Source organism: Altererythrobacter lutimaris, assembly GCF_013371495.1.
GTDB classification, from domain to species: domain Bacteria; phylum Pseudomonadota; class Alphaproteobacteria; order Sphingomonadales; family Sphingomonadaceae; genus Erythrobacter; species Erythrobacter lutimaris_A.
Window position 1 is genome coordinate 1,138,875 of sequence record NZ_JABWTA010000001.1, and the last position, 57,671, is coordinate 1,196,545.

Annotated in this window: 50 protein-coding genes and 1 tRNA gene (2 of these 51 cut by a window edge); 17 read left to right on the forward strand and 34 right to left on the reverse strand. The window is 56.4% G+C overall.

The genetic code is table 11. The features are described from left to right. The 3 genes from HUO12_RS05505 to manD form a co-directional block, all read right to left on the reverse strand. Positions 1–741, reverse strand: the 5' portion of a protein-coding gene (locus tag HUO12_RS05505) for an alpha-hydroxy acid oxidase (RefSeq protein WP_332310375.1). Its footprint begins 450 nt before the window's first position; only the first 741 of its 1,191 coding nucleotides appear in the window; its start codon is at positions 739–741; the stop codon falls past the left edge of the window. A gap of 117 nt (positions 742–858) precedes the next feature. After that, positions 859–1,827 (reverse strand): sugar kinase, encoded by a 969-nt coding sequence (locus HUO12_RS05510; RefSeq protein ID WP_176272637.1) that lies wholly within the window; start codon positions 1,825–1,827, stop codon positions 859–861. A gap of 11 nt (positions 1,828–1,838) precedes the next feature. Further along, positions 1,839–3,047, reverse strand: a complete 1,209-nt coding sequence (gene manD, locus HUO12_RS05515) for a D-mannonate dehydratase ManD (RefSeq protein WP_176272638.1) — start codon at positions 3,045–3,047, stop codon at positions 1,839–1,841. Between the two features lie 211 nt (positions 3,048–3,258). Here manD and uxaC point away from each other — a divergent pair, with 211 nt between their 5' ends. From uxaC to HUO12_RS05545, 6 genes are all read left to right on the forward strand, one after another. Continuing rightward, positions 3,259–4,680 carry a glucuronate isomerase gene (gene uxaC, locus HUO12_RS05520; RefSeq protein ID WP_176272639.1) on the forward strand — a complete coding sequence of 474 codons (1,422 nt, stop codon included), beginning with the start codon at positions 3,259–3,261 and terminating at the stop codon, positions 4,678–4,680. A 2-nt stretch (positions 4,681–4,682) separates the two neighbouring features. Beyond that, complete coding sequence (locus tag HUO12_RS05525; protein ID WP_176274307.1) at positions 4,683–5,687, forward strand: TRAP transporter substrate-binding protein; 1,005 nt, start codon at positions 4,683–4,685, stop codon at positions 5,685–5,687. A gap of 62 nt (positions 5,688–5,749) precedes the next feature. Beyond that, positions 5,750–6,169: a TRAP transporter small permease gene (locus tag HUO12_RS05530; protein ID WP_217905175.1), complete on the forward strand. Its 420-nt coding sequence runs from the start codon at positions 5,750–5,752 to the stop codon at positions 6,167–6,169. Then, positions 6,160–7,440 carry a TRAP transporter large permease gene (locus HUO12_RS05535; protein ID WP_176272641.1) on the forward strand — a complete coding sequence of 427 codons (1,281 nt, stop codon included), beginning with the start codon at positions 6,160–6,162 and terminating at the stop codon, positions 7,438–7,440. The genes HUO12_RS05530 and HUO12_RS05535 overlap by 10 nt, the downstream gene beginning before the upstream one ends. Beyond that, on the forward strand, positions 7,437–8,927 hold the full coding sequence (locus HUO12_RS05540; RefSeq protein WP_176272642.1) for a mannitol dehydrogenase family protein: 1,491 nt from the start codon (positions 7,437–7,439) through the stop codon (positions 8,925–8,927). The genes HUO12_RS05535 and HUO12_RS05540 overlap by 4 nt, the downstream gene beginning before the upstream one ends. Positions 8,928–8,930: 3 nt before the next feature. After that, positions 8,931–10,445, forward strand: coding sequence for a UxaA family hydrolase (locus tag HUO12_RS05545; protein ID WP_176272643.1), 1,515 nt, complete (start codon positions 8,931–8,933; stop codon positions 10,443–10,445). Between the two features lie 46 nt (positions 10,446–10,491). On the opposite strand, the gene HUO12_RS05550 is transcribed toward HUO12_RS05545, so the two are convergent. From HUO12_RS05550 to HUO12_RS05600, 11 genes are read right to left on the reverse strand one after another with little or no spacing between them, the layout of a single operon-like run. Beyond that, on the reverse strand, positions 10,492–11,853 hold the full coding sequence (locus HUO12_RS05550) for an MFS transporter (protein WP_176272644.1): 1,362 nt from the start codon (positions 11,851–11,853) through the stop codon (positions 10,492–10,494). Beyond that, positions 11,850–14,312, reverse strand: coding sequence for a glycoside hydrolase family 3 C-terminal domain-containing protein (locus tag HUO12_RS05555; RefSeq protein ID WP_176272645.1), 2,463 nt, complete (start codon positions 14,310–14,312; stop codon positions 11,850–11,852). Before HUO12_RS05555 ends, HUO12_RS05550 begins: the two co-directional genes overlap by 4 nt. Next, positions 14,305–16,776: a glycoside hydrolase family 95 protein gene (locus HUO12_RS05560; protein ID WP_176272646.1), complete on the reverse strand. Its 2,472-nt coding sequence runs from the start codon at positions 16,774–16,776 to the stop codon at positions 14,305–14,307. The genes HUO12_RS05555 and HUO12_RS05560 overlap by 8 nt, the downstream gene beginning before the upstream one ends. A gap of 16 nt (positions 16,777–16,792) precedes the next feature. Next, complete coding sequence (locus HUO12_RS05565; protein WP_176272647.1) at positions 16,793–18,817, reverse strand: glycoside hydrolase family 2 protein; 2,025 nt, start codon at positions 18,815–18,817, stop codon at positions 16,793–16,795. A 16-nt stretch (positions 18,818–18,833) separates the two neighbouring features. Continuing rightward, positions 18,834–19,682, reverse strand: a complete 849-nt coding sequence (locus HUO12_RS05570) for a fumarylacetoacetate hydrolase family protein (protein WP_176272648.1) — start codon at positions 19,680–19,682, stop codon at positions 18,834–18,836. A 7-nt stretch (positions 19,683–19,689) separates the two neighbouring features. After that, positions 19,690–20,454 (reverse strand): SDR family oxidoreductase, encoded by a 765-nt coding sequence (locus HUO12_RS05575; RefSeq protein WP_176272649.1) that lies wholly within the window; start codon positions 20,452–20,454, stop codon positions 19,690–19,692. Continuing rightward, entirely contained in the window at positions 20,444–21,274 is an 831-nt protein-coding gene (locus tag HUO12_RS05580) for an amidohydrolase family protein (RefSeq protein ID WP_176272650.1), read from the reverse strand. Before HUO12_RS05580 ends, HUO12_RS05575 begins: the two co-directional genes overlap by 11 nt. Further along, entirely contained in the window at positions 21,271–22,257 is a 987-nt protein-coding gene (locus HUO12_RS05585) for an aldo/keto reductase (RefSeq protein WP_176272651.1), read from the reverse strand. Before HUO12_RS05585 ends, HUO12_RS05580 begins: the two co-directional genes overlap by 4 nt. Next, positions 22,254–23,801 carry a sulfatase family protein gene (locus tag HUO12_RS05590; RefSeq protein ID WP_176272652.1) on the reverse strand — a complete coding sequence of 516 codons (1,548 nt, stop codon included), beginning with the start codon at positions 23,799–23,801 and terminating at the stop codon, positions 22,254–22,256. Before HUO12_RS05590 ends, HUO12_RS05585 begins: the two co-directional genes overlap by 4 nt. A 5-nt stretch (positions 23,802–23,806) precedes the next feature. Continuing rightward, a complete protein-coding gene (locus tag HUO12_RS05595) occupies positions 23,807–25,105 on the reverse strand; it encodes an enolase C-terminal domain-like protein (protein WP_176272653.1) in 1,299 nt (432 codons plus the stop codon). A gap of 49 nt (positions 25,106–25,154) precedes the next feature. Beyond that, a complete protein-coding gene (locus HUO12_RS05600; RefSeq protein ID WP_176272654.1) occupies positions 25,155–25,919 on the reverse strand; it encodes an IclR family transcriptional regulator in 765 nt (254 codons plus the stop codon). Between the two features lie 104 nt (positions 25,920–26,023). On the opposite strand from HUO12_RS05600, the gene fucP reads away from it, so the two are divergent. Then, positions 26,024–27,286, forward strand: a complete 1,263-nt coding sequence (gene fucP, locus HUO12_RS05605; RefSeq protein WP_176272655.1) for an L-fucose:H+ symporter permease — start codon at positions 26,024–26,026, stop codon at positions 27,284–27,286. A 274-nt stretch (positions 27,287–27,560) separates the two neighbouring features. On the opposite strand, the gene HUO12_RS05610 is transcribed toward fucP, so the two are convergent. From HUO12_RS05610 to aspS, 11 genes are all read right to left on the reverse strand, one after another. Continuing rightward, positions 27,561–29,693 carry a TonB-dependent receptor gene (locus HUO12_RS05610; RefSeq protein WP_176272656.1) on the reverse strand — a complete coding sequence of 711 codons (2,133 nt, stop codon included), beginning with the start codon at positions 29,691–29,693 and terminating at the stop codon, positions 27,561–27,563. A gap of 417 nt (positions 29,694–30,110) precedes the next feature. After that, entirely contained in the window at positions 30,111–31,487 is a 1,377-nt protein-coding gene (locus HUO12_RS05615; protein WP_176272657.1) for a family 16 glycoside hydrolase, read from the reverse strand. 356 nt (positions 31,488–31,843) lie between these two features. After that, positions 31,844–34,072, reverse strand: coding sequence for a TonB-dependent receptor (locus tag HUO12_RS05620; protein WP_176272658.1), 2,229 nt, complete (start codon positions 34,070–34,072; stop codon positions 31,844–31,846). A gap of 276 nt (positions 34,073–34,348) precedes the next feature. Further along, positions 34,349–34,606, reverse strand: a complete 258-nt coding sequence (locus HUO12_RS05625) for a helix-turn-helix transcriptional regulator (RefSeq protein WP_176272659.1) — start codon at positions 34,604–34,606, stop codon at positions 34,349–34,351. Positions 34,607–34,826: 220 nt separating this feature from the next. Next, positions 34,827–35,081 (reverse strand): helix-turn-helix domain-containing protein, encoded by a 255-nt coding sequence (locus tag HUO12_RS05630; protein WP_176272660.1) that lies wholly within the window; start codon positions 35,079–35,081, stop codon positions 34,827–34,829. 498 nt (positions 35,082–35,579) lie between these two features. Further along, positions 35,580–35,656, reverse strand: a tRNA-Met gene (locus HUO12_RS05635). 92 nt (positions 35,657–35,748) lie between these two features. Next, entirely contained in the window at positions 35,749–36,267 is a 519-nt protein-coding gene (locus HUO12_RS05640; protein WP_176272661.1) for a 2'-5' RNA ligase family protein, read from the reverse strand. A gap of 14 nt (positions 36,268–36,281) precedes the next feature. Then, positions 36,282–37,247 (reverse strand): endolytic transglycosylase MltG, encoded by a 966-nt coding sequence (gene mltG / locus HUO12_RS05645; protein WP_176272662.1) that lies wholly within the window; start codon positions 37,245–37,247, stop codon positions 36,282–36,284. Between the two features lie 7 nt (positions 37,248–37,254). Beyond that, positions 37,255–38,514 (reverse strand): beta-ketoacyl-ACP synthase II, encoded by a 1,260-nt coding sequence (gene fabF / locus HUO12_RS05650; protein WP_176272663.1) that lies wholly within the window; start codon positions 38,512–38,514, stop codon positions 37,255–37,257. 154 nt (positions 38,515–38,668) lie between these two features. After that, complete coding sequence (locus HUO12_RS05655) at positions 38,669–38,905, reverse strand: acyl carrier protein (protein WP_067596821.1); 237 nt, start codon at positions 38,903–38,905, stop codon at positions 38,669–38,671. 99 nt (positions 38,906–39,004) lie between these two features. Further along, positions 39,005–40,798 carry an aspartate--tRNA ligase gene (gene aspS / locus HUO12_RS05660; protein WP_176272664.1) on the reverse strand — a complete coding sequence of 598 codons (1,794 nt, stop codon included), beginning with the start codon at positions 40,796–40,798 and terminating at the stop codon, positions 39,005–39,007. A 182-nt stretch (positions 40,799–40,980) separates the two neighbouring features. On the opposite strand from aspS, the gene rnd reads away from it, so the two are divergent. Both rnd and HUO12_RS05670 read left to right on the forward strand, forming a co-directional pair. Continuing rightward, positions 40,981–42,183: a ribonuclease D gene (rnd, locus tag HUO12_RS05665; RefSeq protein ID WP_176272665.1), complete on the forward strand. Its 1,203-nt coding sequence runs from the start codon at positions 40,981–40,983 to the stop codon at positions 42,181–42,183. A gap of 7 nt (positions 42,184–42,190) precedes the next feature. Next, the gene (locus HUO12_RS05670; protein ID WP_176272666.1) at positions 42,191–43,087 is read left to right on the forward strand and encodes a hydrogen peroxide-inducible genes activator; all 897 of its coding nucleotides are present in this window, start codon (positions 42,191–42,193) and stop codon (positions 43,085–43,087) included. Between the two features lie 13 nt (positions 43,088–43,100). Here HUO12_RS05670 and HUO12_RS05675 read toward each other — a convergent pair whose 3' ends face one another. Both HUO12_RS05675 and pgsA read right to left on the reverse strand, forming a co-directional pair. Next, complete coding sequence (locus HUO12_RS05675; protein WP_176272667.1) at positions 43,101–43,367, reverse strand: hypothetical protein; 267 nt, start codon at positions 43,365–43,367, stop codon at positions 43,101–43,103. 227 nt (positions 43,368–43,594) lie between these two features. After that, on the reverse strand, positions 43,595–44,203 hold the full coding sequence (gene pgsA, locus HUO12_RS05680; RefSeq protein ID WP_176272668.1) for a CDP-diacylglycerol--glycerol-3-phosphate 3-phosphatidyltransferase: 609 nt from the start codon (positions 44,201–44,203) through the stop codon (positions 43,595–43,597). A gap of 138 nt (positions 44,204–44,341) precedes the next feature. On the opposite strand from pgsA, the gene HUO12_RS05685 reads away from it, so the two are divergent. Next, the gene (locus HUO12_RS05685) at positions 44,342–45,709 is read left to right on the forward strand and encodes an MFS transporter (protein WP_176272669.1); all 1,368 of its coding nucleotides are present in this window, start codon (positions 44,342–44,344) and stop codon (positions 45,707–45,709) included. A gap of 16 nt (positions 45,710–45,725) precedes the next feature. Here HUO12_RS05685 and HUO12_RS05690 read toward each other — a convergent pair whose 3' ends face one another. After that, a complete protein-coding gene (locus HUO12_RS05690; RefSeq protein WP_176272670.1) occupies positions 45,726–45,917 on the reverse strand; it encodes a hypothetical protein in 192 nt (63 codons plus the stop codon). A gap of 156 nt (positions 45,918–46,073) precedes the next feature. Beyond that, positions 46,074–46,484 (reverse strand): EVE domain-containing protein, encoded by a 411-nt coding sequence (locus HUO12_RS05695; RefSeq protein WP_332310376.1) that lies wholly within the window; start codon positions 46,482–46,484, stop codon positions 46,074–46,076. 208 nt (positions 46,485–46,692) lie between these two features. On the opposite strand from HUO12_RS05695, the gene HUO12_RS05700 reads away from it, so the two are divergent. The 7 genes from HUO12_RS05700 to HUO12_RS05730 all read left to right on the forward strand — a co-directional run bounded on the left by HUO12_RS05700 (position 46,693) and on the right by HUO12_RS05730 (position 53,704). After that, positions 46,693–48,354, forward strand: coding sequence for an EAL domain-containing protein (locus HUO12_RS05700; RefSeq protein ID WP_176272671.1), 1,662 nt, complete (start codon positions 46,693–46,695; stop codon positions 48,352–48,354). Positions 48,355–48,413: 59 nt separating this feature from the next. Then, positions 48,414–49,220 carry a diaminopimelate epimerase gene (gene dapF, locus HUO12_RS05705; protein WP_176272672.1) on the forward strand — a complete coding sequence of 269 codons (807 nt, stop codon included), beginning with the start codon at positions 48,414–48,416 and terminating at the stop codon, positions 49,218–49,220. Continuing rightward, a complete protein-coding gene (locus tag HUO12_RS05710) occupies positions 49,217–50,395 on the forward strand; it encodes a MiaB/RimO family radical SAM methylthiotransferase (RefSeq protein WP_176272673.1) in 1,179 nt (392 codons plus the stop codon). The genes dapF and HUO12_RS05710 overlap by 4 nt, the downstream gene beginning before the upstream one ends. Further along, on the forward strand, positions 50,392–51,315 hold the full coding sequence (ftsY, locus tag HUO12_RS05715) for a signal recognition particle-docking protein FtsY (protein WP_176272674.1): 924 nt from the start codon (positions 50,392–50,394) through the stop codon (positions 51,313–51,315). Before HUO12_RS05710 ends, ftsY begins: the two co-directional genes overlap by 4 nt. Continuing rightward, the gene (locus HUO12_RS05720) at positions 51,315–52,001 is read left to right on the forward strand and encodes an inner membrane-spanning protein YciB (protein WP_176272675.1); all 687 of its coding nucleotides are present in this window, start codon (positions 51,315–51,317) and stop codon (positions 51,999–52,001) included. The genes ftsY and HUO12_RS05720 overlap by 1 nt, the downstream gene beginning before the upstream one ends. Before the next feature lie 107 nt (positions 52,002–52,108). Continuing rightward, a complete protein-coding gene (locus HUO12_RS05725) occupies positions 52,109–52,681 on the forward strand; it encodes a urate hydroxylase PuuD (protein ID WP_176272676.1) in 573 nt (190 codons plus the stop codon). Positions 52,682–53,053: 372 nt separating this feature from the next. Continuing rightward, a complete protein-coding gene (locus tag HUO12_RS05730) occupies positions 53,054–53,704 on the forward strand; it encodes a CPBP family intramembrane glutamic endopeptidase (protein ID WP_176272677.1) in 651 nt (216 codons plus the stop codon). 239 nt (positions 53,705–53,943) lie between these two features. Here the strand turns inward: HUO12_RS05730 and bamE are convergent, their stop codons facing one another. The 5 genes from bamE to HUO12_RS05755 form a co-directional block, all read right to left on the reverse strand. Then, positions 53,944–54,288: an outer membrane protein assembly factor BamE domain-containing protein gene (gene bamE, locus HUO12_RS05735; RefSeq protein WP_176272678.1), complete on the reverse strand. Its 345-nt coding sequence runs from the start codon at positions 54,286–54,288 to the stop codon at positions 53,944–53,946. A 117-nt stretch (positions 54,289–54,405) separates the two neighbouring features. After that, positions 54,406–56,343 carry a potassium transporter Kup gene (locus tag HUO12_RS05740; protein ID WP_176272679.1) on the reverse strand — a complete coding sequence of 646 codons (1,938 nt, stop codon included), beginning with the start codon at positions 56,341–56,343 and terminating at the stop codon, positions 54,406–54,408. A gap of 150 nt (positions 56,344–56,493) precedes the next feature. Continuing rightward, the gene (locus HUO12_RS05745; RefSeq protein ID WP_176272680.1) at positions 56,494–57,153 is read right to left on the reverse strand and encodes a tetratricopeptide repeat protein; all 660 of its coding nucleotides are present in this window, start codon (positions 57,151–57,153) and stop codon (positions 56,494–56,496) included. Further along, complete coding sequence (locus HUO12_RS05750; protein WP_176272681.1) at positions 57,150–57,593, reverse strand: cytochrome c-type biogenesis protein; 444 nt, start codon at positions 57,591–57,593, stop codon at positions 57,150–57,152. Before HUO12_RS05750 ends, HUO12_RS05745 begins: the two co-directional genes overlap by 4 nt. Further along, a protein-coding gene (locus tag HUO12_RS05755) for a DsbE family thiol:disulfide interchange protein (RefSeq protein WP_176272682.1) crosses the window boundary here: on the reverse strand, positions 57,590–57,671 show its end. 446 nt of this gene lie beyond the right edge of the window; 82 of the gene's 528 nt are visible here — the last part of the coding sequence; the start codon falls outside the window, past its right edge — the gene reads right to left on this strand; it ends in the stop codon at positions 57,590–57,592. The genes HUO12_RS05750 and HUO12_RS05755 overlap by 4 nt, the downstream gene beginning before the upstream one ends.

The following is a 57,671-nucleotide window of genomic DNA, read 5'->3' on the forward strand; positions in this document are numbered from 1 at the left end:
AGTCGACCCCGACCAATGCGAGATGAGTTCGGCTGCATCGTCCCAGCAAAACGCTGGGTCCAACTGATCATTCACAAAATCTGCAAGACTAATAGCAGAAGTATTCTGTGACAGATTTGCATATCTGATGGGTGAGCTGGCTAGGTAGTCTAAGGTCCACCGCGGTGCCCTGAGCGCCTGTATGGTTTGTTTCAAACCAATCTTGGGAGGAATAGCAAAGCCGTTGCGATGGTCCCTTTCCCGACTGCCATGCACAGGCATGTCAACAGTGACCACCAGTGTCTCAAACCCTGCTGCTTTTGCGCGCAACAGCATTTCACGGGTAAGCTCGCGATCCTTCCAGACATAGGTTTGAAACCACTTGGGACCAGTTCCGGCAGCACAAAAGTCTTCGATGCTGGTCGAGCCCAGTGTCGATAGTCCCGATACGATGCCAGCCTCGCCAGCCGCATGAGCGACGGCGACCTCCCCGTCGGTATGGAACAAACGGTTACCCGCTGTCGGAGAAAGAAAAAAGGGAAGCGGGCGGCGTTGGCCAAAGATCTCGATCGATGGATCTAGAGCGGACACGTCTCGCAAAACACGATGCACAAAACGATGTTTGACAAATGCGTCTACGTTGCCGGACATTGTTACTTCGTCTTCAGCACCCCCATCAATGTAGTCGAAAACCATGCGGTGCGCGCGGCGCCTAGCAAGCTGGCGAAGATCGGCAATACTGATGCAATCAGACAGTTTCACGGAACCTGGCCTTGTAAATGTTGGTCTGCAGGTCTGCTGGTCTTACACCCGCGCTGACCATTCCAAATATTGAAGCAATCTCGCCGAATGAAAAAGCCTCAACATTTTGGCGCTCAGTCATGGCGTTGAGCTCCATCGTTCTGCAAGATTTTTGGCCTCAGCATTCGAAGTACAGCTCGATGGCATTGCATCTTGCGGGCACAAAGCTCCTTGGTGGCGAATTACTTGCCGCGCCAAATTGTTTCCATTTCTCGCTGACTCGGAGAGTGACGCACCGCCGATAAGGGCGGCTAAAAATGCGGCGTTGAAACTGTCTCCTGCTCCAGTTGTATCAACTGGGCAATTATCGGGTTGGCTTGGGATCGCGATGAGTTCTTTCCCCCGTTCCCAAAAAGCAGCGCCCTCAATTCCTCTCTTCATGACAATCAGGTTCGCTCCGGCACTGTGCCACCACTCCCCCGTTTCCTGAAGTGTTCGGTTGCCATGCAGATCGCACTCATCTGCTTGTGTCACCAAAACGATGGAAGAGATTGGCGCTACATCCTTGTTAACCGAAATAGCTTGTTCAGGATTAGCCCACAACTGTGGGCGATAATTGGGGTCGAACACTACTTCGCCTCCGCGCGCTCGCACCTTGCTTGCGGCGTCAAGTATGAAATCGCGCTCTTCTTGGTTGAAAACTGCCAAACTTATGCCGGAGATGACCAACCAATCTGCATCGCACATGGCTTCAATTGCCGCAGCGCTACCTGGTAAGCTAAAGAAGGTTCGAGCTGCGCTATCGCCGCGCCAATAGCGAAATGTTCTTTCTCCTTTTTCATCGAGATCTATGGCATAAAGACCGGGAAGCTTGTCGCGATTAGTCAGAACATGGTCGACGGCAACGTTCTCTGCCTGCAGCTTGGCGCGTAAACCGGCCGAATACGAATCCGCACCTAAAGCAGAGACGAAGAATGGAACGACACCGAGGCGCGCCAAGTAGACGGCGGTATTGAGTGTGTCTCCACCGTGGCCGAGCCTTATCGTGTTGTCTCCTATCGAAGCGAGTTCGATTAGCGCCTCGCCCATGACATAGACTTTGTTCATTGGGCCAAGTCTCACCAATTCCACATCGTGCCATCTGCCAGACGTGCTACCGGCAATTGACGTGGCTCGTATGGGTATTTGGCCGCAAGGTCTTCGTCGATTTCAACACCAAGTCCGGGACTGTCCCCCGGATGGAGATAACCATCGGCGAAGCTGTACGAATGCGGAAAAACCTCATTGGTCTCCTCAGTGTGTCGCATGTATTCCTGGATACCAAAGTTCGGCACCCAAAGATCGAAATTGAGGGCAGCGGCCATGCAAACAGGCGATAGATCGGTCGCTCCATGACAGCCTGTGCGAACCTGATACAACGCAGCAAGCGAAGAGATTTGCTTTAAGCCAGTGATGCCTCCGGCATGAACTACAGTTGCCCTAATGTAATCTATCAATTGGTTCTCAATCAGCTCGCGGCAATCGTGCACCGAATTGAAGATTTCACCAACAGCCAGTGGCGTGACCGTGTGTTTTCGCACCAGCCGAAAAGCTTGAGGGTTTTCAACTGGAGTGCAATCTTCCATCCAGAAAAGACGGAATTGCTCCAAGGATTTGCCGAGCTTCGCCGCTTCGATCGGCGTCAAACGGTGGTGAACGTCGTGTAGTAGCTCAATGTCGAACCCGTGGGTTTCTCGTACCTTTTCGAAGAGCTTCGGCGCAAAGTTCAGATAGGCCGCTGTGTCCCAACGCGTCTCGGTCGGTAAGGCGCTATCAGCAGGCTCGTAATACATCTGGCCACGACCGACACCATATGCGCCTTTCACACCGGGGATACCCGACTGTACTCTGATTGCTCGATATCCGAGCTCAATGTAGCGACCAACTTCATCAATAGTTTCGTCGATATCTGGCCCATTGGCGTGACCATAGACCAATACGCCATCGCGAGATGCGCCACCCAGCAGCTGATAAACAGGCAATCCGGCTACCTTACCCTTGATGTCCCACAAAGCCATGTCGACAGCACTGATAGCCGACATAGTGACAGGTCCGCGGCGCCAGTAAGCGCCTCTGTATAGCAGCTGCCAGATATCTTCGATGCGGTGGGGATCTCGACCTAAAAGCAGCGGTACGAGATGATCTTCAAGATAGGATACGACTGCCATTTCGCGCCCGTTCAAGGTCGCATCTCCGATTCCGGAGATTCCTTGATCGGTTTCGATCTTGAGAGTGACAAAGTTACGGCCCGGGGAAGTGACAATTACCCTTGCGCTAGTGATCTTCACATTTGTTCCTTGTCTGTCAGGCGAGGAGGACGAGGCGAAATCCGGTCACCGATCTGAAGCAAGCGCCTCCGCCTTGTCACGAAACAAGGTTTTATATACAAAACAAACCAATGCCAAGTAGAATGCCAAAAAAGGGGCGTGCCTGCCACTAACCGTCCGACCGCAACCGAGCCTATCCGCAACCATCAAGCGAGAACTTAGGAGCTCCCATTTGTCACTGATAGACTTACATGAAGATCGGCTCTTTCCTTCGGATTCGCGCGTTCGCTCACTTGCGAGACACCTGTACGACACGGTGCGCGACCTTCCGATCATCAGCCCCCATGGCCACACGGATCCCTCGTGGTTTGCCGAAAACGAGCCGTTCCCCAACCCGGCGGCACTACTCATTACGCCCGATCACTACGTTTTCCGGATGCTCTACAGCCAGGGCATCCCGCTTGAGGCGCTGGGGGTACCGAAGCAGCCGCGTGCTGGTGGACCGGAAATCGAGAGAAACCCGCGCAAGGTCTGGCGGCTGTTTGCCGAGAACTACCATCTGTTCCACGGAACGCCGTCGCGCATGTGGCATGACTGGGTCTATTCGGAGGTTTTCGGCTTAACCGAAACCTTGAGCGCAGACACTGCTGACCTCTATTTCGACACGATCGATGCCAAGCTGAAGCAGGACGATTTCAGGCCGCGCGCGCTGTTCGACCGATACAATATCGAGATTATCGCGACCACTGAGGATCCTCTCGATCCGCTCGTCCACCATAGTAAGCTTAAAGACGATGGCTGGGGGAAGAAGGTTATCACAGCCTTCCGTCCGGACAATGTGCTCGACCCTGAATACGAAGGCTTTGCCGACAACATCGCGCGTCTCGGTGAGATCACCGGATGCGATACTACGACCTATCAGGGCTATCTCGACGCACTGATGGACCGGCGCGCCTACTTCAAGCAGCACGGCGCGACCTCGAGCGATCACGGACACCCGACCGCAACCACTGCCGACCTTGCCCGCTTCGAAGCCGAGACCTTGTTTGCGAAGGTCACTGCCGGTGATTTCAGCACTGACGAAGCGGAGATATTCCGCGGGCACATGCTGGTCGAAATGGCCAGAATGAGCCTTGAGGATGGGCTCGTCATGCAGATCCATCCGGGCAGCTTCCGCAACCATAACCAAGGTGTGTTCGAACGGTTTGGCCGTGACAAAGGGGCCGATATTCCGACACGCACTGATTATGTCGCCGCATTGCAACCTCTGCTAAGCCGTTACGGCAACGAGCCGAACCTCTCGGTGATCCTCTTCACTCTGGATGAGTCCGTTTATTCGCGCGAGCTCGCGCCGCTCGCCGGCCACTATCCGGTGCTCAAGCTCGGCCCCGCGTGGTGGTTCCATGACAGCCCCGAGGGCATGCGGCGTTTCCGTGAGCAGACGACCGAAACTGCCGGGTTTTACAACACGGTCGGTTTCAACGACGACACGCGCGCGTTTCTCTCCATCCCGGCCCGGCATGATGTTGCAAGGCGAATGGACTGCGGCTTCCTTGCACGGCTTGTGGCGGAGCACCGCATGCTGGAGGAGGATGCCGCGCAGGTCGCGCAAGACCTCGCCTACAATCTGGCGAAGGCGGCTTACCGTCTGTGACCATGCTTGCTCGCCGGGTTGTCTTGCAGGGGATCGGAGGCGCAGCTCTTGTCGCGGGCGCTGGTCTCGGATCTGCATGCGCGCAGCGAGGCGATAGTCTGCTAACCGCGGTCGACACCCATCCCGAAGGTTATCCGACGGTCGAGGCGGTCAGGTTCATGGGGCGATTGCTGGCCGAACGATCGGGCGGGCGGCTAGCGATTGAGCATTATCCCGGCGGTGTGTTGGGACAGGAGAAAGACTCGCTTGAGATCACCATCTTTGGCGGGATCGATCTCAACCGTGTGAACCTTGCCCCGCTCAATTCGATTGTTCCCGAAACCGTGGTGCCGGCGCTCCCCTTCCTTTTCAGTTCGACCGAGCACATGCGCAACGCCATGGACGGCGCGCCGGGACGCAGGATCCTCGATGCGCTAAAGCCGCATGGGCTGATTGGGCTCTGCTACTACGACAGCGGCGGGCGCAGTTTCTACACCACCAAACGCGCTATTGAACGGCCCGAAGACTTGCGCGGGCTCAAGATCAGGGTGCAGACTTCTGACCTATTCGTTGAGATGGTGCGCGCGCTCGGCGGCAGCCCGACGCCAATGGATTTCGGCGAAGTATATCAGGGCCTGCTGCAAGGCACGGTCGACGGGGCAGAGAACAACTGGCCCTCATACGAAAGCACCCGCCATTTCGAGGCTGCAAAGTATTACAGCGAGACACGCCACGTTCTCTCACCCGAAGTGCTGACTATGTCGCTGCGCAGCTGGAACAAGCTTTCGCCTGAGGATCAGTATCTGATCAGAAGCTGTGCCGAGGAAAGTGTGCCGCATATGCGGCGTTTGTGGGACGCACGTGTCGAGCAATCACGTGCTGCAGTTCTGGCTGGTGGAGTGATCCATAACGAACCTGACCCAAGGCCGTTTCAGGAGCTCGTCAAACCAGTATGGGAACGGTTCCTCACGACTGCTTCGATGCGCAATATCGTAGCCGAAATTGCAGCGATGGACCCCGCAGCATGAGCGCGTTGTCTCGATTCCTGAGCCAGCTTGCGCTCTGGTTTTCTGCCATCGGTTTGGTGGCGATGACCGCAATCATCGGCTGGCAAGTGTTCGGCCGCTATCTGCTCGGCGATGCACCTGCGTGGGCGGAACAGGCGGCGCTTTTCCTGATGCTGTGGTTCATTCTTTTCGCTGCGGCTGCGGGCGTGCGCGAGGGCTTTCATATCCGTTTGTCGCTCTTGCAGGACAGCATTGGCGAGGCGAGTCGCAAGACCGCTGCCATGATTTGTCACCTTGTTGTCCTGTTATTCGGAGCGGGGATGGCATGGGGCGGAGCCGAGCTCGCGCTTGCGACCTGGCAGCATGACATTCCGACACTCGGCTTGCCGCGGGGCCTGGCCTACGCGCCGCTTCCCGCGGCAGGTGTGCTGATCATGTTTTTCTCGGTCGAGCATATTCTTGCAGAACGCTCCGGATCGAAGGTCGAGCCACTATGGAGCTGACCGTTCTTCTTCTCCTTCTGGCGGTTTTCCTGGCAATTGGAGTGCCAGTGGCGTTTTCGCTGGGCGCTGCCTCGCTTGTGACCTTTATGCTGCTCGATATTCCTATGCTCGTCGCTTTCCAGCGGATGGCAGGGAGCATGAATGTGTTCACGCTGATGGCGATCCCATTCTTCGTGTTTGCCGGTGACCTGATGGCGCGAACCGGGATTGCCGAGCGTATGGTGCGGGTCGCCGAGGGCGCTGTCGGACGCGCGCGGGGCGGTCTCGGGCAGGTCGACGTTGGGGCCAGCATGATGTTTGGCGCGGTGTCGGGATCGGCTGTGGCAAGCGTTTCCGCCATGGGCTCCACCCTGATGCCGATGATGAAGGAGAAAGGCTACGACACTGATTATGCGGTCAATGTGACCATCACCGCCGCGATCCTCGGCATTCTCATCCCGCCCTCGCACAACATGATCATCTATGCTGCCGCCTCCCCAGTGAGCGTAAGCGTTGGCGACCTTTTCCTAGCGGGAGTGATACCCGGTCTTCTCGCCGGTGCTGCATTGATGTTTGTCGCCTGGCGGGTGGCAATCAACCGCGGCTATCCTGGGGGCGAATTCCCGGGCTGGGTACAATTTGCGCGCGCTTTCGTCGGAGCTTTTCCGGGCCTCATGACCGCACTGATCATCGTGTTCGGCATCCTACTCGGGGTCTTTACGCCTACCGAGAGTTCGGCCGTTGCCGTCATTTACACCATCCTCGTGGGCGTGCTTGTCTATCGCACTCTAGGGTTAGGCAAGTTCGTTGAAGCGGCCAGCGGGGCCGTGCGAACTACTGCCATGGTCATGCTTATCATCGGGACTGCGGGGATGTTCGGATGGCTGTTCGCGTTCCTCCATGGTCCTGAACTTCTGGCGAATACGCTTACGACCATTTCCAGCAATCCGGTCATTATTCTGCTCATGATCCTCGCGATCCTGCTGATCCTCGGCGCTTTCATGGACATGGCTCCTCTTATCATCATCACCACACCGATCTTCTTGCCAGTGGCGATGGATGTGGGGATCGACCCGGTCCACTTCGGTATCATCATGCTGATCAATCTCGGCATCGGCCTGGTCACGCCGCCGGTCGGATCGGTTCTCTTCGTCGGCTGCGCCGTCGGCGGAGCGAAGCCCGAGGCGGTAATCCGTACGATCTGGCCATTCTACGGGGCGCTTATCGCGGTGATGCTGCTGGTCGCTTTCGTGCCTTCTCTCTCCCTTTGGCTTCCGGAGCAATTCAAGTGACCCGCCTTTCTTCGACGACCCTCCACGGGCTACCCGCAAGTGTTGATTTACCGGGCTATGACCGTACAGGCCCGTGCGGCATCGTCCATCTCGGGACCGGCGCATTTCACCGCGCGCATCAGGCGGTCTATTTCGATGCGCTGCTCAATGCCGGGCATGAAGGCTGGATGATCCAGGGATCGAGCCTGCGTTCTGCAACCGTGGCCGAGCAGTTGAACCCTCAGGACGGGCTTTTCGCGACGGTGGTCCGTGATGGCGAGGAAGAGAAGCTGCGCGTTATTGGTTCTTTGAAGGGTGTCCTCGTCGCGCCTCATGTCCCTGCGGCGCTGGTAGATGCTTTGGCCGATCCCGCAGTCGCGCTTGTCACGCTGACGGTAACGGAGAAAGGATATTGCATCGACCCTGCGTCCGGTGACCTGAGGAGGGACGATCCGTCGGTCGCTGCGGACATAACGGACCTATCGCGCCCGTCGACCGCACCGGGTTTTCTGGTCGCCGGCCTTGCTGCGAGGCGCGCAAGCGGTGTTGCACCGTTCACCGTTCTTTCGTGCGACAACCTGCCCGATAACGGCAAACGCACGCGGGCCGCAGTGATCGAGCTTGCAAAAGCGGTGGATCAGGACCTCGCCGACTGGATCGAGCGCGAAGTCGCGTTCCCGAGCTCGATGGTAGACCGGATTGTCCCCGCGACCGTGCCCGACGACCTCGACCGTTTCGAAACCGCGACGCGTCTTCGGGATGAGGCGCTGGTGAAGACAGAGCCCTTTACGCAGTGGGTCGTCGAAGACTGGTTTTGCAATCGCCGACCACCGCTTGAGGAATTGGGCGTGCAAATGACCGATGACGTTGCCGCGTGGGAAATGGCCAAGCTGCGCCTGCTCAACGGAGCGCATTCGGCACTCGCCTATCTCGGCGGTATGGCGGGCCACACCTTTGTCGATCAGGCGATGGCGGCACCGGGCTTTGCGCATCTGATCGATGTGCTCTGGGACGAGGCCGAAGCCACGCTGGAGCCGATCGACGAGTTCGATCCAGAGGTCTACCGCGCTGAGCTTGCCAAACGGTTCGGCAATTCGGCGCTTCAGCATCGCACGCACCAGATTGCGATGGATGGCAGCCAGAAACTGCCACAGCGTTGGCTAAACACGATAAGGGCATACCGCGCGAAGAGTGGTGAAGTGCCAAAGGCGCTCTGCCTTGCTCTCGCTGGCTGGATGCACTGGCAAGGTGGAAAGAACGACGCTGGCGAAAGGCACCAGGTTGACGATCCCCTCGCTCGCAAAACTGCCGAAGCAATCGCGAATGCAGCCGGCAATAGCCGCCAGGCAGTTGCCAACCTTTTTGCGCTTTCGGAGATTTTCGGCTCCGACCTGTCGCGAGATGAACAGCTGGTAGCTCAGGTCACAGAAAACTACTTGCTCATTGAAGCGAGCGGGGCCGCGCACGCTGTCTCTCAATTTGGCCAGCACGGCCTGGTCGAGGCCTGAGCGATGGGATCGCCGCGCATTCTTAGGCTCAATTCCGGCGACAACGTCGCGCTTTGCCTAGGCGAGGTGGCCGCGGGGCAGACGATTGCCGAAGCATTGGTGGCCACAGACACGATACCGGCGGGGCACAAGATCGCGACATCGCCGATTGCCCCGGGCGCACCAGTGGTCAAGTACGGGCAGATCATTGGGACGGCGACCACGACTATTTCCGCAGGCGAGCATGTCCATGTGCACAATGTGAGCGCGGCCACGGCAGGTATCTCGCGTGACGCTGGAGCCAAACCTGTCGGCGAACCCGTTCTACCTCGAACGGCTACTTTTCTCGGATATCGGCGGACTTCGGGCAAGGTTGGTACGCGGAACTATATCGGCATCCTGACCAGCGTGAACTGCTCGGCGACGGTCGCGCGCGCCATCGCTGACAGCTTTCCGTCGGCCATGTTTTCGGACAATCCCGCGATCGATGGTATCGTCGCTCTGACCCATACGACGGGTTGCGGCATGACCCCGTCGAGCGAAGGAACCGACAACCTCCGGCGCACGCTGACAGGTTACACTGCGCATCCCAATTTCGGCGCCGTTCTAGTGGTCGGGCTGGGCTGCGAGATGATGCAGCTTCGCTCGTTCATCGACGATGCCGAAGTCGAGCGGCGGGCCGGGCTTCTGCGCACGCTGAGCATTCAGGATGAGGGCGGAACCCTCAAGTCAATCGAGCAGGGTCGCGCCATTGTCCGCGAGATGATCGCCGAGATGTCAGATCAGAAGCGTGAAGAAGTGTCCGCCGAATATCTCGTTCTCGGCCTGCAATGCGGCGGGTCCGATGGCTGGTCGGGCGTCACTGCCAATCCGGCGCTTGGCCGCGCGGCGGATCTGTTGGTCGCTTCTGGCGGAACGGCCATCCTGTCAGAGACACCGGAGATTTACGGTGCCGAGCAATTGCTGTTCGCTCGCGCAGCCAGCGACGATGTGCGCGTTGCCTTGCAGGAAAGGCTTGATTGGTGGCTGGATTATGTGGCGCGCAACGGCGCTGAACTAAACAACAACCCCTCCCCAGGCAATATCGCAGGCGGTATCACCACTATTCTCGAAAAGTCGCTCGGCGCAGTCGCAAAGTCCGGGACAAGCCCTCTCAGGGCGGTCTACCGATATGGCGAGCCGATTGATCAGCGCGGCTTCGTCTTCATGGACAGCCCCGGATACGATCCGTGTTCTGCTACGGGGCAGATGGCGTCCGGGGCCAACATCCTCGCCTTCACTACCGGTCGCGGTTCGGTTTACGGATCAAAGCCCGCACCCTGCATCAAACTTGCGTCGAACCGCGCGATGGCGCAGCGGATGAGCGAGGACATGGACTTCGACTGTTCGCCCGCGCTCGACGGTGTCGAGCTCGACCTGCAGGGTGAAGAGATATTTGAATTGATCCTGCGGGTCGCGTCGGGCGAGAAATCCAAATCAGAAGCGCTGGGGCTGGGCGATCTTGAATTCGTCCCATGGCAAATGGGAGCCGTTCTTTGAGGCACTCGTCTTAGCTGCAATAGGCGGCGCCACATCCTGTTAGGGTTTACGCACTGAGCCGCAAATTGCGGTGCATTTGCTGATCGAGCTTGTAACCACGAAGTATCGCGAGCATCGCAATTGCACCAGCTGCCGGAACCAGCGCCATGACACCCCGCAAGGCTGTCAGCGTCTGATCGGATTGAACGGTGTTGGCCTCAAAACCGATCCAGCCAAGCAGTCCCCCCAAGAGCAAGGCGTTAATTCCGACAGCGGCTTTTTGCGCGAAGGTTGCAAAACCGAAAGTGCGAGCCTCGGCACGAACACCGGTGGCCGCTTCCCCGAACTCAATCGTGTCAGGCAACATCGCCCAGAACATCACCGGCACGGCTCCCCCGCCAATGCCGATCAATCCAATCGCAAGAAAGGCGATCATTATGTTGCCTTCGAAATTGAGGAAGAAGAGCAAATAGCCAAGGATCGCAATCCAGAGGCCGCGCTCCAGAGCGACACGTTTAGATGTGCGCTTGGAGAGCCAAACCCAAAATGGTGTGACCACAATGAGCAATGCGGCCGGCAGGAGTAGCGCGGGCAAGGCAAGCTCAGGCTGTTCGATGTCGTATTTGAAGTAATACAGGACGTTCTTGCCAAACATGCCGAGACAAATCGAGCCGACCACAATGATACCAAAAACTCGTATGAGCGGAGGATTGACGACAAACAGTCTGAACATCTTTGCAAGGTCTTCAAAGAAGCCGGTTTTGCTAGCAGCGACATCATCTCGTTCCGGTTCTCGCATAGCCGTACCGCAGTAAATCAAACCCAAGGCAGCCATTGATCCGCTGATCGCAGCAGCGACCAGATATCCTGTGGCTTCATTCGACGCTGCATAGATCCCCACGACAAAAGGGGTAACAAAGGCAATCGCCATCCCGCCACTGGCTGCTCCAACCATGCGAAAGCCTGCAAGTACAGTCCGTTCATCAGCGTCGTGGGTCAGCCTTGCCTGCATCGAGTTGAACGGCATAGAAACTACCGTGTACATTGTTCGTAGGAAAATATGGGTCGCAAGCGCCCACACCCACGGGGCAATCGCAGAGGTTGGCGTTGTCGAGAATGCGAGCGGATAAGCCACACCAAAGGGTATCGCACCACATACGATCCAGGGTCGATATCTACCCCATCTCGTGCGTGTACGTTCAGCGAGCGTTGCGAACATGGGGTCTGTAACCGCATCCCAGACCATTGCGGCAAGATAGATCGATCCTGCGACAAATGGTGATATACCCGCTACATCGGTGTAGAAATACATCAGGAACAGGGTCGTCCCCTGCCAAACCATAACGAAGCCGAAATCACCCACTCCGAACGCGAGCCGGGACGACATAGATACCTTGTCGCTAACCGATGCCCCAGACGTTTCGGTCATCCCTCTGGCCGCTCTATCTCGAAAACTACCGGAAGATCGCGAGAGCTCGATCCGACGTGGATGCGGTAGATGCCTGACGCAGTTCTCCAGGCTGCATTATCAACGTCCCAATGGGAAAATGCGCGCGCATTCAGCGTTAACTCGATTTCTTTCGTTTCGTCAGGCTGTAGGACGACTTTGGTGAACGCTTTGAGTTGTCGCGCTGGCTTCGTTTCGGCTGTGGCCAGATCCTCAACATAGGCCTGCACTACGTGTTGCCCTGTCCGCTTGCCGCGGTTTGTGACCGCTACCCTCAGCGTTACGTGATCAGGCTCAAGGACAGGTTCGCCGGTCGCACGCTCGATCGCAAATTCGGTGTAGCTGAGGCCGTGGCCGAAGGGAAAGAGCGGCTCGAGTTCCAGGGCATCGTAGTGCCGATATCCGACAAAGAGACCTTCGCCGTATCGCACCCTACTTCCCCCCGGGTAGTGCAGGAAGGACGGATTATCATTGTACTTCTTCGGGTACGTCATCGGCAATTTGCCCGAGGGATTGACCTCTCCGGCGATCATCTTGGCGATGGCCCCTCCCCCTTCCTGACCGGGAAGCCAAGCTTGCGCAATCGTCGCTACACGGTCCGCCCAAGGCATCTCTACGGGGCCGCCAGAATTCAGAATCACGACCGTATTCGGGTTTCGGGAAAGTACGTCGTCCAGAAGGTCCTCCTGCGACTTGGGAAGTCGCATAGAAGAACGATCTTCACCCTCGGTTTCGCTTTGTGCACCCGCACCCATGAAGAAGAGAACCACATCGGCGTCAGATGCAATATCTAGTGCACGCCCACGATCCGGCTCAGGTTCGCGCAGAGCGAAATTGAAAATGTTGAAACCCGCCAGAGCGCCCTCGGCAGGCTGTCTGTATCTGAGAGTGATGGGATACGCTCTACCCTTCTCGAGCGTGATCGAGGCGGATCGTTTGTTCAACGCGAGGATCATGAACAGCAATTCGGTCTCGCGCGGGCTTTCATCGGCGACAAGCGTCTTGCTATCGATGACAAGTTCGACGTCGGGATTGGAATGGGTCAGCGTGATCTCATGCTCGCCGCTGTAGCGTGGGATTATGACGCCGGACCATTCCACGCTGAAGGATGGGTCATGAAGTTGTGCCTTGGCTCCGAAGCCGAGCTTTGCAAATCGCCAATCGACGCCCTCGTCAACGGCATCGCCCGAGAAGTCAGCATTGTCGAAGTATCGAAACGCTAGTCCAGCCTCATCGCTATCGAGACTTGGCTTGAGCAGGCGCCCATCAATGATTGGCGGCTTTTCATCGTGGTCGACGCCTCTTTCATAACTGATCGCCACGTCTGACGAAAACTCTTCCCTCAGCGCTTCAAGAGGTGAGACGAGGCGATCCGGGGTGACCTGCGAGCTTCCCCCGCCTTGAATAGCAGGTCGGTCTGCAAGACCACCGATGACTGCAATGGAGGCCGCGGACTCGATCGGAAGCAAGCGCCGCTCATTTTTGAGTAAAACCAGGCTCTCCGCTGCCGCGGACCTTGCGAGATCACGATGCATCGCAGTGCATGTTTCGCCCTGCAATTTGTTCTTTGTGGGTTCCAATCCGCCACAGCGCTCAATCAGACGCAGCACCCGAAGGACATGATCGTCGAGCGTTGGCTCATCGATTTGCCCATTATCCAGCGCCTTGCCAAGGTTTTGGCCATAGATCCTCGGCGGACCAGGCATTTCCAGATCCAGGCCTCCTTGCGCCGAAGCAACTGTCTCCTTCGCCCCCATCCAATCGGAAACGACGACCCCATCAAAACCCCACTCACCTTTGAGGACCTCGTTAAGGAGCCAATGGTTCTCGCAGGCGAAGACCCCGTTCACGCGATTGTAGGACGCCATTACCGTCCATGGCTTGGCCTCGCGCACAATCAGTTCAAACGCAGCAAGATAGACTTCTCGCAGGGTGCGCTCGTCAACATCCGAAGACGAGGACATGCGATTGTGTTCCTGATTGTTGGCAGCAAAGTGCTTCACCGACGTGCCGACACCGACGGATTGCACGCCTTTCACAAAGGCGCAGCCTGTCACGCCGGTGAGAAACGGATCTTCTGAAAAGTACTCGAAATTCCTGCCGCCCAAAGGCGTTCTCTGGATATTTACCCCAGGAGCGAGGAGCACATCAACGTCATGAGCAAGCGCCTCACGACCGATGGCCGCCCCCACTTCGTGCACCAGTTCAGTGTTCCAGGTGGCTGCCAAGGCGCTGCCGACCGGGAAGACCACAGCAGGCTCGGAGTTGACAGACCGTAGCCCGGTCGGACCATCGGACATTCGAAGACTGGCTATACCCAGGCGCTCGATTGCTGGCAGTGTCCAGAAGTCCTGCCCTGAAAGCAGGCTGATCTTCTCCTCACGCGTAAGCTCGGCGAGCAACTCCGACAAACGATCAGTTGTCCGCGCCGCCTCATTCATTTGTCGCACCCACGTTTGGCTCGAAACTGTATGCCGACCCCGAAACTCCTGAGAATGATGTAACCCAGTCTGGGCCTATCCGCTGTCTGTCTGTCTCCTTCAATGCACCGTCTTGCGATCGGACGAGAAGCGGATCGGCGCTGCGCAACCTTACGATGCTATCGCGCATTGCAACAATCTCACCACGTTCCAGCCTGCCTTGCGACCAGGAGAAGTCTAAGGTGTAGCCGCCGCGCGCTTTGAGACCTCTGACCCTTCCCTCAGACCATGCCGTGGGAAGAGCTGGCAAGAGATGGACTTCGTCAAGATGGCTTTGCATCAGCATCTCAGAAACCGCAGCCATTCCCCCGAAATTGCCATCGATCTGGAAAGGAGGATGGGTGGTCAGCAAGTTTGGCTGGCTGGCTCTCCCGACCAGCACGGAGAGCTGTTCTAAAGCGCGATCTCCCTCGTGAAGGCGTGCAAACATATTGGCGAGCCAGGCTCTGCTCCAGCCAGTCCCCCCTCCTCCGTTCTGCAGCCGCGCCTCAATAGTCTTCCTCAACGCAGCCGTAAGCTCCGGAGTTCTCTCAGGAGAAATGTCGTTTGCGGGATGCAAAGCAAATGCGTGGGAAATATGACGATGACCAGGATCGGCTTCGTCATAGTCTTCGATCCATTCCATCAGCCTTCCATCGCGCTGGCTGATTTGCATCGGCACCAATCTTGCTTTGGCAACCAGGATTTCCTCTTCCAAGGCTTTGTCGAGGTCGGCATCTGCTCGATCAGTGCGAACCGCTTGCATGAGTTCAAGCGTGGCATCGAACACTTCATTGACGATTTGGGTGTCACCGGTCGATGAGAAAGTTAGGACAGCAGGCTGCCCTGCCGCATCGAGATAGCGGTTTTCGGGCGACTGGGAGGGGACGACGGCCAAGCGTCCTGCATATGGAAGTCCCTCCGGGATAGGCTGCAGGATATCCAGAATGAATTCAGCGCTTCCCTTGAGAACAGCATAGCCACGCTCTGCATCTTCGTCATTCTGAGTGAAGCGGTATCTCTCCGCGAGCGCGAGTGATGTCCAAGCGCCGCCGAGCGGCCAGTGCCCCCAAATTGCTCGGTCGGGCACGCTCCGAGCGTAAGCATCACTGGTATGATGCGCAACCCAGCCACGCGCTCCGTACTGGATCTTTGCCGTGTCCGAGCCGTTGCGTGCCAGTGCCTCAACCCAATCGACCAAAGCTTCACTGCTGGAAGTCAACCCCAGAGCTTCTGCACCCCAGTAGTTCATCTGCAGGTTGATGTTCATGTGGTAATCACTGTTCCACGGCGCAGCTATGTAGTCGTTCCATTTGCCTTGGAGATTTGCTGGAAGGCTGCCTGGCCGACTGCTGGAGATAAGGAGGTATCGACCAAACTGCGTGAACAACCGATAGAGATCGGGATCATTTCCACCGGCCCTAACGTTGGCAATCCGCGCAGCGGTATCACTCGCATCGCTGCGAGGGCCAAGTTCGAGATCAAAACTGTCGTAGAGCGGTGAATAGGCTGAGACGTGATCGGCAAAAAGGTTTGCAAAGTCCTTTCCGCTTGCCTTTGTGATATGTTCTAGCGTGCGGTCTTCCGGGCGAGCGCCGCGGAACTCGGTATCAGCCGCAAGCAGCAACCAAAATTCTTTACTGGTGCTGACACGCAGCGCGTCGCCTTCAACTGCGACGGAACCTGAGGGAACGACGGCGGCAATCCGGGCGGAAACGGAATTGCCATAAGTGTCGCTCCCACCGTTCGAGCGCAGTCGAAAGGACATGTGCAGATGACCATCGACCGCTTGCGCAACAGGGCCATCAGGACGCGCGAACGAAACATCGTAGTCGATCAAACGACCATCCGGTGAGTCGAAAGCGACGTGTACGACGATGACTTGATCCGCTGCACTCGCAAAGACAGTCTGACTGACCGAAACACCATCGGAATAGCTAAACTGCGAAACAGCCGCAGCGCGCTCCAGGTCGAGATAGCGCCGATAGTCCCGCACTTCGCCCGAGAGCGAACTCGAGAGGCTCAGATCGCCGAGGGTCTGGTAAGACAAGACGTCAGGTGCTGCTCCGGGCTGTGTGTTCAGCGAGAGCTGCTCGGCCTCTCGTGCCTTGCCATCGAAAATGAGATCGACGATTGTTTCTTGAGCGGCGGCTGCCCCCTCGCGCACTTCGTTGCGATCCGTGCCGCCTTCCCAGACAGTCTCTTCGTTGACCTGGATTATCTCATCTCCGGGCCGCCCAAAGACCATTGCTGCAAGGCGGCCATTGCCGACTGGATAAGCGTGTTCCCACTCCCAAGCGGGGCTGGTTAAAACTATGGCGTCATCTGTGCTCGCCCCTGATGTCTGTATGCCCTCGTCCTGAGGTGACGCCTCTTCGGCTGACACCGCCCCAAATGCGGAAAAAAGAGCCGCGAGCATCGCAGCCAATGAACAGATCATGCGCATGTTGGTCGCTCCCTCTTCACTTAGATGCTGTGCATTGCGGGATAGGAGGGAGCGCTGAACGCGTTGCAGTGCCGTAAGCGCGGTAGAAGAATTTGAGCACATCAAATGCCAGTTTGCGCTCGCCAGTTTCGGAGATCAGGCCTTTCCTGTTCCACCCGTCCTGCACACCTCCAAGCGGGCGCATGGGGGAGCGGAAGTCCTTGAGTACCCACGGGCTGACGCCGGAAAGCCCTGGATTGCCGAGCATCATTCCGACCTGCGCACGATAGAAGCGAGCCTGGAAATCCTCGGTCCATATCTCATCCGGCTCTCCTCGGCGCCCTTGTAACGCACCTGCACCAAGCTCGGAGATAATCATCGGCTTTCCAAACGCGTTACTGAAACGCAGATTGGGAATGAGCTTGAAGACAGCCTCTCTTACGTCGGCAACCGGAAGGCCCGTTGCTTGGGCAATCGGCCGGGAATAATACCATCCATAATATTGATTTATAGAGACAACATCGATGTATTCACCTAGCGGATCGTCGATTTCTACCGCATAGGGTTCTGGCACCCCGCCCTGCACAACCCCTGTCACCCGCTCGACGAGTTTGGCGACTGCTTCGTCGCTGTAATCCGGAAGCAGTGCGGCGGCTATCAACCGGTTTCCCCCTCGTTGCCGAACGTCCGCTGCCAGCTGAGAAAGAAAGTCGAGCCGTTCAGAAGAATTCACCGTCTCGTTTGCGACAGACCAGAACAGGATCGATGCGCGATTAAAGTCGCGATCAATCATTTCAGCGTATTGTTGCTTCGCCGATGCCAGCGTTGCTGGGTTACTCCAGTCGATGCCCCAATACACAGGGAGCTCCGACCAAACGATCAAACCGCGACGATCGGCTTCGCGCAAAATAAGCTCGTTGTGCGGATAGTGAGCAAGGCGAATAAAGTTTGCGCCCAGTTCAACAGCCTGATCGATGAGCGCGGCGGCCTCTGCTGCGGTGGTAATGCGCCCACCATCCACGCCGATTACCTCGTCATGAATGCTTATGCCCCGAAGGAAGATCGGAAGGCCATTCAACATCAACCGGTCTCCAACAGCCGCAATGTGTCGGAAACCAATCTGATCGGTGACAACTTCATCACCGACAGTGACGCTCACGTCATAAAGTGTCGGGGAATCGGGGCGCCAGAGATCGAGGCAGTCGACCATCAACTCGGTAGTTGCCAAACCATCAGCGCCGGGCACACCGGTCCAATCGATCCCGAGAGCCGGGATAGTTATGCGCACCGGGACAGGTTTTCCATCGACTTTGACAGACGCGCTGATGCGCTTCCCTTCGCTGTCGGCGAGTGACAATTGGTAATTTCGAGCGAAACTCACGGGAGTTTCAATCAGCCTGACATCGCGAGTGACCCCTGTGTAGTTGGTCCAATCCATGCGAATGCCCGGGACGCGATCGGATCTCCGCTCACCATCAATTTTCACGACGAGACTGTTCTCTCCCGCAACAAGCTTGTCAGTCACTTCGAATGAGAAAGGCGTGAAGCCACCTTCGTGAGACCCAATAAGCTGTCCATTTAAGTAAACGACCGACGAGTAATTGGCTGCTTCGAACTGTATGAAATATCTTCGGTCAGCCTTCGGTGAAGCATCGAATTTCTTCCGATACCAGACAATCCCCTCGTAATTTGCAAGCTCACGAGCCTGCCCCCGCCAATCACCTGGCACGGTCAGCGTCTGTGCGCGGTCGAAGTCGTACTCGAGTAGGTCTGCCTCGCCGTCGGGCTTCAGATCGAGAAAGTAGCCGTCATCCTTGGGGGTTCCAAGAATTGTGGTGTCTCCTGTTGAGTAGGGGTCGATGATGGCCTGCCATTCCCCGTTCAATGACAGAGAGGCTCTATCCGACGGGTTTTGAATGGCGCTTTGTGCCGAAGCCGTGGGGGGCGCGACCACACAAAACGCTATCAGCGCCAGCACATAGACGGCTCTCAACATCTCTAACTCTCTCACCAAAGCATTTCTATCAGTTCGAACCCTTGCTGATGCCAGTTGTTTTGTCAATGAAATGCTGTTTCATTTAGTTTGAGGCTTCGATGCAAACCTGCGTCTGCTCGCCCAGGCCCGCTATGCCTAGGGTCACGCGATCACCCGTGGACAGATACTGTTCCGGCTTCATACCCAACCCAACACCAGGCGGAGTTCCAGTCGAGATCACATCGCCCGGATGAAGTGACATGAACTGCGAAACGAAGCTGACAATGTATTTGACCGAGAAAATCATGGTTCCGGTATGCCCAGATTGCATGCGATGACCATTCACATCGAGCCAGAGGCTTAAGTCTTGGGGATCAGGCACTTCATCTCGTGTCACCAGATACGGCCCGATCGGGCCAAAGCTGTCGGCACTCTTGCCCTTTACCCATTGGCCTGTTCCTTCGAGCTGGAAGGCACGCTCAGATAGGTCATTGATCACGCAGTAACCTGCGGCATGTTCCATTGCATTGGCTTGGTCGATGTATTTGCCTTGCTTCCCGATCACGACCCCAAGTTCAACCTCCCAGTCCGTTTTCGTTGAGCCGCGCGGAATTTCAATCGGGTCGTTGGGTCCGCTGATAGCACTCGTCGCCTTTGAAAAGATCACAGGTTCCAAGGGCGGTTCGACCCCGGTTTCGGCCGCATGATCGGAATAGTTGAGTCCGATGCATATGAATTTGCCTACGCCTCCCACGCAAGGACCAACTCGAAGCGATCTGTCTAATTCTGGAAGTGAACCTAAGTCTTCCTTGGCGATCTCTTTCAGCCGCTCATCGCCCAGCGCAGTGCCAGACCAATCATCGATCAGCCCGGAAACATCTCGCCAGGTCCCATCCTTGGCTTCAATGGCAGGCCATTCCTGCCCGCGCGGCCCTACTCTCAATAGTCTCATCTTAACCTCACATATTGGACCAGCCGCCGTCGATCACGTGGACCGCGCCGGTCGTAAAACTTGCCTCGTCCGATGCGAGGTGCAGAGCCAGTTGAGCGACCTCCTCCGGCTTGCCAAACCGTCCTCCAGGTTGACGTGCCAAGAAGGCAGCACGGTTCGCTTCAAATGCCGACTCTCCAGCGCCCATGCGCTGCTGCAATGAAGGCGTCTCGATTGTCCCAGGACAGATCGCATTGCACCGAATCTGTTTCGTGACGAAATCGGCTGCAATCGATTTTGTCAGGCCGATGATCGCGGCTTTGGTTGCACCATAAGCAAACCTATTGGGCGCTGCGATAACCGACGAAGCGACCGAGCTGATGTTTACGATCGAACCTCCGCCGCGGGCCATCATTTCTGGCAGGAACGCACGGCACATCTCATATACTGAAGTGAGATTGATTTCGACCGCGCGATCCCACTCGTCGCGAGAACAATCCAGCACGGTTCCATTTGGAACCCAGCCAGCTACATTCACCAACACGGAAACATGATCGCTGCTCAAGGAGAGGCTCCTGATAGCTTCGCTGTCAGTCACATCAAGAACATGGGTTTCGCCTGCATCACCAAGGGTCAAGCTGCCAAGCGCGTCGGGCGATACATCTGTCGCAATGACCTTAGCGCCCTGAGCGGCAAACAACTCGCTGATCGCTTTGCCGATCCCGGCACCAGCTGCAGTAACAAAAGCTGTCTTGCCCGCAAGCCGACCGCTCTGGCCTGTATCACACGCCATACATTCTCCTCGCATTGTCGCGAAAAATCGCCGCTCCGTTTGCTGGCGCCAACTCCGATATAATCTCGCGTGAAAGGCTCGCCCATCTCCGATACGTTCCAGACATCGCTAGTACCGGCCAATCGCTGCCCCAAATGACGCGTTCCGGACCAAAACAGTCTAATACATAGGCAATCGTGTCACGCAGGAGCGCGAGATCAGGATCGGGCCCGCACTCGGTCAAAAGGCCGCTGATCTTGCACGACACATTGGTATGGGATGCGAGCTTCTCGAGTGCATCACGCCAGGCGCGAATTTCGCCGGAAGCCAATGGTGGTTTGCCGCAATGATCGAGGACCATACGCAAGCCCAAGTTTCGCTCGGCTACGATCGAGCACGGCTCGATATGTTCTGGTTTGGCGTGAAGATCGAGCACGAGTGAATGCTCACTCAATGCGTCAATTACACCGACAAAGCGATCATCCAGGATCCATGCGGGATCATCCAGATCACCAATCATGGGGCGGATGCCGACAAGATGCTCCCGCGACAAAAGCAAGTCTAACTTGCTTTTCCAGTGAACAGACTCAAAGTCGATCCAGCCAACAACTCCGACTACGCGGGCATCGTCAGCGGCGACATCGAGAAGAAACAAACTCTCTTCGACCGAAGGAGCGGCTTGCACCAGAATGACTGATTCCACGCTCGCCTCTTTCGCCTCGGGCCAGACGTCTTTAATCGCAAAATCCTGATAGATCGGCGCAAGGTCTGGTGTCAGCCAATCATAGTCGCCACGCTTAAGCTGCCAGATATGCATATGGGCATCCAGCCAGCCCTTCATGGTACAAGCGCGTCCTTCTCGATCAGACCGCGCTCTTTCAGAGCGGACCAGAGCTCGGAAGGGATACTTTCGTCATTCCAGCTGACAATTTCGCGCAACTGCTTGGCGGTTTGTGCTCCGGGGACAACAGCATGGACAGCCGGGTGCGCTTGGACAAATGCCAACGCGGCAGCAGGCAGAGAAACGCCGAAGTCTTCGCAGACCGCTTGCTGGGCAGTCACCTTCTCAACAGCCCATGCCGGAGCGGGCTGGTAGTTGTAGCGCAAAAGTTCCTGATCGCGTGCCACGAGCAGCCCAGAATTGAATGGCCCGCCAACGATGACCCCGACCCCGTTTCGCTCCATCTCATTCATGAACGCCATCGAAGCTTGATGCTCAAACAGGGTGTAGCGCCCCGCCAGCAACACGAGGTCCAGATCGGCATGGACGAGGACCTCTCGACAGGCTTCGATTTCGTTGACGCCTATGCCAATTCTTCGGGTTTTGTCTGCCTTTTTCAGATCAGCCATCGCTGGAAGAGATTCCGAAATTGCGATCTCAAGAACAGCTTGGCTTTTGTCTCCGTGAACGAGCTTGCCAATATCGTGCAGAAACAGCGCTTCGACCACATCCACACCAAGTCGTTCGCAGCTACCTTGGAATGCCTCTTCGATTCCCTCAGCCGAGTAGTCGAAGCGAGAACGGAAAGGCGGAGTGTCAGCAAAACCCTGATCAAATTTGCCCCCTTTATCCTGCACGAGGACCCGTCCAACCTTGGTAGAGATCGAGAGATCAACTTGCCGCGACGCGAGGAACTTACCAATACGCGCTTCGCTCAGACCTGCCCCATAATGAGGCGCAGTATCTACATAGCGAACTCCGGCGTCCCAAGCTGCAGAAAGCGTTTGTTCGGCCTCCTCATCGCTGATCGAGCGATAGAGGTTGCCAATCGCCGCAGCGCCGAGCCCCAGTCCCGAGAATGCTTCCCCGTTTTCGGCAGTCACAGCGGCTCGGCCCCGGGACGCGAATAGCCAGCATCGCGAACCGCCTCGAGCTCACCGGCAAGAGCGTCGACTAAGTCCGGGTGCTCGGCGGCCAGATCAGTTTGCTCAGTCGGATCTGCCGAAAGGTCATACAATCGGTATGTGCTCCTTGGAGGGTTCGGCAGTTTGCCTTCCAGGAGTTCGGGATAGCGAGATCCGTAACCCCCGGACTGACCGTCCAAGACAAGCTTCCAGTTGCCTTTCCTGTATGCAAAGGTTCCGAACAATGAATGGTGGACGCCACTCGATCGCGCCTCGCCAGATGTCGCTCCAAGCCCGAGTGCACGCGCAAAACTAAAACTGTCCGCTGCGTCTTTCGCGGCTAAGGAACCGCCAAGCAACTCCGCTATCGTCGCAAAGAGATCCGTCTGGATCACCAGGTCGTCGGAGACGCGTGGCCTCACCTTGTCAGGCCAGGTCACGATGAAGGGAACGCGATGGCCACCCTCGGTGAGTTCGGACTTTTGACCCGAGAAAGGCGCGTTGGGAACGTGGCCAAATTCTTCAAGGTTTGAAAAGTGCACAGCGCCATTATCGCTGGTGAAGATCAGAATAGTGTTCTTCCATTCTCCCGTTCGCTTGAGCGCGTCCACTATCAATCCAACCGAATGATCGGTTTGAGCAACGAAATCGCCATACTCACCTGCTTGAGATGCTCCGTGAAAGTCTGCGGTGGGCAAAACCGGAGTGTGCGGTGCGGGGGATGCATAGTAGAGGAAGAATGGCTGTCCCCCATTGGACAGCTCCTCAATCTGTTGCACGGCCTTTCGGACAAGGATTGGCTCTACCTGTTCAAAGTCGAAACCAGGGGCAATCTCACCGGCCCTCCAGTAAAAGAGCCCGTCGAGATATTCTCCTTCCCGACGCTCGGGAATATCGCGATCCGGTGGATCCACATATGCCCCGTTTTCAAGAAAAGCGTATGGCGGAAAATCGAGGGAGGCTGAAAGTCCGAAGAAATAATCGAATCCGACAGCGTTTGGACCGCCACCGGGGTCGGTTGTGAATTCCACTGGCTCGTCAGTGAAGCCCGTGAGAAATTTGGACATGTCGGGCTCTGCATCGCCGAATCCTAGATGCCATTTGCCAACCATTGATGTCGAATAACCGCGCCGCTTCAGCCACTGCATTAAGGTCAGCTCGTCTTGCCGAATCAGAGGTGGTGAATATCCTCCCAACACGCCAACTTTTAGCCAAGTTCTCCAAGCGTATCGGCCCGTCAACAGGCCATAGCGCGAAGGTGTGCACACTGACGATGGCGAGTGCGCATCTGTAAACACGACACCTTGCTCGGCAAGTTCACTAATGACAGGAGTTTCGATCTTCGCCGCTGCATTGTATAAAGCGAGGTCACCATAGCCCAAGTCATCCATGTAGATTAGAACAATGTTGGGCTGCTCAAGCGTTGCAACTGCTTCTTCGTCGCTTCCGTTCTGTAGGTGACTGCAGGCCGCAAGAGGGAGCACAGTCACGACCAAGACCATCAGAAGTGTTTGAAATCGCATAGGTCTCAATCCCTTTTCTGGAGCCAAAATGAGCCATCGGGGAACGAGAACGCGCCCAGGCTTTCCTCGCGAAGGTCAACGGAATAGCCGGCTCTCTTTGGTGGGAAGTATCTGCCACCCCGAACATCGATCGGTTCTTCGAAGTGGTCGTGAAGGTCGCCTGCATGTTCAATCACGCGTCCGTCCATCGACCCAGAAAGGCAGACATAATCGATCATCGAGAGATGCTGCACATACTCACACAAACCGACTCCGCCTGCGTGAGGACAAACAGGAATTCCCGCTTTTCTCGCCATAAGCATCACTGCAAGATTCTCATTCACGCCCGCAAGTCTGCAGGCATCGATCTGACAGAACGCTATCGCGCGTGCCTGCAAGAACTGTTTGAACATGACTTGGTTGTGCGCATGTTCCCCAGAGGCCACCCCAATCGGAGAAATGGCTTTGGCAACTTCCCTGTGAGCCAAGATGTCATCGGGATGCACTGGCTCTTCGATCCAATGGATATCAAACTCCGCCAACGCGCCGACCCAATGAATTGCTTCGTCACGCCCCCAAACCTGGTTTGCATCAAGCGAGAGCTTCACTTCTGATCCAAGAGTATCGCGAAACAATCGACAGCGCCTGCGGTCCTCTTCCAGGTCCCTGCCAACTTTGAGCTTGAAATGAGTCCAACCTTCTTCGCGCGCAGCTAACAGCCGTTGAATGAGTTGATGATCGTCGTACCCAATCCATCCCACCGAGGTCGTGTAGGCCGGGTAGCCTGCTTCTTCCAGATGCTTGATGCGTAGGCTTCTTGTCGGTCTGAGTTCTTCCAACCACTCAAGCGCCTCTTCTGGGGCTAGAAAATCCGAAATGTGCGTAAAATCCACTGCGTCAAGCAGCCTGTCTGGATCGATTGAGCATACATACCGCCAGAGTGGCAAACCAGCGCGCTTGGCCAAAGCGTCCCAAACTGCATTCACGACCGCGGCCGCAGCAAGATGGACAACGCCCTTTTCTGGTCCCAACCATCGCAGTTGACTGTCGCCAAGCACCAAACGACTTGCGAGGCCGAAGTCTGCCTCGAAGTCATCCAGCGAATATCCGATCACCTTCTCAGCCAAAGTCTGAACCGCTGCGACGCACAGTTCATTCCCGCGACCGATCGTGAAAGTCAGACCTTGGCCGAGCAACTCGGCGCCATCGTAAAGCTTCAAGTAGGCACAGGAATAGTCAGGGTCACCATTCCGTGCATCCGAACCGTGGCCGTGAGCCGACGTCGGGAAACGCACGTCGTGGGTTGTGAAGTTGCTGATCGGCATAGTCGTCCCGTCATTTCATATGCGGAACACCATTTCACATAAAAGTCAGCTAGCCAAGTCTTAGTTTCTCCGAGATGCCGCTCGCAGTGAGCTTCAGCGCGTCAACCGCCTCTTCTATGGAGGTCGCAGCTGCCCCCCCTTTCAAGAAGGGAATGGTCAAAGCGGCGACACCTTGCTCCGAGCTATTCTCAAAAACAGGGGCGGAGATGTCAGTGACACCGGGGATCAATGGAGACTCGCGGACCAGGATGCCCGCATCGACCACTTGTTTCACGAAGGTCTCGAAGCGCTCCGAAACTGCTTTTGAATTATCAGAGCCTGAGATCATTGAGCGGATTGACTTCTGCACACTGTTTGAAACGTTGGCGAGAATAACTGGCCCTGACGCCGACTCTACGATTGGCATCCTGTGCCCTACCCGGACTGCAAAACCCAAAAGTCCGGGGCTCTCCATCCTGGCCACAACAACAATATCTGACCCGCTGACGACAGCCAGATGACAGGATTGGTTGAGTCTCTCGCTTAGCTCGCGCATCAGGGGTAATGCAGCCTCATGAAGATTCCGGCGGGGCGGAACGCGCATAGCGAGATCAAACAGCCGGTTCGTCAGAAAGAACTTTTCATCTGACGTGCGAGCAAGCCAGCCAAGCGTCTCTAGTGACACGAGCATTCGATAGATTTGATGCTTCGAGCGTTCTAGTTGGTCGGCGATCTCGTTCATCGTCAACGGTCGATCAGCAACAGCAAGCCTTTCGACAATCGAAATGCCTTTTTCCAATGCCGGCGCGCTATACTGCTTTTCTTTCATCATCATCCACTTGCGCTGCATTGGGTATCGACGTCAAGTCGTGACAAGCTGGACTTCTACACCGTCTCGACTAATGCGAAACATCCTTCTATATATAAAACGGGGTGCGGATGCAGCGTTGGATCTACAAGGGCTTCACGGTCGGCTTCTTCGCTGTGGCAAGCCTTTTTCTGCTTTGGGCTCTAGCAAACAGCCTCAACGACATCCTGATCAGGCAGTTTCAGAAGGCTCTCGACCTGAGCAGGGGGGAGTCGGGCTTCCTCCAATTCGTTTTCTATCTCGGTTACTTTTTCTTCGCGCTTCCGGCAGGCTTCCTGATCGAGAGGCTGGGTTATCGCGCAGGTATCCTAATTGGCCTCGGCCTTTACGCGATCGGCGCCTTGGCGTTTTACCCGGCAGCGGAGATACGCGAATTCTGGGCGTTTCTGGCCGCGCTCTTCGTGATAGCTTCTGGTCTTGCGATACTTGAGACAGCGGCAAACCCAATGATCGCCAGGTTTGGCCCGTCCGACAAATCTGCCCAAAGACTTAATCTTGCACAGTCACTCAATGGTCTCGGGGCATTTGTCGCGCCGGTGATTGGCGGTTTGTTCATTTTCTCGGGCATCGAATTGGAGACGTCGCAGATAGAGGCGATGTCGGCCGCTGAGCTCGACGATTATCGTGCTTCCGAAGCAAGAATGGTTCAAGCGCCCTATCTGGCGCTGGCGGCAGCAATTGGACTTGTCGCAGCAATACTCGCGTATGTCAGATTACCCATAATCGATCATGGGACAGAGAATGAGGAAACACTTCAAAGCTCAAAGGTTAGTCTCACCGCGCCATTGAAGGTAACCCATTTGCGGCGAGCAATCGTCGCGCAATTCTTCTACGTCGGCGCGCAAGTGGTCATATGGAGCTACTTCGTCGATTTCGCCATCGATGTCGGCGTGGACATCTCAGAAAAGACCGCAGCCTTTTTGCTGTCACTCAGCATCGCCAGCTTCATGGCAGGACGCTTTATAGGTACGTGGCTCATGAGTTGGATTGCTCCTGCCAAGCTACTGGCGCTGTTCGCGGTCATGGCGTCCATCTTGAGTGTTTGCGCCGTTGCGCTCGACGGTGAGATAGCGCTGGCGGCGCTTGGAGCGACAAGCTTCTTCATGTCGATCATGTTCCCGACGATCTTCGCATTGGGTTTAGAAGGTTTAGGCGAACACACCAAGATCGGCTCATCCTACCTGATTATGGCAATCATTGGTGGTGCGCTCTTTCCGCCGGCGGCCGGCTACATCGCCGACGCCACCGGCAATATCCAGCTTATGGCCGCACCGGCGGTAATTAGCTTCATTGTAGTGGCGCTGTTCGCAATGGGATGTTCGCGGCGCTCATGATCGATGCGCCAAGCCATGCAATGATTGCCTTATCCGCTCTGCGAAAAGGTTCGTGAGGGTTGAATGGTCGATGTTTTGGCGTTGGCGCTTGCGCGCACGATGGCACGTCCTGTCGAAGGTCTCGGAATGCTGAATGCGCTAGGCGTTCATGATTTCAGTTTGCATGAATCCTGCCAAAAAAAGTGAGCCCGGTGCAACTCATTGCCCCGGGCTCTAGAGAAACGAAGGGGAGAGAAATGCCTTCGCTCAGAGCAGAGATAAGCTCGGACGCCCTTCAAAAATTGAATTCAACAGTCGCTCCAATTGTGCGAAAGGCACTCTCACCAAGCGCCTGGTGGTAATTGAGCGTCGGCTGTATGGGGTCGCGAAAAATCAAGGAAGGAGCCCGCACGTCAAAGAGGTTGCGGGTAAAAACCGAAACCTCCCATTGACCATCGGGGTCCTTGATGCCGATACGGCCATCGACAAGGGTGTCCCCGTCGATCTCGACATTTGGATCAGGTGCAGGTGAGGAGTTCACGTCGCCCCGCGTAACCGAGGCCAGATCGATGAAGGCGGCGACGCCTGGAGTTAAATCGCGCTCGTAGCGGGTAGAAGCGGTAAACTTGATTTTCGGCGCACCCGCGAGCTGGCGGCCGTTGACGTTGATTACTTGTCCCCCTGGCCCCGCCTCGCAGCCATCAAGGAATGGGGCATTGCATTGGACTACAAGGTCACCATAGGTAGCCTCGTTGTAAAGCAGGCCAAAGCTGAAGGAGAGCCCATCGGTCGGGAATATCCCCGCGCTGGCTTGGAAACCTTTGAACCTGATTGAGTCAGCATTTGTGAAAACAAACTGGGTTAGCCCATTAACATCGGCAACTGTCTGAGCCTGGAAATCCTCGACATCAGTGACGAAGAAGGTCAGGTCTCCGCGAAGCGTTCCATCGGCCGTCTGCCCTTTGACCCCTATCTCATAGTTTGTCGGGATTTCCTCGTTGACGATGTCAGGCGCCAGGCTGCTCGGCTCGATCGGGTTGATTGCCGGTCCTTTATAGCCTCGTGACACTGTCGCAAAGAAGGTTACATCAGGTGAGGGCAAATACTGCACTCCCAGACGCCAAGAAAAATTGTTGGTGTCAATCGACCGTTGGAAAACCCCATCCGGATTGGTGAAACCCGGTATGCGAACCCCGCGATCCGGATCGACAAAATTGATGCGCTCAACATCAAGCTCATCGCGGGTGTAACGACCCCCGGCGATCAGCTTGAGCTCGTCGGTCAACGAGTACCCTAGCTGTCCAAAAACAGCATAGCTGCGTTGGTCGACTTGAGTATCGAATGATCGGGTTGCGGTAACCGGCAGGAAACCCAGAGTACCGCTTTGCGCAATAATCGGATTATATCTGTAGTCGTAGAAGAAGAGCCCGGCGACGTATTCCAACTGACTCCGGCCGGTTGAAGCTATACGAACCTCCGCACTCCATTGCTCGACGTCCTCGTCAACAGAGTTGTTGTTGAGGATGTTGATGGGAGTTGCATCGGAGTCAGTATCGCTGTTGCGCTCAAAGTAGCGATAACCGCCGATGGCGGTGATCACGGCACCGCCAAGATCGTAGTTCACCTCGAGCGATGCACCATAGCTTTCGCTAGCGAAGTTGAGCGGGCCATCCAGACAGACATCGGTATTTTCAGGTGATGCTACAACCCCGCAGTTGGTCAGAAGTGCGTTAAGCGCGCCGTTCGGATTGAGGCTGCGGGCTTGCCAAGCACGGTTCCCACCCTTCACCTTCTCGTAATCGGCATTGATCAGAAACTCGAGATCCTCATTAGCCTCGAGGAGAAAACGCCCGCGCGCGCCGTACGTCTGGCGTTCCCCCACACCTTCACCGGTCAATGCGTTGGTGAAGCGGTTGCCGATTTCGTCGAGAAAGCCGGTGACGCGCAATGCGGCGGTATCACCAACCGCAACATTGAGGGTACCATCCAGGACAAGGAAACCATCCTCTCCGACCGAAGCGCGTCCTCGTGCCGAGAACTCGCCGAGTTCCGGCCTGCGTGTGACGATATTGACGACGCCCGCTGATGCGTTCTTGCCGAACAGCATCCCCTGTGGGCCGCTAAGGATTTCGATCTGTTCAACATCGAAGAGGCTGTTAGTAGGAGGGGTAAGCTGGCCTTGAACGATGCCATCGACCACGAGCAGTACATTGTTCTCGGCGGATCTGGTGAAAGTCTGCGTTCCGCTACCGCGAATAGAGTATCCCGCGGACGGTTGGTCAGCATAGTTGAGTTCGGGCGAGGCATTTTGGAGCTGCGTCGCGTTCACGATCGAGCGAGCTTCGAGGTCTTCTGAAGACACCACCGAGACAGTCAGCGGCACATCCTGCAACCGCTCTTCACGCTTCTGTGCGGTGACGATGATCACATTGCCTTCTGGTCCAGAAGCCGCGTCCTCGGTTTGAACTTCTTGCGCAATTGCCGGGTTGGCAAAAGCAAGAGCAGCCCCCGATACGCCTGTTAGTGCTGCAAGTCTCGCCGCATGCGCCATATCACTCCCCTCAGCTCATCCGGGATTTTCCCTCCACCAACAGTCTGATGGCCATGCTGTTTTGTCAATGAAATTCTGTTTCATATCTTTCCGAACGTCTCTCCTTCCCCCGCGTGGCGTCTTATGTTCCACCTCATGCGGGTCTTCGGACAAAACAATCACGGGGTTCGCGTTTGCATGGCGCGGCGAATGCGATCCTCCAGAAGGGTGCGAGTCATGAAGAGTACAAGTGAGAGAAACAGCTTCCTGTCTCAAGCCTGACCTAGGGAATGTAATGCGCTTGGCATCACGAGGTCAGTGAGACCGTACCTTTATGCTGTGCAGGTCAAGGCTGCCCGTATCAACTCGCAAGCAAATCATTGATGATCCTGAAGAGGCCTCGCCGATTTGGCCATTCAAGGCAGGACTGAGCAATTCCGGCCGGTCAATCAGCTTGTACTCGACAACCTTAATGTTGTTGAGCCAATGCTGGGCGACTTTATCCTCCACCCTGATCTCAGCCGTGTTCCATTCACCGACTGGATTGATCCGCATGATCGGATAAGGCTCGGAGAGGTTCGTGGCCAGGATGGCGCCCCGCAGGGAACCGACCTCGCGTCCGCCATCGGTGTAAAAAAAAGAATCAAGGTCGTCGCTGCGACCTGTGATGCGGTACCGGGGAGCGATGACTTTTTCTCCTCGTGCTAGCTCGCAGGAGTTGGTGAGGTACGCTATCGAAGCCTCGGTTCCTTCGGCGACACGAAATACCCACTTGACGGAGAAGTTCTGCTTCTGGTCGGTGAGAGATAGAGACCATAGGTCGCCAGCATGCAGTTTAGTGTAATGTTTTTCCTCGCCACCGGTCCGATCTGCAGTAGCGAAATCTCCCAAGCTTCCGGTTCGCACTGCTTCAATCATTCGCCAACCTTGTGAACGCTCCCACTCGGTTAAATGATTGGGACGGTAAGTGATATGCGGCGTCGAATAAATCGCCGGTGTTCGACTTTTTGCGAGGTTGTCGGTGAGCACCCTGAGCGAACGCCACGAGACGCTGTCTCCGGGGAAGCCACGAGCTCCACTTGCTTCGACACCATGCACTTGGAGGGCAATGTGTCCGTCGACAATTCGATCGTCGGTAATCCGCGCGCATGGCACGCCGTTCACAAACGTTGAAATCTCTGATCCGATTGCTTCGATCCGGTAATGGTTCCAATCATTTTTCCGATACTGACCGATGCAAGCACGATTGATGTTCGGCGGATAGAGCCACCCCCAAGGCAAACCTTCAGCATAAAGCCCACCGGACCAGCCACGCGCGCCTGGGTCGATCTCCATCTGGTAGCCTTTGACACCGGAGTCGGAGCCTGGAGTGTCTTCCTCCGAGCGGAAGATAATTCCGGAATTGAGCACACCATCAATTCTGAACTCGGCCTCTAGAATGAAGTCTCCAAATCTCTGCTCGGATAAGAGAAACTCGCTGTCCTGCTTAGGCACCGCCGTCCCAATGATGATCCCATTTTCGACGCGGATGTTATGGTGGCCACCCGTCCGGGTCCATCCCGATAGGTCGTTCCCATTAAACAAAGACCGCCATTGAGCGTCCCCGGATGCTTGGTTTCCCGTGCATGCATTCAAAGGGAGTGTGGCCAGAAGGGATAACGCGGCAGCGTGTCTTTTGGTTGGGAATACCATATGCTTTGCCCTTCTCACCGATCAACACCGGCCTTCACGCAAAACCGTTTGCTAAGCAATTCGGTAATGCGGAGGCTCCATTTGCCAGGGTACGAACGCAAGGTTACCCATTGCCAGAGCTTCTGATTTGAAACTCGCGCGCGCCATGGGCCTTTCAGTAAGACTTCGGATGACCCTTCGACAGATCTGTCTTGCGCGACACCGTCGAGCCGGGGTGAAATGTTGAAGTCCATGTCCCCACAAACGCAGAACCGATCTCGCGGCAAGGTCGATCAGGACAGGTAATTGCGGAGCATACAACGGGATACATCGGCTGGCCCGAAGCAATGAAGGGCTTTGGATTGCCAAGCTGATCTTCAAAAACTGAAGGTAACCTGCGCTCCATACGTGCGCGGGTCGCCAGCATAGACGAAGTACCCACCTCCGCCAAAGTTAGGAATGTCACCTCCTGAAATCAGGTATCGCTCCTCAAACAGGTTTTCCGCGTATAGATTGAACCCGAAACCACCCACCCGAAAACCGGCACGCAGATTGACCAAGGTCAGTGGACCTTGAGTCAAGTTGGGATCTAGATCTGTGTTGAGGAACACGCTTGAGCGATAAAGGAGCTCTGCTTGACCAAAGACATCGACTGTGTCGCTAACGGGACGATCATATCGCGCTGAAGCAGAGATGTTCCACTCGGGCGTGTTTGGAAGGGGCCGACCGGACAGATCCTGTGTCCCAGTTACGGGGTCGAATCCCGGGTTTGGAGCAGTCGGATCCGTCGCGTTGAGGTTCTGCTGAAAAGCATTGGCAACAGCGCCCACAAAATCCGCATAGGTCGCTTCGGTGTATGCCGCCGCTATGTTGAACGTAAGACCGTCAGCTGGGTTTATTTGGGCGTCGAACTCAACACCGTAGGATTCTAGGGCGCCCACATTGGTTAGAATTTGCGCATCTGTTGTGGCGTCGAACTGCGATGCCTGAAAATCCTCGAACTCCGTCAGAAAGACAGCAATGTTCATAGTCGCCAAGCCGTCGAATAGCGTGCTCTTCAAGCCAACTTCGTAGTTTGTCGAGGTCTCGGGCGCGAATTGCGTCGGCCGCGGTGGGTCGAACCGTGCGTTTGGAGCATTGGTGCCACCCGATTTGTATCCGGTCGCGACCGTCGCGTAAGCCATCAGGTCGGGGTTCGGAAAGAACTGCAGGCCGGCAGTCCAAGTCACGACCTGATCTTCAAACGTCTCGCTCTCATCGAATTCCTGGAACCCAATCAGAAAAGCCAGAGGCGTGTTCTGCGTAACATCTGTCTGCCGCTTGAATTCGTCCGTGTAACGCAATCCTGCAAAAATGTTGAAGCGATCATCGGCGAACCGGTAATTGCCATGCGCAAAGAACGAATAGGACTCGTTGAAGAAACTCGAAGTCCTCACCTCCCCCTGACCATTGAGAGCGCCCCCAGCAAGCGCCGACCCAACCTGCGTGCGCAGGTTGTTGTCGAGTTGCTTGTTGAAATAGAAGAAGCCGGCAACGTAGTTGAAGGGCTGATCATCAGGCGACGCAATCCGGATTTCCTGAGTCCAGTGCTCACTCACCGGGTTTGATTCGAGCACGGGAAGGAAGTCCACGGCACTAAAATCGCCATCCTGGTTCCGAAAGTTTTCGAAGTTGCGGTACGCAGCGATCCAGGTAAGCGTATGATCGCCCAGCTGAATGTTGGCTTCACCGGACAACCCCCAGCGCTCTGCTTGCACCACACCATCGGTGTTTTGAGCAACTTCGAAATCAAACGGGCTGTCCAAACGATCGCCACCAGGACCTAACTCATCGTCTTTGCCGTAGTCCCCGGAGAGGACAAGAGAGAACTCGTCGGAAGGCTCGAACAAGATTTTGCCGCGTACGCCCCAACGGTCTCGATTACGCAGTTCTGAGCCGGTCAACGTGTTCGTGTAGAACCCGTCACGCTCATTTCGAAATCCGCTTACGCGGACGGCCACCGTGTCGCCGATCAAAGGCCCACTAATGGTTCCTCCGACCTGCAGCTCGTCGAAATTACCATAAGAGGCGCGGAAATCGCCCTCCCAATCAAAGCTCGGGTTCTTCGTAATGAAATGCACGATGCCCGCAGGTGAGTTTTTGCCGAACAGAGTGCCCTGTGGCCCGCGCAACACTTCGACCCGCTCAATGTCTACGAAATCACCGACACCATTCCCGGTCCTGTCCATGAACACGCCATCGACGAAAATACCGACCGAGGGATCAAGCTCGTTGTTGCGCCCGGATGTACCGAAACCACGGATCGCGACTGTACCATCGCGATCACTTGCTCCGGTCTGAAATTGCAACGAAGGAACGAGCCGCTCAAGGTCTTCAAACCCTGTTGTCTGGGTGTTGGCCAATTGCTCGCCTGTCACAGCCGCAATAGATATCGGCACATCTTGCAGGCTCTGCTCGCGCCGCTGAGCCGTAACGACGATGGTATTTCCGCTCGGTGGCGCAGCTTCGTCGGCGCCATCCAGATCTTGCGCAATTGAGGGGCTGGCAAACGCAAGAGCCGCCCCCGATACACCTGTTAGAGCCGCCATTCTCGCTGCATGCGCCATATCACTTCCCTCAACAAACCTAGGATTTTTCCATTGTGAGCCTTGTCTGTCGATCTCTGCGTTTTGTCAATGAAATAATGTTTCAGTTTCGTTTCAGCCATAACGATAGAGATAAAGCGAAGCATTGTGCCCTCGCGTGGCTGGCGATGAACGGTCGGTAAGAAACGATCTGCAAACTGAGATTGTGGCGTTGTAGAAGCGCTTCAGTCAGCCAACCAATACAGTGCGCCGAATTGCGCTAACTCGTGATGCCATGCGATTACGTCGATCGGTCTCTTATCGGGTCTCGGGTCTGGAGTTGGCGACCGTTTGAACCCAACTCTGGACTTCTGATTCGACCCAAACCGTACAACGTGGACCTAATGAGCGAGATGCCGGGAAACGCCCTTCTTTCATTCTCTGAAAGATGGCGGTCCGCTTTAAGCCGACGCGTTCCATGACCTCAGGCAGCCGTAGCAATCGCTCGGGAGGCTCGGAGATGCCTCCCGATTGGCTCTCCTGCAGATCGCTTATCGGGCCATGCTGCTCAACCATCAGCGATCCCGCATGCGTTCTAGATGTAGAGCGCGTCCCGTCGTTCTAGATCGCCAATATGATAGGACAGCAGTCGTGCGAGCCGTCTCGCCGTTCCAGTTGCCCAGCCCGGACGAACTTCTTGCAGCCGGGACCCGAGCTCACAGGTCATCGCAACAGGTAGCGCAGCTAGGAACTTCCCGAGGAAGTCGCCGATCTCGGTATCGGTCCAGTGCAACGCCTAGTCTGCATCGGTGAGAATGAAAAAGACCAGAGCGAACTTTGGATCAACTCCGCAAGCACTCAAAATGCATGATGCTTCGGCAAGTGTCGCAGCCCGTTCGCCGGTCAGGATTCGGCGCAATGTATCCTTGTGGATCGATGTTTGCCGAGAAATCTCGATGCGAGTCTTGCCGCTATTCGAGACATTGGCCGCCAGCAAGCTGGAAAGGCCTTCGTGCGACTCTTCGCCTTCGGATTTGTCGGGACTGACCAATGGACTTTCCTAAGGGTTACTCAACAAAGACTCGCGCTAGCCGAGGAGGAAGACTGTAGAAAAGAGGAAAGAACATAGAAGGAACATATAGGAAGTAAAGATTCACAGCGGGGGCGTGATTCGCGCAGAATCCGGTCTTGGGCGCGCGATTCCCGTCCACTCTCGCGCGGATCGCGGTCAGCGAAGCGCGAGACAGCAGTCCGGTTGCGCAACTTGCGGTGATTGGCAGCAAAATGTCGCTTTTTGCTAGGTCGATTGCCAGCCCGCTCCGCTTTGCGTTTTCCTACACCCAGCCTTTCAATCGAGGAAAGAACATACAGCGAACGCATCGCTGCCATTGTTCGATACGGAGTACCTCCATAACCAAAGGAACAATCCAATTTGCACGACCCATGTAAGGCACGGAGTACCGCGTTCACAGACCGGGAATGAGCGGAATACGGAGAGGTTAAGGGGCCACGCGAACGACAGTGCATCACTGTAGCAATACAGCATGCCTGGTAGCGGAGGAGGGACTCGAACCCCCGACACATGGATTATGATTCCACTGCTCTAACCACCTGAGCTACTCCGCCCCGAAAGGCATGTCAGTGAGGGAAAGCCCTGCATGACAGGCGGCGCGTTTAGGGCCGCTTGCGCCCATGGTCAACACCCGTTTGCATGGACGCTACAACGCCTCGTTGCCGCGGAACGAGGAGGCCTTGACCAAATCCCACGGACCTCCCTGATAGAGATGCAATTCAAGCGCAGGGAATGTGAATGAGCGTGGTTCCAATTCAGATACCAATTGCGCCTGAAGTGCGCGCGCCTTTTCCTTGGTTACCTTGTTCTGGATGGTGATGTGCGGGCGCGGTTCGTAGAGGTCCTGCGCTGTCAGGCTACCGTGGAAATGGTCTGCAATCATGTCGCGCAATGTGAGCAATTGTGGGGCCTCAAGCGCAATGGCAGTGCCTTTACCGAGATCCATCACACCCTTGATCTCTGCAGCTGGTGCAGCGAATTCACCAGCAATTCGAGGCAAATAGTCCTTCACCTCCTCGAGCAAGGACGGCGCAAACGAATGGAACATCGTGACATGTGCATGGAGATGATTGCGCTCGGGTGGATAGTGAGTCCGGCGCAATCCCTCTGCCCAGCCCTGAATGTCCGGTGGGAGCTTCGCAGTGACAATAAACGGATTAGCCATGAGCTTTTCTGAGCTCAGATACCGTTCTCTGCGCGGAAGCGGCGCCATTCGGCGACATTGCGGTTATGCTCCTCCAGCGTATCGGCAAACACATGCCCGCCGCTGCCGTCTGCGACGTAGTAAAGCGCGGTGGTCTCGTCCGGATCGAGCGCAGCCTTGATCGCAGCCCGGCTTGGATTGGTGATCGGGCCAATTGGCAGCCCTGAAATAGCACGTGTGTTGTACGGGTTGGGGTCGCGCAGTTCCGACACACGGATCATGCGGCCAAGGGGTTTGCCCTTCGTAATAGGATAAATCGTGGTTGCATCCGCGCCCAACATCATTCCGATCCGGATGCGGTTGGATAGGACACCCGAAACCTTTGCTAGTTCTTGCTTGTCCTGCGTCTCTTTCTCGATGATCGACGCAAGGATCACCGCTTCTTTCTTTGATTTGACCGCAGCATCAGCGCTGCGTTGCTCCCAAGCCTCGTCTAAATACGATCCCATCGCGCGCTTCATACGAGCAAGGACCGCAGCACGTGCCTCTCCGCGCTCAAAATCGTAAGTCTCGGGCAAGACTGAGCCCTCTGGCGGAACGTCGATCTCGCCCGTCAGCAAGTCTTCCGCCATCAGGCGCTCGAAGACCATGATAGACGGCATGCCCTCAGGGATAGTCACAAACCTGCGGATGACCTGCCCAGTCTGAAAGGCACGCAGGATTGCAGACTGATCCATGCCCGGCGTCAATTGAAACTCGCCGGCCTGAATAGGATCGCCGCTTCCGAAAACGCGCGCATGCATCAAAAAGCCGTCAGCAGAAGTGATCAGACCCTCTTCTTCCAATTCGCGCGCGACGCTGGTCAGCGACGAGCCTGGCGAAATAATGAAAGCGGTTTCTTCTTGCACGGACGCTGCGCCAAACATCGTGGTCGCAAGCAGTGCGCCAGCGGCCACGAGGGCGAACAAAACGGCCGCGAGGATACAGCCGATTTTCTTCATAAGCCGCTTAGTCCACTTTCTTCATGATGAGCGAGGCATTGGTACCGCCAAAGCCGAAGCTGTTGTTGAGTACCGCGCGCACTTCGCGTTGTTTCGCCTTCAATGGCACCAGGTCAACGCCTTCAGTGCCTTCATCAGGCGTATGGAGGTTCAGTGTCGGTGGAACGACACTGTCGCGCATCGCCAAAATGCAAAAAATCGCTTCAACCGCGCCCGCACCGCCCAGAAGGTGACCGATCGCGGACTTGGTAGAACTCATCGACGCGCCGGACAGATCATCGCCCAAGACGCGTTTAACCGCGGCCAGCTCGATGGTGTCCGCCATAGTGCTTGTGCCGTGGGCATTGACGTAATCGATGTCACCGGGTCCCATGCCCGCTTTCTTCAGCGCCATGTTCATCGCGTTTTCCGCGCCCTTCCCTTCCGGGTGTGGAGCCGTCACGTGATAGGCATCGCCTGACAGGCCGTAGCCTACAACTTCAGCGTAGATCGTAGCGCCTCTCGCTTTCGCATGCTCGTACTCTTCGAGGACTACAACGCCTGCGCCCTCGCCCATCACAAAGCCGTCACGGTCCTTGTCATAGGGACGGCTTGCTTCTGTGGGGCGATCATTCATGCTCATGTTGAGCGCGCGTGCCTGCGCAAAGCCAGCCACGCCGAGCGGGTTGATAGTGCTTTCTGCACCGCCTGCCAGCATGATGTCCGCATCGTCATCCTTGATCATGCGAGCAGCATCGCCAATCGAATGCGCGCCGGTTGAGCAGGCTGTGACGACTGCGTGGTTCGGGCCCATAAGCCCGTATTTGATCGAGACCTGGCCGCTTATGAGATTGATGAGGCGCCCATGCACAAAGTGCGGTGAGACACGGCTAGGGCCACGCTCTTTCAGATTGACCGCTTCATGTTCGATACCGGGAAGCCCGCCAATGCCGGCACCGATTGAGCAGCCGGTTCGCAATTTGAGCTCATCAGACATCTCTGTGAGCCCGGCATCCTCCAGCGCCTGCCCAGCCGCATCAATCCCATAGACAATAAACGGATCGACCTGACGGCGCAGCTTGTTGTCGGTCCGCTTGTCCGGATCAAAGCCCCAGGGATGATCGGCAGGCTTTACTTCGCATGCAATTTTGCACTTCTGATCTTCGGGATCGAAGCGCGAAATCGGTCCCGCGCCGCTTTCGCCCGCGATCAGATTCTTCCACGAAGTTTCGACATCTCCGCCCAATGGCGTGACAAGGCCCAGTCCGGTTACGACCACTCGGCGCATTCATTCTCTCCGGTATGCAAGCTGCAAAAACAAAGCAGGCCCAACCCGGGTGGGCTGAGCCTGCCTAAGCTCCCAATTTGCAACTGCGCTGTAAAGCCAATGGGACGAGTTAGCCCCAATTGCTCACGCCAGTGCGGGAGCGAGCCAATCGGGCTTAGCCCTTGTGCTCTTCGATGAACTTTGTCGCGTCACCAACGGTGCTGATCTTTTCAGCCGCATCGTCGGGGATTTCGACACCGAATTCTTCTTCGAACGCCATAACAAGCTCGACGATGTCGAGACTGTCAGCACCCAAATCGTCGATGAAGCTCGCTTCTTGAGTGACCTTGTCACCTTCGACGCCGAGATGCTCGACAACAATTTTCTGCACGCGGTCGGCAGTATCGCTCATAACAAACCCTTTATTGACTGGATTTTGAATTTCGACATTCGCCCTAATCAAGGGCGAGGTTAAGCGCAAGGGTTTGTGAATACCCCTGACAAGTGGATATTAGGCAGAGCCTTCTTTCTTAGGTGGTTCCACAATTCGCAAATGCAATTCCCTAAGCTGTTTTGGCTCTGGCAGGCTCGGCGCTCCCATCAATAGATCTTCCGCTTTCTGATTCATCGGGAAGAGCGTAATTTCACGCAAGTTTTGCGCGCCGCAGAGCAGCATTACGATCCGGTCCACACCCGCTGCCATGCCGCCATGGGGAGGCGCGCCGTACTGGAACGCACGGTACATACCGCCGAAATCGCGTTCCACATCTTCCTGAGAAAGCCCAACAACTTCAAAGGCTTTGACCATAGTCTCCGGCTTGTGGTTACGAATTGAGCCGGAAGCGAGCTCGAACCCGTTGCAGACCAGATCGTACTGATACGCTTTGATCGTGAGCGGATCCTGGTTCTCAAGCGCCTCCAGCTCGCCTTGCGGCATGGAGAACGGGTTGTGCGAGAAATCGACCTTTTTCTCGTCCTCGTCATATTCGTAGAACGGGAAGTCGATAATCCATGCAAATTCGAAGCGATCCGTGTCGATCAGCTCAAGGATTTCGCCGACTCGGGTGCGCGCTGCGCCTGCCAGTTTCGCTGCGTCAGCTTCTTTTCCGGCAGCGAAAAACAGGCCGTCATTCTCGCCAAGGCCAAGCTCTGCATAGAGTTCGGCCATCCGCTCAGGACCATGGTTCTTCGCAATCGGGCCGCCAAATTCGCCACCCTTGCGCGTGACATAGCCTAGGCCTGCAAATCCTTCCTTGCGCGCCCAGTCGTTCATCTCATCGAAGAACTTGCGGCTTTTCTCATGTGTATTCGGGGCTGGTATCACGCGAACGCGTCCTCCCCCGCCAACGATCTTTTCAAACAGACCAAATCCGGACTTCTCAAAGTGGGAGGTCACATCACTAATGATCAGCGGATTGCGCAGGTCGGGCTTATCCGAACCATATTTGAGCATCGCGTCCGCATAGGGAATTCGCGGAAATTCTCCGGCAGGCGTTACTTGCTTGCCGTCTGTAAATTTCTCGAACGTACCAGCGATGACGGGTTCCATCGTCTCCCAGACCTCTTCCTGCGTGACGAAACTCATCTCCAAGTCGAGCTGGTAAAATTCGCCCGGAAGGCGGTCAGCGCGCGGGTCTTCGTCGCGGAAACAAGGTGCGATCTGGAAATAGCGGTCGAAGCCGGAAACCATCAGCAGCTGCTTGTAAATCTGCGGTGCTTGCGGAAGCGCATAGAACTTGCCCGCGTGAATTCGGCTCGGCACGAGGAAGTCGCGCGCGCCCTCTGGGGAGGATGCAGTCAGGATCGGCGTCGAAAACTCGTTGAAGCCGATCGCATTCATACGTTGGCGGATGTCAGCGACGATTTGCGTGCGCTTCATGATATTGTTGTGAAGCGTCTCACGGCGCAGATCCAGGAAGCGGTACTTCAAGCGGATATCTTCAGGATATTCCTGCTCGCCAGCAACCGGCATCGGCAGCTCTTCTGCTGAGCTCTGCACTGTGATCGCGCGCGCAAACACTTCAATCTCACCTGTCGGAAGATCGCTGTTGACCGTCTCTGGCGTGCGAGCTTTTACATCGCCATCGATTGTGACGACGCTTTCCGCTCGGAGCTTCTCAAGAACTGCGAGAGCGGGCGAATCTTCATCGGCTACGATTTGCGTCATGCCATAATGGTCGCGCAAATCGACAAACAGCACGCCGCCATGGTCGCGAATACGGTGGATCCAACCGGAAAGTCGGACACTCTCGCCGACATTTGCCGCCGAGAGCTGTGCGCAGTTGTGGGTACGATAGGCGTGCATCTAAAATCTTGTCCTGTTCGGGTGTATGGCGCTAAGGGCGCGCGCAAGAAAAGGCGCGGGATTACCCCTAGCGGTTTCAAGCGCGCGCTAACAGGGCAAGAGGGTGCCTTTGTCAAGGTTCACCTCACTTTATGGGCGTCGGCCCGAGAGCGGTACTCCGCTCATCGATGAAGAAAAGACGAATGAAAATACACGATCTGATTACAACATCCGACAAGCTCGCTGAATTGTGCGAAAGGCTCGCCAAGTCCGAATTTGTTGCGGTTGACACTGAATTCATGCGCGAGAACACATACTGGCCAGAGCTTTGCCTGGTCCAGATCGCGGATGAGAACGAGGCAGCCGCGATTGATCCCTTGGCTGACGGTATTGACCTGACCCCGCTCCTCGACCTGCTGACAGAAAACGAAGATGTCCTCAAAATCTTCCATGCAGGCGGCCAGGACGTCGAGATTATCGTCAACATGACGGAAAAGACCCCGCACCCAATCTTCGACACGCAAATCGCGATGATGGCGATCAGCCAGTCAGAGCAGATTGGTTATGCCAATCTGGTCGAGACATGGCTTGGTATTACTGTCGACAAAGGCGCGCGCTTTACTGACTGGAGCCGTCGCCCTTTGACCGACCGACAGATTGAATACGCCATTGGCGATGTGACACACTTGGCCAAAATATTCCCGAGGATGCTGGAAAAGCTGATCAAGACTGATCGCGGCTCGTGGCTCAATGCAGAAATGGACAAGCTGGCAGACACTTCAAACTACGTTACGGACCCGGAACAGGCATGGCGCCGTATCCGCCAGCCGGGCCGCAATCCGCAGGTGCTTGGCAGGCTGAAAGCTCTTGCCGCTTGGCGAGAGGGCGAAGCGCAGCACAAGAATATCCCGCGTGGTCGTATCATGCGCGATGAAACACTTGCAGACATCGCGAGCCATCCGCCGAAACAGCAGAAGGACCTTGCGAAAGTACGCGGCCTCTCCGGCGCGTGGCGCGACAATGAGATCGGCAAGCGGTTGATGAAGATCATCGCTCATGCCGAACCGCTCGACAAAAGCGAGATGCCGGAGAAGATGAAGCGCGGTGCTCCGCTCGGCAAGGAAGGCGCATTGGTTGCTGATTTGCTCAAACTTCTGCTCAAAATCCGGGCGCGTGAGATCGATGTAGCCGCGCGCCTATTGACCCGAGCAGACGAGATGGAAGCGCTTGCGGCAGGGGTTCGCGATCTGCCGGTTCTGCAGGGCTGGCGCTATGATGTCTTCGGCAAGGATGCGCTGGAGCTGGTCGAAGGCAAACTCGCTTTCGCAGTCAAAAAGGGAAAGCTCGTTATGACGCATGTTGATGACATGCAAGCGAGCATGGAAGAAGCTTTGGCAGCGGAATGACCTGCTAGTGTCCACTTACCTCCCCACCATCAAGCAGCTGCAATATCTCGTCTCGCTGCACGAGCACGGGCATTTTGGACGTGCGGCTGATGCAAGCTTTGTGTCGCAGTCGACACTATCGGCAGGCATTCGTGAGCTTGAATCTTTGCTCGGTGTCACGCTTGTGGAGCGCAGCCGCCGCGTTGTGCGCTTTACAGCATTGGGCGATCAAGTCGTTGCCAAGGCTCACAAACTGCTTCGCGAAGCGGAGGAGCTTTCTGACCTCGTGCAAGCTGCAGGCAAGCCGCTATCGGGTGAGCTTCGCATGAGCGTGATCCCGACAATCGCACCTTTCATGCTCCCGCGAATACTTCCTCGGTTGAAGCAGGAACGGCCGGATTTGAAGCTGCTCCTGCGCGAGGAAACCAGCGCGGATGCCGTCGAATCGCTTCAGCATGGCCGCGTGGATTGCGTGTTGCTTGCACTTCCATTTGACACCGGTGAAGTCGATTCCGAGCATATCCTGGACGACGAGATCTTCGTCGCGTTTCCCAAGGATGATCCGCGAGACCCGCCTGCAGAGATACCACCAACAATGATCGATGAAGGTAGGTTGTTGCTGCTGGAAGATGGTCATTGCCTGCGCGATCATGCCCTTGCAGCATGCAATCGACCTGAACTGCGCGCGTCGGCCAGCATGATCGGTACCAGTCTTCACACACTGGTGCAGATGGTCGACAATGATTTAGGGCTGACCATGTTACCTCAAATGGCTCTCGAAGCCGGAATCCTCGACGGAACAGATGTGGTCGCGCGGCCGCTCAAGTCAAAAAGTGCCAGCCGCGATATCGCCTTGATCTGGCGGAAAAACAGCCCGCGTGCGGAAGATTTCAAGCTTTTGGCAGAGGAGTTACGCGCAGGTTAGCGCATTCTGGAACTCAAGCAGCAGCTGGGTCAGTCTCTACCTGTTTCTTTTCCACGTAGTTCTTGACCTTCTTGGCAGCGAAAAGCGGGACAATCACAGACAGCGCGATGCCGGCAAGCGAACAGAAACCAAGCCAGATTGCCATCGCTGTACCGCCGGATTGATACATCGCATACAGCACTGGCACCGCCAGGATAACGCCGCGCACTTCATTGAAGATCAAAGCTACGAAGCCGACCTTCATGAAAACGCCCAGGAAAGAGGTCAATGTTGCACTCATGCGGGTTTAGCTAACCGCAAGAGGTTGAAAAGTGGTTGATAGGTGCGAGGAGACACCCCGCACGCGGCGAGGTGTCTCCATCGTGCGACCCTTTGGGTTCGTTACTGCGTTATGATGAAATTACGCACGAGGAGTTGAATGGGTTTCCGGCAACTCGCTCTGAATTGGAGCCATTTCGACAAGCTGCACGTGCCGTGCGATGAGTGTTGGGTGGCCGACCTTGGTCCTCACTCCATATGCTTGAGACCAACCCGCAAATAGTCCCAGCCGGTCACAAGCGTGAGGATCGCGGCTGCCCACAGACTACCAAGACCGATCAAGTGAACAATCTGATCGCTCATCGGTTTGCACTCAACAAAAGCGGCGGTGCATGGCGGGCCAAACAGGCCCCCTCCCCCGATAATGGCACCGAGAGAAACAAGCTGAAAAGTGGTCTTCCATTTTGCCAGCTTCGACACAGGCATGGAGACTTGCAGCCCGCCAAGGAATTCGCGCAAGCCGGATACGGCGATCTCGCGCACCAGGATGATCAGTCCTGCAAAGACGTGGAAATCGCCCACAATGGGGCCACGCAGATATCCTTGCGCCGTAAGAACAAGGATTACAGCGGCAACCATGATCTTGTCAGCAATCGGGTCAAGGAACATGCCGAGTTTGGAAACCGTCCCTTGCGAGCGGGCCAAATATCCATCGAAGTAGTCCGTAATACCGATCAGGCAGTAAAGAGCGAATCCGATAAGATATCCGAGCTTCCAATCCGGCCACCACAGGAAGAAGGCCAGAAGCGGCACGGCCAGAATTCGCGACAACGTCAAGATGTTCGGCAAAGTGAGCATCGTTCCGCCCTTCTAGCGCGTAAGCGCGCGGGGTAAAAGATCACGCACGATTCCCGCAGTGGGTTGTCCCCCTGTGTGTTTGCTATATGCGTGAGGGATGGACGAGGTGCCGAAAGCGAACCACCTGCGAGGGTGTTCATGACGACTACGACGCACCTGCTGAAGCAGCGCCGCTTCCTGCCATTGTTTTGCACGCAGTTACTGAACGCGTTCAACGACAATCTCTACAAGACAGCGATGGTGCTGTTCGTTGTTTACAGCATCTACAATGATGAAAGCACTGAAGCGACCTTTAGCGCGGTGGCTTCAGCTTTGTTTATCTTGCCATTCTTCATTCTGTCTGCGCTCGCCGGACAACTTGCGGATATGCGCGACAAGGCAGCCATCATTCGCAAAGTCAAAATGTGTGAAATCGGGCTGATGCTGATTGGTGCGACCGGGCTCTATCTTGCCTGGCGCGGCTATGAGCTGCCGGTGAGTATCCCGCTCGGCTTCACGAGCATAGAAACGTCCTGGCCGATTGTGATCATGTTGCTCGCGCTTACCCTAACTGGCGTGCAATCGACTTTTCTCGGCCCGATCAAATACGCGATCCTGCCGCAGCACCTCAAGAAGGATGAAGTGTTAGCGGGCACTGGCCTGGTTGAGGCCGGAACCTATGTGGCGATCCTTGCCGGGACCATTCTGGCCGGATGGATCCCGGTCGAATGGGCAGCAGCGGGGATCATCGTGACCTCGATCATTGGCTATCTCACAAGCCGCCATGTCCCCGATGCACCGCCGCAAGGGACCGTAGAGAAACTCGATTGGCACATCCTCCGAGCTTCGATCGACCTGATCCGCCGAACCATGGAGGATCGCCAGATTTTCTATGCGATTATCGCGATCAGCTTCTTCTGGACGATCGGGGCAGTGCTGTTCATCCAGTTTCCGCCGCTTGCCAAAAATACACTGATGGCCTCGAAAGAGGTCGCGAGCCTTTTCCTGGTCGTATTCTCTGTTGGGATCGCAATTGGCTCGGTTTCTATCAATGCAATGCTCAAGGGTGCTGTTTCAGCGCGCTACTCACCGATTTGCGTCATCATTATGGGTCTGTTTGTCGTCGCGTTCTACGTCGTGTGCCGATACTGGCAGTCTTACGAGCTAACTGAGATGATGGGTGTGACGGAATTTCTTGCCTGGCCGCTCGCAAGTCTGATCATGCTTACGCTGCTGGGCATCGCGATTGCCGGCGGCATGTTTGTGGTTCCGCTTTATGCTTTCCTCACCACACGAAGCGCCGCCGATCAGGCTGCACGCACAATCGCTGCGAACAACATCGTCAATTCAGGCGCAATGGTGGTGGGTTCACTTATCGCACTAGCGCTGAGCGCGGTCGGAGTTCCAGTGGTCGAGCAATTGCTCTTGAGCGCTGCCATGTGCCTTATCTCAGCCTGGCTCGGCAAACGCCTTCATCGGGCGGAGATTGAGCATCCTCACCCGGTTGGGAATGCAGGCGTGCCTTGAGAGCCGAGTGGCTTACTCAGGCGATAAAAACTAGAACCGCTGCGAATACCGCAAGGTAAGTGCTGGCAAAGCCCCGCACATCCTGCTGCGTCAGCCGCCACAGGCTTTCCGCCGGATTGGCGTACTCATCAGACCGGACATGGGCTGGTAGCGTCGACCGAAAGGGGTGACGCGATTGTTCGTCGGTAAGGACCAGTGTTCTCCGCATGGGGCAGAGTGTTAACGAATTCCTAACCAAAATATAGGGGCAATATCGGAGCTGTCACAGCGCGGGACATTAACCACGCAGCGAGCCAATTCCTGTGGAAATTTCGTCATTTGGCAGAGCTTAGATGTCTGACTGACACGGCACACTTAATAGGACTCAGAGACCGCCCATCTTGCAGATGATCTTCCATTCCGCCGGCGTGATCTCAGCGACGGAAAGCCGCGACAAGCGCACCAGCTCGCAATCGGCGAGCTTGGGTTCGGCTTTGATTTGTTTGAGCGTAACCGGCTGCGGAAGCTTGGTCTTCGGTTTCACTTTGACCGCTGCCCATTTCCCTTCAGGATCGGTCGGGTCCATGATGCCGTCGACGCTGATCTCGCAAATACCGACTATCTCCAGCCCCTCGCGCGAATGGTAGAAGAACGCCTCTTCGCCAACCTTCATTGCAGCAAGATTGTTCTTGGCGCGATGATTGCGCACTCCGTCCCAAACACCTTCCTTTTCAGCAACCAGGTCGTCCCAGCTATATTTGAATGGCTCTGATTTCATCAGCCAATAGCGCGCCACGTTCTGCTCTCCTGCGATCTTGAAGTCCGGCCCAGATACTCTCGCTCCTACCGCGCCGCTTTGCCTTGAACCACCCCAAGCCGCTCAAAAATCTGGGATTAACCGTATCTTTAAGAGCATATCGCATATCACCCTATCGAGCGCCCCGGGGGGGGCGAAGCCGATCAAACCAGATCTCGAGCTGCATGGGGACAAGGGTAGCGCGACAATGATGATGCCGAAGATTCGCAAGGCTGAGCAAGATTTGATCGCGCTTGGCATAGCTGTTGCGGCTATTCTGCTGTTCGTTGCAACCGGCAGCAAAGTCATGCCGAGCGTCATGCGGTCATTGTTGGGCAATGGCTCAAGCCCTGACAATCTGCTGGTGACAGCAATGCTGCTTAACATCGCGCTGATAATTTTTGGATGGCGCCGATATCGCGAATTGATGGACGAAGTGTCAGAACGCCGCAAAGCGGAAGAGACCGCGCGGCGCCTAGCTGAAACCGATCCGTTGACAGGTTGCCTCAACCGGCGCGCTATGGCTCAAGCGACTGAAGACCTGCGAGCCCGCAGCAATGCCCATGGAAAATCCATCGCCTTTGTCATGGTCGACATCGACAATTTCAAACAGATCAATGACATGAATGGCCACACTGCTGGCGACACAGTGCTGACCACGCTTGCAGATCGACTGCGCGAAAAACTCCCGAATGACGCGCTGCTCGCGCGCCTCGGCGGAGATGAGTTTGCTTTCGTCATGCCGTTTGAAAACATGAACATGAAGCGCATTGATGACCTTGTGATGCAATTGTTCGAGAGCCTTGGCAAAGGCATCATGATCGACAACATGAAGATCGAAGCGACTATGTCGATCGGGGTGGCCACAGACAGAGATTCTTCACAGGCCGGATCAAAGCCGGCTGATGCCACGGCTCTCATGCACCGCGCAGACATTGCAATGTATCATGCCAAGAAACGCGGCAAGAACCGTTTCTACTGGTTCGAGCCGAACATGGAAAACGAGCTGCGTTTCCGCAATGAACTCGAAGTGGGCATCAAACGCGGTGTGCTGGCAGGCGAGTTTGTCCCGTACTATGAGCAGCAAGTTGATCTCTCGACTGGCGAGCTCACCGGGTTTGAGATGCTCGCGCGCTGGCATTCGCCTGAGCTTGGCCTTGTCAGCCCCGAAGTCTTTATCCCGATCGCCGAAGATATTGGATTGATCTCCGATCTCTCCGAGCAGTTGATCGAGCAAGCGCTCAATGATGCCAAGGAGTGGGCTGATGATCTGAGCCTTTCCGTCAATATCTCGCCAGTACAAATGCGCGACCCTTGGTTCCCCCAGCGATTGCTGAAAATGCTGGTGAAGCACAATTTCCCTAATCATCGGCTTGAGATCGAAATCACGGAGAGCTGCTTGCATGAAAATGTTGGCATGGTCCGTTCGATGCTCTCCAGCCTGCGCAACCAAGGTGTGCGAGTGAGCCTGGACGATTTCGGCACAGGCTACTCTTCGCTTGAACAGCTGCGCAGCCTCCCGTTTGATCGCTTGAAGATTGACCGCAGTTTCGTGACGGAGCTCCGAAAGACTGATGCCAACTCCAAGATCATCGATGCCATTGTCTCGCTTGGCAACGGATTGGACATGCCGATCACTGTGGAAGGTATCGAAGACCAGCAAATCCTCGATGCACTCAAGACAATGGGTCATCTGAAGGGCCAAGGCTATCTATACGGCAAGCCGGAAGATGCCAATACGGTGCGTCGCCGTCTGCAGGAAGCCGGCAAGCTCGCCAAGGAACGCCCTGCCCTATCATCGGGCCGCATTTCTGGCAGCGATACAGATCAATCGCTGGAAGCGCCCGCACCCAAAGTCGCGAAAGCCTGAGCGCCAGGCAGCTTCTAACCTTTACGCAGAGGCTAGGCGCGAATACAGCGCTGCCCGCTATGCGTGTTCGCTTCATCAAGATGCACGGTCTGGGAAACGACTTTGTCGTGCTGGATGCGCGCGAGCAGATTCTGCCCGAAATCTCCAGTTCGTTCGCCGCTGCGATTGCTAATCGCCGGACCGGCATTGGTTGCGACCAGCTGATCGTGCTTGAGCCAAGCAAAATGTCTGACTTTCGCATGCGCATCTTCAACTCAGACGGCGGCGAAGTGGAAGCGTGCGGTAATGCGGCTCGCGCGGTAGCCGTGCTCACTGGCGAGCCTGCGAAGGTTGAAACCGACGGGGGACTGATTGCGCTGGAGCCTTCCGACGGCGGCGCGCGCGTCGACATGGGCGTGCCGCGTTTCGAATGGGATCAGATCCCGATCGCTTATGCGATGGATACTCAGTTCATGCCGGTCAGTTGGGAGGAGCTTGAGAACCCGAGTGCCGTAAATGTCGGCAATCCGCATGTGATTGTGTTTGTCGAGAATGCCGAAGAGGTGCAGCTCGACCGCCTTGGTCCGGAGATCGAAGTCGACCCGCTTTTTCCTGAGCGCGTGAACGTGAATGTAGCCGACATTCAGTTGGGCGAGATCAACCTGCGCGTCTGGGAACGCGGTGTGGGCCTCACTCGCGCTTGCGGCACCGGCGCATGCGCTACGGCCGTTGCAGCAATCCGGCGCAACTACGTGAAGTCTCCGGTGGCGGTGCACTTGCCAGGGGGCAGCCTCCAGATCGAATGGGACGGGCAAGGCCCCGTCTTCATGAGCGGGCCTGCTGTCGAAAGCTTCCGCGGTGAATTCGAGTGGGACGATTTTGCATGACCGGCTCTGCTGAAGTCATTTCGCTGGGGTGCCGCTTGAACATCTCCGAGAGCGAGCGGATGCGTGCAATGCTCAAAGGCGAGGACAATCTCGTTGTCATCAACAGCTGCGCTGTGACGAACGAGGCTGTCCGCCAGACCCGGCAAGCTATCCGCAAAGCGCGGCGCGCTCGTCCGGATGCCAGACTTTTGGTGACAGGCTGCGCTGCCGATATTGAGCGAGAACAGATCGCTTCAATGCCTGAAGTCGACGGCTTGATCGCCAACGCAGCCAAGCTTGATGCGCGCGCATGGAATGTGCCTGCACAAGGGGAACATCGCATCCCGACCCGGACCCGTGCTTTCATCGCTGTCCAGAATGGGTGCGACCACGCCTGCACGTTCTGCATCATTCCGCAAGGCCGAGGGCAAAGCCGCTCGCTCAGCATCGACGAGGTTCTACGCGAAGTCGAAACGCACTTGGAGCTTGGCGCGAAAGAGGTCGTGCTAACTGGTGTAGACGTGACCAGTTGGGGACATGATCTCGCGTCTCGACCGTCTCTCGGCGCACTTGTCGGCCGCGTGCTGGACACCTTTCCCGAGGTGAAGCGCCTTCGCATGTCTTCACTCGATGGTATTGAAATTGATGAGCAATTGTTCGATCTGTTCGCTATCGAAGAACGCCTGATGCCGCATTTGCACTTGTCGCTTCAACACGGTGCAGATCTGATCCTGAAACGCATGAAGCGGCGGCATTTGCGGTACGACGCAGTCGACCTGGTTTCGAGCCTTAAGGCAAGGCGTCAAGACCTCGCCGTTGGCGCTGATCTGATTGCGGGCTTTCCGACTGAAACAGAATCCCACCAGGCTGAAAACCTCTCGATTATTCGCGAGCTCGATATCGTGCATGGCCATATCTTCCCGTTCTCTCCGCGCGAAGGAACACCGGCCGCACGCATGCCCCAACATGACAAGTCTCTCATCAAACAGCGCGCAGCAGAACTGCGCGAAGCAGTCAGTCAAGTCCGACAAAAATGGCTTCAGTCTCTCGTAGGAAAGCCGTTAGAAGTGCTCGCGGAGAAGGATGGAACCGGCTATGCACCGAACTTCGCCCGCGTGAGACTGCCGCAAGGCACGACAGCCGGACAGATCGTCCGCATCACGCCCACCCGATCGCAGGAAGGACTGCTTGAATGAGCGGTACAAGCTGGAAAGACCGCCTGTTTGGCGGCTTTCGCAAGACATCAGAACGGCTGAGCGAGAACCTCACGAGCGTTGTCAGCACGGCAAAGCTTGACGATGCGACGCTGGACGATGTTGAAGACGCACTGATCGTGTCAGACCTCGGACCAGCAGCTGCGGCGCGCATTCGCCAACGCCTGTCGGACAAACGCTTTGGCCTTGAGATGACGGAGCAGGAGCTCAAGGAAGCGGTTGCAGAAGAGATCGCAGAAATCCTGCGCCCTGTGGCAAAGCCGCTTGAGATCACGGCCTTCCCGCGCCCGCAAGTCATCCTTGTGATCGGGGTCAATGGCTCCGGCAAGACCACCACCATCGCCAAGCTCGCGCATCTCTTTAAGGAAGATGATTATGGCGTAATGCTTGCGGCAGGCGACACCTTTCGCGCCGCGGCTATCGGCCAGCTCCAGACCTGGGCAGACCGCATCGGCGCACCGCTCATCCGGGGACCTGAAGGCGGTGACCCGGCCAGCATTGTCTTCGACGGGGTCAAAGCCGCTACCGATCAAGGCATTGACGCGTTGATTGTCGACACGGCTGGCCGCTTGCAAAACAAGCGTGAGCTGATGGACGAGCTTGCAAAAATTCGTCGCGTGCTCGGGCGCTTGAACGAAGAGGCGCCGCATGACGTGGTTTTGGTGCTCGATGCTACCAATGGCCAGAACGCGCTTTCGCAGATTGACGTGTTCAAGGAAGTTGCAGGCGTCACCGGCCTCATAATGACCAAGCTCGACGGAACTGCGCGCGGCGGCGTGCTTGTCGCAGCTGCAGAGCAATATGGCCTGCCGATTCATGCCATCGGTGTGGGCGAGAAGATTGACGATTTGCGCCCGTTCGACCCGGACCTGGTCGCGCGGGTCATTGCAGGGGTTGCGTGATGAGCGACGTCGAAACCCCTGCCGCCAAGCCAAAATCCAGCTGGCAAAACCTGCTGGTTGATTACGGCCCGCTTGTGATCTTTATCGGGGTTTACAAGTGGTCCGCGCCCGCTGAGAGCGATCCCGCGGGCGAAATTGCTGCGGTCATCAACGGGACCCTCGCTTTCATGGTCGCTGCGGTTATCGCCTTGCTGGTGAGCAAATGGAAATTCGGCTCGGTCTCACCCATGCTGATCTTCTCAACGGTGCTGATCGTAGGATTTGGCGCATTGACCATTTTCTTCGGCGATCCGCTGTTCATTCAGGTCAAGCCGACGATCATCTACTCGATCCTCGGCGCGGCGCTGCTGATCGGCGTCTGGCGCGGCAAATCCTTCTTGCAGATACTGCTCCAGCAAGCCTTTGAAGGGGTGGACGAGCAAGGCTGGCTCAAGCTTTCGCGCAATTGGGGGCTGTTCTTCTTCTTCCTTGCAGGCGTGAACGAAGTCCTGCGCTACCTCTACAATTTCGAAAACGGCAAGTTCGAGACCTATCTCTGGGCCGATTTCTGGGTCATCCTGCCGCTGACTTTCCTCTTCACTTTCAGCCAGATACCGATGCTGTTGAAGCATGGCTTCTCGCTCGATGGTGGCGAGGACGAGGACGAACCCGAAGAGCAGGCACCGCCTCCCCCTCCCCAGTCCTGATCGCTCACCGCTTGCCAAGCGTGAAAATCCAAGCTTAGGGTCCAAGCCATTCCGGTCTGGGTCGCGGCTGGAGGCAATGGGAAGGTCATCAAAGGGGGAGAACATCCATGGCCAAGTTTTTCGGAAATCTACATCTTGTGATGCTCGTCGGGCTGCTCGCAGCCGTGGCGACAATGTTCGGCTTCGCGGACACCGCGATGATCGACGGCAATTCCATCGGGCGCTGGCTGCACCTGTTCTTCGGCGTGCTGTGGATCGGCCTCTTGTACTACTTCAACTTCGTGCAAGTGCCGAGCATGCCCAAGATTGCAGACGAGCATAAGCCTGCGGTCACCGGCACAATCGCGCCGAGCGCGCTGTTCTTCTTCCGCTGGGCTGCGCTGCTTACAGTGGTCACTGGCCTGTGGATCGCGATGATCAACGGTTACATGGTCGATGCGCTGACATTCCGCGGTGCTGGCAATGTGAACCTGATCGGTGCGGGCATGTGGATGGCGCTGGTGATGGCATTCAACGTATGGTTCATCATCTGGCCTGCGCAGAAGAAGGTGCTCGGCATTGTTGAAGCAAGCGCAGAAGAGAAAGCCGCTGCGGCACCGCGCGCGCTGATCGCAAGCCGCTTGAACACGCTGCTGTCGATCCCGATGATGTGGACGATGGTTTCTGCCAATCTGGGCTGATTGAACGCAGCATTTCGCGAAAGTCTGAAAGGGCGCTGCCAGCCATGGTGGCGCCCTTTTGCTATGCTGTTGCCGCGCATGGCAGGCCATGTTGGATACGCATGTTACACAGTCCTGGAGAAGAAACCTCAAGGCGTAACACGCAAGATAATTTCCAACACTTGCGCAGCGCGAGATGCTCGTATTGGAGGCTAAGCTGGCACGGGGATCGACGAGGTCAAAGAGCACGGTTCGAGTACCGCCAGCGGCGGATGTAGGAAATGTTCAGCGGTGCAAGTCGATCAACCTCGTCAGAGCGTCAGTCATCGAGCATCGCCCCTCGCTCCCGGGTCCCTGCTTGCAGTCGCAGAGCCCGATTGATAGCGCGCGGAAATGAAACTGCTCTTCGATCCGTTGGCTGGCAAACCTCTTTGGTTTCTCAGGCTGCTTTGGCTGGCCCCGCTGCTACCTCTGATCTTTGAAACGGATTTGACTGCCTTGTTGTGGCTCGGGTCGACAGCGCTGATCCTGATGACCAGCGCATCGGCCCGCGCGGCCGTATTCCAGATGATCTACAAGAGCTGGCCGGTGACGCTGGCCTTAGGCCTTGTGCTCGGCAGCGTAGTCGGATTGCTGCTTAACCCCTTGATGGACAGCTTCGCAGAGCAAGTGACAGGCACCGCAATCGATCTGTCGCAATTTGCTGACGTTCAAGGCGATGCGGGCGCCTACATGGAGCTCTTGATCGTTGCGCTGCTGTTCGGCGGTGTAATCGAGGAAGTGACTTTTCGCGGCTTCTTTATCGGATGGGGCATGACTTTGTTCGGGAAGCATGCTGCGATCCCGTTGGTGATCGTCAGTTCCTTAGCCTTCGCGATAGGTCACTTTTATCAGGGCATGGCGGGAGGAATCTCCACAGGGATATTCTCACTCATGATGGGGTGTCTTTACCTTGCTTTCGACCGGAAGCTGCTTCCACTGATACTTATCCATGCGGTGAGCAATTTCTGGGGTGTGACGGAGATTTATCGCTTCGGCGTGTGAAGACGAAAGCGCGCGAGATGCTCGTATTTGCAGCTGAGCTGGAACGGGGATCGACGAGGTCAAAGAACGCGCTTCAAGTATCGCGAGCGGCGCAGGTAGGAAATGTCGGCTAATCGTTGACGCTTATTCACGTCATCCCAGCGAAAGCTGGGATCTCAAGCCGCAAGTGCTGTTCTGGTTGGCTCTAGATCCCAGCTTTCGCTGGGATGACGGATTTTGGAGTGGAAAGCGGACGCTGGCTAATCCCTAACAAGTCGGTATTCAGAGACGACATCGTCGTCATCAAATCTAATGACTAGCCACTCCGAGTCGAGGCGAAGGATGTAGTTTCTCTCCGGGCCAAGCCAATACACAGCATCCCAATCAGAAAAATATGACGTTTCAGGAGGTGTTCCGAGGATTGCGTAAACCTGATCGCGCGTCATTCGATCAAGTCGATCACTGTCGATCAGGTCATCCACCATTTCTAGTCTTGGATATTGGTCAGTTGGCCGCTCGCCCTGCCACTCGGCGGAGTCGAAAGATCGTGTAGGGAGGTAACCAGCCTCGAACGACGCCCAGACTGCAGCAAAAAAAATAAACATGACCAGGACGCCTAAACATCCCATCACGTTGCGGATCTTGGGAAGCCTCATTCGCTCGAATTAGCAAGTCTCACAGTGTCTGCAACTGGGGCGGTAGCAGACGTTCCGTGCCCCCCCTTAAATCTCAACCTGACTGCCCAGCTCCACAACTCGGTTTGTCGGCAGACGGAAGAACTCCATCGCGGTCGCTGAGTTTCGCAGCATCCAAGCGAAGATCTTCTCGCGCCAGATCGGCATGCCGGGCTTGTCGGACGGCAGCAGCGTCTGACGGCTCAAGAAGAAGCTTGTCTGCATCATGTCAAACTCGCCGCCGCATTGCTTCAGCTGTTTGAGCCCTTCAGGCACATTGGTCTTTTCCATGAAGCCGTAATGCAGCACCGCGCGATAGAACCCGTCGCCAAGGTCGTGATATTCGCATCGCTCAGACGGATCGACATAGGGCACTTCCTCGATCTGCACCGTCAGGATCACGACGCGTTCATGCAGCACCTTGTTGTGCTTGATATTGTGCAACAGCGCCGCCGGAACACCCGCCGTCGCGGACGCCATGAAGATCGCTGTGCCGGGCACGCGAATGGCGGAGTTCTTGGCTGATTTCGCGAAGATTTCCATCGGCAGCGCCACTTCGCTCATCCGCTCGCGCATCAGCTTTCGGCCGCGCGCCCAGGTCGTGAGCAGAGTGAAGGCGATGAATCCGACCATGAGCGGGAACCAGCCGCCATCCGGCACCTTGGTGAGGTTCGCTGCGAAATATGCTCCGTCGACGATCAGGAAGACGAGGACTACGGGCGCGGCGTACCACCACTTCCATTTCCACACGCCGACGAACAATACGGCCATCAGCAGAGTGTCGATCGTGACCGCGCCGGTAACCGCGATCCCGTAAGCACTCGCCAAGGCAGACGAGCTCTGGAACGTCAGCACCAGCAGGATCACCGCGATCATCAGCGACCAGTTGATGAAGGGGATGTAGATCTGGCCTTCTTCGGTCTCGCTCGTGTGCAGGATGGAAAGGCGCGGCATGAAGCCCATCTGGATCGCCTGATGCGTGATCGAGAACGCGCCGGAGATCACCGCCTGGCTTGCGATGAAAGTCGCAACCGTGGCGAGGATCACCAGCGGCAAGCGCCATTCCTCGCTTGCGAGCAAGAAGAAGGGGTTCTGGACGACGACTGCGGCTTCTTCCGGTGGGAGGCCTGCGATCATCGCGCCTTGTCCAAAGTAATTGAGCAGAAGGCACGGCATGACGAAGCCGAACCAGGAGAGGCGCATGGGTCCGCGTCCGAAATGCCCCATGTCCGAATAAAGCGCCTCTGAACCTGTCACAGCGAGCACCACAGCGCCCAGTGCAAGGAAGGCAACAAAGCCGTCCGTGACAAAGAACATGACGGCGTAATAGGGGTTGAGCGCCCACAAGATGTCGGGGTTCTGGATGATCTGCCATCCGCCCATGCCCGCAAGCACAGTGAACCATACGATCATCACCGGAGCGAATAACGCGCCGACCTTCGCTGTTCCGCGCCTTTGGAGCAGGAACAGGAACACAAGCAGGCCGAGTGCAACGGGAATAACGTAACGCTCGAAACCCGGATTGACGACAGTGAGGCCTTCAACCGCGGACAGAACCGAAATTGCGGGCGTAATCATGCTGTCGCCGTAAAACAGGCTCGTCGCAAACACGCCCAAGAGCACGATCAGCCAGCCATAGGCGGACTTGCCCATATGGCGCGAAAGCAAAGCGACGAGAGCCAAGCTACCGCCCTGCCCCTTATTGTCTGCGCGCATGAGGATGGTGACATATTGGATCGCCACGACGAGCAGCATTGACCAGAAGATCAGGCTGACAACGCCCAGCACATGCATGCGGTCAATCGCGATGTTGGCTGCACCCGCAAATGTCTCACGGAAAGCATAGAGCGGGCTTGTCCCGATATCGCCGAACACGATCCCGATCGCGCCGACGGCAAGCGCGGCCTTGGACGCACCCTGCCCGTGGCTTTGGCCGGACTTGCCATCCTCAAGGTTTGGCGTTGGAGGCGTGGTATCTGCGCTCATAGCCGACAAGGATTTCCCTACCCGCGCCTCGGACAATGAGGCTTGATCCCTTTACACGCGCGTTCCCTTTTCACGGGGTTGCGCGCAAGGCGGCGGCGCTTAGCACTCTGTCTTAGCCCCCGCAACACCGCCCCATGGGGCGTCCCGGCACTAGCCGCCTTCGTTGTGCTGTTCCTGCATCTGGCGCATCATCTCGATCATCTGGTCAACCTGCGCGATACGGAAAGTGAGATCGCCATGCCAGGGCGCATCTTCCGGTGTCTTTTCAAGGAGATCGACCCACACCTGGCGCGCTTCATTGGGCCTTCCGGAGCGTAGAAATGCGGTCCCCAGGAAGTATCCGGGAGCAGGATGACCCGGTAGATTGGCTTCTGCCCGGCCGAAGGCCTGTACTGCGGGAGGGGTCACTTGTCCGCCTGTGTGCTCCGTCAAAGCGAGCGCCAAGGCGAGCCACCCTTCCCCATGAGTCGGATTTTCGCGCAGGCTACTTTTCAACACGTCCGCTGCATCCTTATAGCGTCCGCGCCTCGCAAAACCGTCCGACACTGTCAGATAGTCTGGCACTACATCAGTGGGCGAGAAAAGTCCGCGCCGCGCGGCCACGAGCGCTTCGCCGGAGACTTCCTGAACCTGTTCTTGCGCTGCTTTGGGTGCGCCCGCATAACCGGGATTGCCTTGGAAAGCGTAGCCCGCAAGGCCCAGCATCAAGGCAGACGCCATCAGCGCCCAGCCGGGCTTCGGGATGCGCAATACAAACGCCGCGAGCAGGAAAGCGACAATCGCAACGGCGAGGATGGGCAGCCAGCTCATGTCGCATCACCTTGCGTTGGTGCATCATCCAGATCGTCACCTCTGCGTGCAAGCCGCCGCCCCAGCACGACCAGCGCGAGCAGGACAAGGAATGCAGGAATGGCAAAGAGCGGCCATGTCGTGGAGCTGACCGCAGGCTTGTAGCTCACATAATCGCCATAGCGTTCCATCAGCCATGCGCGGACCGCTTCCGGGTCTTCGCCTTGCTCGATCTTCACCCGGACCTGATGGCGCATGTCGCCCGCCATAGGCACATCGCTGTCGGCTATCGACTGGCTCTGGCATTTGAGGCAGCGGATCGTCTCCATCAGCGCAACCGCCGCGGCTTCTTTCGCAGGGTCTTCAAGCTGCGTGTACGCATAGGGCGCAGGCGGCAGCGAATCTTGCGCGGCGACAGGCGCTGCGATGAGGGCAAGGGCCGCGAGAAGTAGCGCTCTCATCGGCCCGCCTCCTCAAGCTGGGCTAGCAACTTGGGCACATCGCTTTCGCGAACGTCGCCGATATGCTGGTAGCGGATA

Excerpts from the sequence above, each read along its gene's own strand:
- HUO12_RS05510 (WP_176272637.1), bottom strand. The coding sequence starts at position 1,827 with ATGAACAAAGTCTATGTCATGGGCGAGGCGCTAATCGAACTCGCTTCG.
- HUO12_RS05525 (WP_176274307.1), top strand. The coding sequence starts at position 4,683 with ATGCTTGCTCGCCGGGTTGTCTTGCAGGGGATCGGAGGCGCAGCTCTT.
- HUO12_RS05530 (WP_217905175.1), top strand. The coding sequence starts at position 5,750 with ATGACCGCAATCATCGGCTGGCAAGTGTTCGGCCGCTATCTGCTCGGC.
- HUO12_RS05535 (WP_176272641.1), top strand. The coding sequence starts at position 6,160 with ATGGAGCTGACCGTTCTTCTTCTCCTTCTGGCGGTTTTCCTGGCAATT.
- HUO12_RS05545 (WP_176272643.1), top strand. The coding sequence starts at position 8,931 with ATGGGATCGCCGCGCATTCTTAGGCTCAATTCCGGCGACAACGTCGCG.
- HUO12_RS05550 (WP_176272644.1), bottom strand. The coding sequence starts at position 11,853 with ATGACCGAAACGTCTGGGGCATCGGTTAGCGACAAGGTATCTATGTCG.
- HUO12_RS05555 (WP_176272645.1), bottom strand. The coding sequence starts at position 14,312 with ATGAATGAGGCGGCGCGGACAACTGATCGTTTGTCGGAGTTGCTCGCC.
- HUO12_RS05560 (WP_176272646.1), bottom strand. The coding sequence starts at position 16,776 with ATGCGCATGATCTGTTCATTGGCTGCGATGCTCGCGGCTCTTTTTTCC.
- HUO12_RS05570 (WP_176272648.1), bottom strand. The coding sequence starts at position 19,682 with ATGAGACTATTGAGAGTAGGGCCGCGCGGGCAGGAATGGCCTGCCATT.
- HUO12_RS05575 (WP_176272649.1), bottom strand. The coding sequence starts at position 20,454 with ATGGCGTGTGATACAGGCCAGAGCGGTCGGCTTGCGGGCAAGACAGCT.
- HUO12_RS05580 (WP_176272650.1), bottom strand. The coding sequence starts at position 21,274 with ATGAAGGGCTGGCTGGATGCCCATATGCATATCTGGCAGCTTAAGCGT.
- HUO12_RS05590 (WP_176272652.1), bottom strand. The coding sequence starts at position 23,801 with ATGCGATTTCAAACACTTCTGATGGTCTTGGTCGTGACTGTGCTCCCT.
- HUO12_RS05595 (WP_176272653.1), bottom strand. The coding sequence starts at position 25,105 with ATGCCGATCAGCAACTTCACAACCCACGACGTGCGTTTCCCGACGTCG.
- HUO12_RS05600 (WP_176272654.1), bottom strand. The coding sequence starts at position 25,919 with ATGATGATGAAAGAAAAGCAGTATAGCGCGCCGGCATTGGAAAAAGGC.
- fucP (WP_176272655.1), top strand. The coding sequence starts at position 26,024 with ATGCAGCGTTGGATCTACAAGGGCTTCACGGTCGGCTTCTTCGCTGTG.
- HUO12_RS05615 (WP_176272657.1), bottom strand. The coding sequence starts at position 31,487 with ATGGTATTCCCAACCAAAAGACACGCTGCCGCGTTATCCCTTCTGGCC.
- HUO12_RS05620 (WP_176272658.1), bottom strand. The coding sequence starts at position 34,072 with ATGGCGCATGCAGCGAGAATGGCGGCTCTAACAGGTGTATCGGGGGCG.
- HUO12_RS05625 (WP_176272659.1), bottom strand. The coding sequence starts at position 34,606 with ATGGTTGAGCAGCATGGCCCGATAAGCGATCTGCAGGAGAGCCAATCG.
- HUO12_RS05640 (WP_176272661.1), bottom strand. The coding sequence starts at position 36,267 with ATGGCTAATCCGTTTATTGTCACTGCGAAGCTCCCACCGGACATTCAG.
- mltG (WP_176272662.1), bottom strand. The coding sequence starts at position 37,247 with ATGAAGAAAATCGGCTGTATCCTCGCGGCCGTTTTGTTCGCCCTCGTG.
- fabF (WP_176272663.1), bottom strand. The coding sequence starts at position 38,514 with ATGCGCCGAGTGGTCGTAACCGGACTGGGCCTTGTCACGCCATTGGGC.
- HUO12_RS05655 (WP_067596821.1), bottom strand. The coding sequence starts at position 38,905 with ATGAGCGATACTGCCGACCGCGTGCAGAAAATTGTTGTCGAGCATCTC.
- aspS (WP_176272664.1), bottom strand. The coding sequence starts at position 40,798 with ATGCACGCCTATCGTACCCACAACTGCGCACAGCTCTCGGCGGCAAAT.
- rnd (WP_176272665.1), top strand. The coding sequence starts at position 40,981 with ATGAAAATACACGATCTGATTACAACATCCGACAAGCTCGCTGAATTG.
- HUO12_RS05675 (WP_176272667.1), bottom strand. The coding sequence starts at position 43,367 with ATGAGTGCAACATTGACCTCTTTCCTGGGCGTTTTCATGAAGGTCGGC.
- pgsA (WP_176272668.1), bottom strand. The coding sequence starts at position 44,203 with ATGCTCACTTTGCCGAACATCTTGACGTTGTCGCGAATTCTGGCCGTG.
- HUO12_RS05685 (WP_176272669.1), top strand. The coding sequence starts at position 44,342 with ATGACGACTACGACGCACCTGCTGAAGCAGCGCCGCTTCCTGCCATTG.
- HUO12_RS05690 (WP_176272670.1), bottom strand. The coding sequence starts at position 45,917 with ATGCGGAGAACACTGGTCCTTACCGACGAACAATCGCGTCACCCCTTT.
- HUO12_RS05700 (WP_176272671.1), top strand. The coding sequence starts at position 46,693 with ATGATGATGCCGAAGATTCGCAAGGCTGAGCAAGATTTGATCGCGCTT.
- dapF (WP_176272672.1), top strand. The coding sequence starts at position 48,414 with ATGCGTGTTCGCTTCATCAAGATGCACGGTCTGGGAAACGACTTTGTC.
- HUO12_RS05710 (WP_176272673.1), top strand. The coding sequence starts at position 49,217 with ATGACCGGCTCTGCTGAAGTCATTTCGCTGGGGTGCCGCTTGAACATC.
- ftsY (WP_176272674.1), top strand. The coding sequence starts at position 50,392 with ATGAGCGGTACAAGCTGGAAAGACCGCCTGTTTGGCGGCTTTCGCAAG.
- HUO12_RS05720 (WP_176272675.1), top strand. The coding sequence starts at position 51,315 with ATGAGCGACGTCGAAACCCCTGCCGCCAAGCCAAAATCCAGCTGGCAA.
- HUO12_RS05725 (WP_176272676.1), top strand. The coding sequence starts at position 52,109 with ATGGCCAAGTTTTTCGGAAATCTACATCTTGTGATGCTCGTCGGGCTG.
- HUO12_RS05730 (WP_176272677.1), top strand. The coding sequence starts at position 53,054 with ATGAAACTGCTCTTCGATCCGTTGGCTGGCAAACCTCTTTGGTTTCTC.
- bamE (WP_176272678.1), bottom strand. The coding sequence starts at position 54,288 with ATGTTTATTTTTTTTGCTGCAGTCTGGGCGTCGTTCGAGGCTGGTTAC.
- HUO12_RS05740 (WP_176272679.1), bottom strand. The coding sequence starts at position 56,343 with ATGAGCGCAGATACCACGCCTCCAACGCCAAACCTTGAGGATGGCAAG.
- HUO12_RS05745 (WP_176272680.1), bottom strand. The coding sequence starts at position 57,153 with ATGAGCTGGCTGCCCATCCTCGCCGTTGCGATTGTCGCTTTCCTGCTC.
- HUO12_RS05750 (WP_176272681.1), bottom strand. The coding sequence starts at position 57,593 with ATGAGAGCGCTACTTCTCGCGGCCCTTGCCCTCATCGCAGCGCCTGTC.